Annotated in this window: 47 protein-coding genes (1 of these 47 running past the window's edge); 8 read left to right on the top strand and 39 right to left on the bottom strand. The window is 43.0% G+C overall.

The annotated features are described in order from the left end of the window. Positions 1-1526 (bottom strand): choice-of-anchor L domain-containing protein (locus J1N09_RS03260; protein WP_265198111.1); only part of this gene is annotated, 1526 nt, incomplete at its 3' end. Positions 1527-1600: 74 nt separating this feature from the next. Here J1N09_RS03260 and J1N09_RS03265 point away from each other — a divergent pair. The 5 genes from J1N09_RS03265 (at position 1601) to J1N09_RS03285 (ending at position 6652) form a co-directional block, all read left to right on the top strand. Then, positions 1601-2503 (top strand): NifU family protein, encoded by a 903-nt coding sequence (locus tag J1N09_RS03265; RefSeq protein ID WP_265198112.1) that lies wholly within the window; start codon positions 1601-1603, stop codon positions 2501-2503. Positions 2504-2593: 90 nt separating this feature from the next. Further along, positions 2594-2794: a dodecin family protein gene (locus J1N09_RS03270; RefSeq protein WP_265198113.1), complete on the top strand. Its 201-nt coding sequence runs from the start codon at positions 2594-2596 to the stop codon at positions 2792-2794. Positions 2795-2865: 71 nt separating this feature from the next. After that, a complete protein-coding gene (locus J1N09_RS03275) occupies positions 2866-4977 on the top strand; it encodes a thioredoxin domain-containing protein (RefSeq protein WP_265198114.1) in 2112 nt (703 codons plus the stop codon). Between the two features lie 248 nt (positions 4978-5225). Then, complete coding sequence (locus J1N09_RS03280) at positions 5226-5924, top strand: hypothetical protein (RefSeq protein ID WP_265198115.1); 699 nt, start codon at positions 5226-5228, stop codon at positions 5922-5924. A 14-nt stretch (positions 5925-5938) separates the two neighbouring features. After that, positions 5939-6652 carry a hypothetical protein gene (locus tag J1N09_RS03285; protein WP_265198116.1) on the top strand — a complete coding sequence of 238 codons (714 nt, stop codon included), beginning with the start codon at positions 5939-5941 and terminating at the stop codon, positions 6650-6652. A 24-nt stretch (positions 6653-6676) separates the two neighbouring features. Here the strand turns inward: J1N09_RS03285 and J1N09_RS03290 are convergent, their stop codons facing one another. After that, positions 6677-8344, bottom strand: coding sequence for a helix-turn-helix domain-containing protein (locus J1N09_RS03290; RefSeq protein ID WP_265198117.1), 1668 nt, complete (start codon positions 8342-8344; stop codon positions 6677-6679). Positions 8345-8622: 278 nt separating this feature from the next. On the opposite strand from J1N09_RS03290, the gene J1N09_RS03295 reads away from it, so the two are divergent. Next, positions 8623-9357, top strand: a complete 735-nt coding sequence (locus J1N09_RS03295; RefSeq protein WP_265198118.1) for a hypothetical protein — start codon at positions 8623-8625, stop codon at positions 9355-9357. A gap of 2 nt (positions 9358-9359) precedes the next feature. Here J1N09_RS03295 and tsaB read toward each other — a convergent pair whose 3' ends face one another. The 15 genes from tsaB to cyoE all read right to left on the bottom strand — a co-directional run bounded on the left by tsaB (position 9360) and on the right by cyoE (position 22532). After that, entirely contained in the window at positions 9360-10022 is a 663-nt protein-coding gene (tsaB, locus tag J1N09_RS03300) for a tRNA (adenosine(37)-N6)-threonylcarbamoyltransferase complex dimerization subunit type 1 TsaB (protein WP_265198119.1), read from the bottom strand. Continuing rightward, the gene (locus J1N09_RS03305; protein ID WP_265198120.1) at positions 10022-11317 is read right to left on the bottom strand and encodes an efflux RND transporter periplasmic adaptor subunit; all 1296 of its coding nucleotides are present in this window, start codon (positions 11315-11317) and stop codon (positions 10022-10024) included. Before J1N09_RS03305 ends, tsaB begins: the two co-directional genes overlap by 1 nt. Positions 11318-11319: 2 nt before the next feature. Continuing rightward, positions 11320-12771 carry a TolC family protein gene (locus J1N09_RS03310; protein ID WP_265198121.1) on the bottom strand — a complete coding sequence of 484 codons (1452 nt, stop codon included), beginning with the start codon at positions 12769-12771 and terminating at the stop codon, positions 11320-11322. A gap of 71 nt (positions 12772-12842) precedes the next feature. After that, complete coding sequence (locus J1N09_RS03315) at positions 12843-14003, bottom strand: efflux RND transporter periplasmic adaptor subunit (RefSeq protein ID WP_265198122.1); 1161 nt, start codon at positions 14001-14003, stop codon at positions 12843-12845. Between the two features lie 16 nt (positions 14004-14019). After that, positions 14020-15279, bottom strand: coding sequence for an ABC transporter permease (locus tag J1N09_RS03320; RefSeq protein ID WP_265198123.1), 1260 nt, complete (start codon positions 15277-15279; stop codon positions 14020-14022). A gap of 1 nt (position 15280) precedes the next feature. After that, entirely contained in the window at positions 15281-16525 is a 1245-nt protein-coding gene (locus J1N09_RS03325; protein WP_265198125.1) for an ABC transporter permease, read from the bottom strand. Beyond that, complete coding sequence (locus J1N09_RS03330) at positions 16518-17225, bottom strand: ABC transporter ATP-binding protein (protein ID WP_265198126.1); 708 nt, start codon at positions 17223-17225, stop codon at positions 16518-16520. Before J1N09_RS03330 ends, J1N09_RS03325 begins: the two co-directional genes overlap by 8 nt. 127 nt (positions 17226-17352) lie before the next feature. Further along, on the bottom strand, positions 17353-17598 hold the full coding sequence (locus tag J1N09_RS03335; RefSeq protein WP_265198127.1) for a hypothetical protein: 246 nt from the start codon (positions 17596-17598) through the stop codon (positions 17353-17355). A gap of 1 nt (position 17599) precedes the next feature. Continuing rightward, positions 17600-18124, bottom strand: a complete 525-nt coding sequence (locus J1N09_RS03340) for a DUF420 domain-containing protein (RefSeq protein WP_265198128.1) — start codon at positions 18122-18124, stop codon at positions 17600-17602. A 7-nt stretch (positions 18125-18131) separates the two neighbouring features. Then, entirely contained in the window at positions 18132-18761 is a 630-nt protein-coding gene (locus J1N09_RS03345) for an SCO family protein (RefSeq protein WP_265198130.1), read from the bottom strand. Positions 18762-18766: 5 nt separating this feature from the next. Beyond that, positions 18767-19417 carry a hypothetical protein gene (locus tag J1N09_RS03350; protein ID WP_265198132.1) on the bottom strand — a complete coding sequence of 217 codons (651 nt, stop codon included), beginning with the start codon at positions 19415-19417 and terminating at the stop codon, positions 18767-18769. Positions 19418-19533: 116 nt separating this feature from the next. Next, positions 19534-19917 carry a cytochrome C oxidase subunit IV family protein gene (locus tag J1N09_RS03355; protein WP_265198134.1) on the bottom strand — a complete coding sequence of 128 codons (384 nt, stop codon included), beginning with the start codon at positions 19915-19917 and terminating at the stop codon, positions 19534-19536. A gap of 17 nt (positions 19918-19934) precedes the next feature. Further along, on the bottom strand, positions 19935-21002 hold the full coding sequence (locus J1N09_RS03360; RefSeq protein ID WP_265198135.1) for a cytochrome c oxidase subunit 3: 1068 nt from the start codon (positions 21000-21002) through the stop codon (positions 19935-19937). 46 nt (positions 21003-21048) lie between these two features. Continuing rightward, the gene (locus J1N09_RS03365) at positions 21049-21633 is read right to left on the bottom strand and encodes a heme-copper oxidase subunit III (RefSeq protein WP_265198136.1); all 585 of its coding nucleotides are present in this window, start codon (positions 21631-21633) and stop codon (positions 21049-21051) included. After that, on the bottom strand, positions 21633-22532 hold the full coding sequence (gene cyoE / locus J1N09_RS03370; protein WP_265198138.1) for a heme o synthase: 900 nt from the start codon (positions 22530-22532) through the stop codon (positions 21633-21635). Before cyoE ends, J1N09_RS03365 begins: the two co-directional genes overlap by 1 nt. A 143-nt stretch (positions 22533-22675) precedes the next feature. Here cyoE and J1N09_RS03375 point away from each other — a divergent pair, with 143 nt between their 5' ends. Then, entirely contained in the window at positions 22676-23683 is a 1008-nt protein-coding gene (locus J1N09_RS03375; RefSeq protein ID WP_265198139.1) for an MBL fold metallo-hydrolase, read from the top strand. Here J1N09_RS03375 and J1N09_RS03380 read toward each other — a convergent pair. The 21 genes from J1N09_RS03380 to J1N09_RS03480 all read right to left on the bottom strand — a co-directional run bounded on the left by J1N09_RS03380 (position 23680) and on the right by J1N09_RS03480 (position 56176). Beyond that, complete coding sequence (locus J1N09_RS03380) at positions 23680-25770, bottom strand: energy transducer TonB (RefSeq protein WP_265198140.1); 2091 nt, start codon at positions 25768-25770, stop codon at positions 23680-23682. The two genes, J1N09_RS03375 and J1N09_RS03380, sit on opposite strands and share 4 nt — an antisense overlap. Positions 25771-25859: 89 nt before the next feature. After that, positions 25860-26651 carry an energy transducer TonB gene (locus J1N09_RS03385; protein WP_265198142.1) on the bottom strand — a complete coding sequence of 264 codons (792 nt, stop codon included), beginning with the start codon at positions 26649-26651 and terminating at the stop codon, positions 25860-25862. A 102-nt stretch (positions 26652-26753) separates the two neighbouring features. Continuing rightward, positions 26754-27479 (bottom strand): energy transducer TonB, encoded by a 726-nt coding sequence (locus J1N09_RS03390; protein WP_265198143.1) that lies wholly within the window; start codon positions 27477-27479, stop codon positions 26754-26756. A gap of 83 nt (positions 27480-27562) precedes the next feature. Then, positions 27563-28291 carry an energy transducer TonB gene (locus J1N09_RS03395; RefSeq protein ID WP_265198145.1) on the bottom strand — a complete coding sequence of 243 codons (729 nt, stop codon included), beginning with the start codon at positions 28289-28291 and terminating at the stop codon, positions 27563-27565. Between the two features lie 31 nt (positions 28292-28322). Continuing rightward, positions 28323-28715 carry a VanZ family protein gene (locus tag J1N09_RS03400; RefSeq protein ID WP_265198147.1) on the bottom strand — a complete coding sequence of 131 codons (393 nt, stop codon included), beginning with the start codon at positions 28713-28715 and terminating at the stop codon, positions 28323-28325. Further along, positions 28681-29061, bottom strand: a complete 381-nt coding sequence (gcvH, locus tag J1N09_RS03405) for a glycine cleavage system protein GcvH (protein WP_265198149.1) — start codon at positions 29059-29061, stop codon at positions 28681-28683. The genes J1N09_RS03400 and gcvH overlap by 35 nt, the downstream gene beginning before the upstream one ends. Before the next feature lie 29 nt (positions 29062-29090). After that, a complete protein-coding gene (gene sprA, locus J1N09_RS03410) occupies positions 29091-36389 on the bottom strand; it encodes a cell surface protein SprA (RefSeq protein WP_414826839.1) in 7299 nt (2432 codons plus the stop codon). 3 nt (positions 36390-36392) lie between these two features. Next, complete coding sequence (gene ruvA, locus J1N09_RS03415) at positions 36393-36974, bottom strand: Holliday junction branch migration protein RuvA (RefSeq protein WP_265198151.1); 582 nt, start codon at positions 36972-36974, stop codon at positions 36393-36395. Positions 36975-37042: 68 nt separating this feature from the next. After that, entirely contained in the window at positions 37043-39355 is a 2313-nt protein-coding gene (locus J1N09_RS03420) for an NADP-dependent malic enzyme (RefSeq protein WP_265198153.1), read from the bottom strand. A gap of 59 nt (positions 39356-39414) precedes the next feature. Further along, complete coding sequence (queG, locus tag J1N09_RS03425) at positions 39415-40341, bottom strand: tRNA epoxyqueuosine(34) reductase QueG (protein ID WP_265198155.1); 927 nt, start codon at positions 40339-40341, stop codon at positions 39415-39417. After that, complete coding sequence (locus J1N09_RS03430) at positions 40338-41693, bottom strand: cytochrome P450 (protein ID WP_265198156.1); 1356 nt, start codon at positions 41691-41693, stop codon at positions 40338-40340. Before J1N09_RS03430 ends, queG begins: the two co-directional genes overlap by 4 nt. Before the next feature lie 85 nt (positions 41694-41778). After that, the gene (gene ruvB / locus J1N09_RS03435; protein ID WP_265198157.1) at positions 41779-42801 is read right to left on the bottom strand and encodes a Holliday junction branch migration DNA helicase RuvB; all 1023 of its coding nucleotides are present in this window, start codon (positions 42799-42801) and stop codon (positions 41779-41781) included. A 195-nt stretch (positions 42802-42996) separates the two neighbouring features. Next, positions 42997-44361, bottom strand: a complete 1365-nt coding sequence (locus tag J1N09_RS03440) for an MATE family efflux transporter (protein ID WP_265198158.1) — start codon at positions 44359-44361, stop codon at positions 42997-42999. 112 nt (positions 44362-44473) lie between these two features. Beyond that, complete coding sequence (locus tag J1N09_RS03445; protein ID WP_265198160.1) at positions 44474-46300, bottom strand: cbb3-type cytochrome c oxidase subunit I; 1827 nt, start codon at positions 46298-46300, stop codon at positions 44474-44476. A gap of 22 nt (positions 46301-46322) precedes the next feature. Next, on the bottom strand, positions 46323-47381 hold the full coding sequence (locus J1N09_RS03450; RefSeq protein ID WP_265198161.1) for a cytochrome c oxidase subunit II: 1059 nt from the start codon (positions 47379-47381) through the stop codon (positions 46323-46325). A gap of 24 nt (positions 47382-47405) precedes the next feature. Further along, a complete protein-coding gene (locus J1N09_RS03455) occupies positions 47406-48755 on the bottom strand; it encodes a quinol:cytochrome C oxidoreductase (RefSeq protein ID WP_265198162.1) in 1350 nt (449 codons plus the stop codon). Between the two features lie 24 nt (positions 48756-48779). Continuing rightward, the gene (locus J1N09_RS03460; RefSeq protein ID WP_265198164.1) at positions 48780-49460 is read right to left on the bottom strand and encodes a c-type cytochrome; all 681 of its coding nucleotides are present in this window, start codon (positions 49458-49460) and stop codon (positions 48780-48782) included. Further along, a complete protein-coding gene (locus J1N09_RS03465; protein WP_265198165.1) occupies positions 49441-49980 on the bottom strand; it encodes a DUF3341 domain-containing protein in 540 nt (179 codons plus the stop codon). The genes J1N09_RS03460 and J1N09_RS03465 overlap by 20 nt, the downstream gene beginning before the upstream one ends. A gap of 2 nt (positions 49981-49982) precedes the next feature. Further along, on the bottom strand, positions 49983-51716 hold the full coding sequence (nrfD, locus tag J1N09_RS03470; RefSeq protein ID WP_265198167.1) for an NrfD/PsrC family molybdoenzyme membrane anchor subunit: 1734 nt from the start codon (positions 51714-51716) through the stop codon (positions 49983-49985). 29 nt (positions 51717-51745) lie between these two features. Continuing rightward, positions 51746-54808, bottom strand: a complete 3063-nt coding sequence (locus J1N09_RS03475) for a TAT-variant-translocated molybdopterin oxidoreductase (RefSeq protein WP_265198456.1) — start codon at positions 54806-54808, stop codon at positions 51746-51748. A 30-nt stretch (positions 54809-54838) separates the two neighbouring features. Then, positions 54839-56176 (bottom strand): c-type cytochrome, encoded by a 1338-nt coding sequence (locus tag J1N09_RS03480; RefSeq protein ID WP_265198169.1) that lies wholly within the window; start codon positions 56174-56176, stop codon positions 54839-54841. A 224-nt stretch (positions 56177-56400) separates the two neighbouring features. On the opposite strand from J1N09_RS03480, the gene J1N09_RS03485 reads away from it, so the two are divergent. Next, on the top strand, positions 56401-56805 hold the full coding sequence (locus J1N09_RS03485) for an SPOR domain-containing protein (protein WP_265198170.1): 405 nt from the start codon (positions 56401-56403) through the stop codon (positions 56803-56805). A gap of 50 nt (positions 56806-56855) precedes the next feature. Here J1N09_RS03485 and infB read toward each other — a convergent pair whose 3' ends face one another. After that, positions 56856-57671: the final stretch of a translation initiation factor IF-2 gene (infB, locus tag J1N09_RS03490; protein WP_265198172.1), read on the bottom strand. The gene runs 1839 nt beyond the window's last position; the window shows 816 of its 2655 coding nt (coding positions 1840-2655); the start codon falls outside the window, past its right edge; the stop codon is at positions 56856-56858.

A 57671-nucleotide genomic window follows, 5' to 3' on the forward strand; every position in this document is an offset into this window, starting at 1 on the left:
AAACCCCCAGTGGCCTCAGGCTCACTTAAATGATAGGTCAAGGTCACATTGACCAATATGTTCAAAATCTCAGCATCCTTAGTCGTTAGATCAAAAACCTCAATACCATCCTGGTCATTGTCGCAAAGGAAATAATCCGAAATAGGATCCGTGATGGCAGGAGCATCGTTCACCTGTAGATCCAAGGGAACAATGTCGAAGCAACCAAAATTGTTTTCTTCCAATCGGGCCCAAACTGTCTGAAAGCCAGGTACTGTATTAGTAAATGCATTCGGAGTGGCTATTGGAAAAGCACCGGCTTCGGCTGCTACTTCGGTCAGGTAATAGCTCACAAAGGTATCCGGTTGTCCGTTAATTATCTGAGCATCCCTGATGGTAAGGTCAAATTCGGCTAAACCATCATTTGGAACCTCATCACAGAGTACAATATCATCGGGGACCACCGCAACGGGTTGTGGGGCAAATTCGACAACAACATCGTCGAATGCCGAACAACCGGCACCACCCAAGACAACTTCTACTCCATAAGTACCGGGCTGTGTCACAATAAGGAAATTATTTGTTTCACCTGGTAGAGGATCGAAGACCATCGTAACTTCATTAAAAAGAAACCATTGATATGTAGTTTGGCCAGTGACATCAGTCTCTAATTCTAAAAGTAATTCTTCGCCTTCACAGGGAGCATTTCCAGCCGCAATTGTAAAATCATTTGGCAAGGCCAATCCCAGGTTAAAGGATCCGGCTTCAAGGAATACCGCCATATCCAAAGCAGTGTCCTGTTCATCTGCCACTACCATTTTAATGGTATAGGTGTTTCCAACAATTACGTCTCCCTGGGCTGATAATTCAACAATCTGCCCGTTATAATCAATTGCTGCATTCGCTGCAATATTGAAAGGTTCAAAATTGTACTTGTCGAAAAACTCTTCGTTAATAGCGGGACATCCCCCGGGAACTTCCGGGTGAATATTGGTAACTTCGATAGGGATTGTTGTTCCAGGCAGCACCGCGAGGTTCTGAACAAGGCCGGTATCCTGGTCTGTAAGTATAAAAGCAAAGGCGTCTGAGAAGGTACATTCAAAATTTTGATCGTACTCTTCCGAAGCCATTATAAAGTCAAAGCTAATTTGTGAAATTTGCGGGACAAAGTCGAAGGATATCCAGGAAGCGTTATTTGTATTGGTCGCAGTGGTCACCGCCTCAAGGTCCGGATCTCCCGGCCAGCCTATACCTCCATCACTATGTGTGGTAAGATTAGGACCGGGGGCGTTCTGAACATTTCCGGAGCAAAGAATAATACCTGAAGTAAATGGGAAGTCGGATCCATTTCCGTCGAAAAAAGCGATTCCGTTATCGTCTCCGAAGTTCGTTCCGGTACTCTGCTGAAAGTTACTGACAACCGCACAGGTACTGTTGATCAATACATCTTCAACCAATTCCTGGGTTGTAAAAGTTTCATCCACAGTAATCTGTGAATGAACCAATACAGAGAAGACCAGTAGAATGGGGAGTAAAATTCTCTTCATAGTAGGTTGTTATCGCCTCAAATATATTGATTACAATGGTTTTCTTTTGTTATTTTTGCAAAAAAAAGCCGCAAATGGGACATTTTAGTATTGACATTCAACCCACTAACAACGAAAACATCGTAAAATTTATTGCAAACACCTTTCTTACTCAGGCTAAAAGTTTCGAATTCAGGAACATAGACGAAGCTAAACCGAGTCCGCTGGCTCAGCAATTATTTTACCTACCCTTCGTGAAAACCGTCTATATTTCACAGAATTTCGTTGCCATTGAAAAGTACAACATCGTTGACTGGCCCGATGTTCAGGAAGATGTTTCCATTTCCATCTCCAACTACCTCAATAGCGGAAAGCCAGTTGTGATAGAAGAAGAAACACAAAAAAAGGTCCCTGTTACAGTATATGCTGAAAGTACTCCCAACCCTTCTGTTATGAAGTTTGTGGCTAACAAGCCTCTCGCGGATGGAACCTTCGAATTCAAGAATATAGACGATTCGGCCGAGGCACCACTGGCAAAGGAGCTTTTCACATTCCCTTTTGTAAAGGAGGTTTTCATAAGTTCCAACTATGTTTCGGTAATGAAATATAACGTTGCCGACTGGAACGAAGTCACACTGGAGCTGAGAGAATTCATCAGAAGCTACATCGAACAGGACAAACCGATCCTAAACGATGCTATATTATCCCATAAGTCAGTTCAGGAAAACGCTTCTGAAGAAAACAGAGCCCCTCAAACCGATTTCGATAAAGAAATCATCTCAATTCTTGATGAATATGTGAAGCCTGCTGTAGCCGGTGATGGCGGACATATCGCATTCGATTCCTTTGATGAGGCAACTAAAACCGTTCGGGTGATCCTGCAGGGAGCATGTAGCGGCTGTCCTTCGGCTACCGTGACGCTTAAAAATGGTATTGAAAATATGCTCAGGGAAATGCTACACGGTAAAGTGGAATACGTTGAGGCCGTCAACGGTTAACCCTTCAGAAACACACAAAATACATAAAGTTTTCTGCCATATTTTTCGTATCTTATTTGTTTACGATTAATTAATTAAAACTTACAAATTATGGCAGTATTAAAAGTTATAGAAGTACTCTCCAACTCTAACGAAAGTTGGGAAGATGCGACCCGAAATGCTGTGAAGCATGCCGCGAAGAGCGTTAAGAACATCAAGTCTGTTTACGTACAGGACCAAAGTGCGATCGTGAACGATAATGATATCACTGAATTCCGGGTAAACGTTAAGATCACATTCGAAGTTAACTAGAAGATCCTAAAAAATGATAAAATGCGCTTTTGAATATTCAAAAGCGTATTTTTGTTTCTTATCCATTGAACATGCGTTACCTCATCGCTCCTATACTTGGTATTCTCTTTCTTTATTCTTGCAATTCTTCAATGAACGACATGGACGAACCAAAATACACCAACGACCTTATAAATGAAACCAGTCCTTACCTATTACAGCACGCCCACAATCCAGTGGACTGGAAAGCCTGGAATGAGGAGACTCTTGAATTAGCAAAAACCGATAACAAGCTCATGATAATCAGTATCGGCTATGCAGCTTGCCATTGGTGCCATGTTATGGAAAAAGAAAGCTTCGAAGATTCCCTGGTGGCTTCGGTAATGAACGACAATTTCATAAATGTGAAGGTAGACCGCGAGGAACGGCCGGATGTGGATCAGATCTATATCAGTGCGGTTGAACTAATGACCGGAAGGGCAGGATGGCCGCTAAATGTAATTACATTGCCCGATGGACGGCCTATATGGGGTGGGACCTATTTCAGAAAAGAAGATTGGATAAAAAGTATTGAGAAGATACAGGAACTTTACGAAGAAGAACCACAGAACCTCATCGACTATGCTGATCGTTTAGAGGAAGGAATAAAATCGATAGACCTGCTAACTTTTAATAGCGGTGATGTAGATTTCAGCAGTTACGATACGACCATGCTGGTTGAATCCTGGAGTAAAAATTTCGACTACCGCTTTGGCGGGACCAACAGGGCCCCTAAATTCATGATGCCTGTGAATTACCAGTATTTACTTCGGAATGCCATGGCTTCTGGTGACAAAGAGCTGCTGGATTATGTGTTACTTACTCTGGATAAGATTGCTTACGGGGGCGTTTACGACCATATAGGAGGAGGTTTTGCCCGTTACAGCACGGATGATCGCTGGCACGTACCTCACTTCGAGAAAATGCTTTACGACAATGCGCAGTTGGTAAGCCTGTACAGCGATGCCTACTCGATAACCAAAAAACCTCTTTACAAAGAGGTAGTATTCGAAACACTTGAATTCGTGAAAAAGGAATTGACTGATGAAAGTGGTGCGTTTTATTCCTCCCTGGATGCGGATAGCGAAAATGAGCAGGGCGAATTGGAAGAAGGAACTTACTATATCTACACAATAGAGGAATTGGAATCATTGCTTGCCGATGATTTCGAACTGTTCAAGGCGTATTACAACATAAATAGCTTCGGAAAGTGGGAAAACGATCAATACGTGCTCATCAGAACCAAGAGTGATGAGACAATCATGGCCGACTTCAATCTAACGACCGAAGCGCTTCAGAAGAAAAAAAACAACTGGCGATCTGTATTATCTGAATACAGGGATAAACGGCCAAGACCTCGTCTGGATGATAAATCTCTCACCTCCTGGAACGGACTCATGCTAAAAGGTTATCTAGATGCATATCGTGTTTTTCAGAAAGAAGAATACCTCGAGGTCGCTTTAAAAAATGCACAGTTCATTCTGGACGAGCAGCTACAGGAATCGGGAGCGCTTTTACACAGCTACAAAGATGGGACCAGCGCTATTAATGGCTACCTGGAGGATTATGCTTCAGTAATGGAGGCTTTTATTTCACTTTACGAAATAACTCTGGACGAGCAATGGCTGGAAAAGAGTTTGCAACTTAAAGATTATGTGTTTGAAAAGTTCTGGGATGAAGAAAAAGCTATGTTTTATTTTACTTCGGAAGATGACCCGAAATTGGTAACCAGGAATTTCGAATACAGGGACAATGTTATCCCTGCGTCCAATTCCATCATGGCAAAGAATCTCTTTAAATTATCTCATTATTACGACCTTCCCGAAGTTGGAAAAGCAGCCAAACAGATGCTTAAAAACGTGCTCCCAGAACTGGAACAGTACCCAGGTAGTTTTTCGAACTGGCTGGATCTGCTTTCGAATTACCAGAACGACTATTATGAAGTAGTTGTGATGGGTGAAAACGCTCTCAAGGTAATTGGTGAGATCAATTCAGAATACATTCCGAACAAACTCTTAGCTGGAAGTATGCGATCAAGCGACTCTTATCTTCTTGAAGGGCGATTCGTTGAGGGAGAGACACTTATCTATGTATGCGTGAACAATACTTGCAAACTACCAATGAGAGAAACTTCGGCAGCGCTAAAGGCGATTCGCAGATATTAATGCAACAATTCACCTTTTTAACAGTCTGAATTAATACCGTTTTAACAAAAAATCTGTGATGATTTAATTATCTTCGCCTGCTTTAAAGGAAAGGTGATCAAACGAGTTAAATGTTTTTTTGTTTACAATCTGACTTAATTAATAAGTCTGCCGTTTGATATTTCATACCACGTCTATTTTTTCGATAAAGGTTCACCTGACTATTTTTTGAAAACCGATTCAATTAAAATTTAGCACTTCAAATTACTATGAAAAGAACAGCTGCATTACTGATCCTAACCTTTGCGACTCTAATTTCATCCTCCCTAAAGGCTCAGGGTGTTTTTAACGATCCTGAAACCGACACATATATTTCTCAAAAAGCGATCACACCTCCGGATCACGGTTACAAATTCACAGGATCTCCCTATGCGGATAAAAGATTTCAGCAAGGTTTTGTGTTTCGTGATGGTGTTATCCTTGCCAGTAATGTGGGCCTCAGATTTAATGCTCTTAGGGATGAGTTCGAGATCAAAAAATCATTGAACACGTCAAACTATGCGGCCAAGGTTTTGGTGAAGTCGGAAGACATATACGTGAAGATCATGAATCGTTTGTTTGTATTTCTGGACAAGAATGAAGAAACCGGTGCAGGAGGATATTATGAAGTTTTATTCGAGGGCGAGAGCTTGAGCCTTTATAAGAAGTTGACTAAGGATTTTATAGAGGGGAAAAAGGCAATTAATTCTATTGCTACAGATATCCTGCCTATGTACAAGGAAAAAGAAGCGCTTTTCCTCTTAAATGAAAATAAAGAATTGGTTGAATTGCCAGGCTCAAAGAATGGCAAGGTAAATAGCCTGGGCAGCAACAAAAAGCAGATCAAGCAATATATCAGAGACAAGGATCTCAATATCAATAAAAACTACGACCTGATTAAACTATTGCGGTACTACGATAGTCTATAGTATATATAGTTCGTATGCAAAAGTTCACATATTATCTGCTAATTATTCTAATGCTGTTCAGTTTTACAGCAGAAGCTCAGTTTTGGGATAGGGAATTTGTGGGCGGACTTAACCAGATCGATCAAAATAATAAGCGCCAGCGCAAGTTTGACAAGTACACCCTGGAGGAGAACTCCATTGGCACACCTTATAACCACCCCGACTATTTAACTGGAAATGTTTACAAAGGCAATGCACTTTGGGCTACAAATATAGCAATACGCTATAATGCAGTGGCCGATGAGATAGAGGTGAAAGAATCTCTGGAATCTAAAGACGAAGATGCACGATTACTACCCAAGGACCCTGAGATATTTGTTAAGATAGTTAATGACATATATGTTTTCATTCCGTTCCAGGGAAAAATAGAAGATGGCGGTTATTTTCATGTGATGTTTGAAGGTAAGAAGCTCGATCTCTATAAAAAATTGAAAAAAAGAGTAATTCCCGGTCGCAAGGCCTCTTCCTCCTTTACACAAGATGTTCCTACTGAATTCAGAGACGAATCTCAATATTTCTTAGTCACAAAAAGTGGTAGGTTCTTCCAGCTGCCAGACGAGAAATCCAAGAAGTTTGACATTTTCGGAGCTAACAAGGAAGTGGTTTTAGAATATGTGAAGAAGAACAACCTCGACCCAGAGGAAGAGAAAGACCTGCTTAAGATCATTCAATTCTACGATGGGGTATAACACCCAATACCTTTTCTTTCCAAATTACAGTTTTTGCTGTTGCAATTGTTTCAGGTAATAAGAAGGATATATGCCGTTGCTCTTGTAGAAACTCTTGGAGAAAGATTCGGCACTTTTAAATCCACATTCGTTCGCGATAGCCTTGATGGTGTATTTCCTGAATGTACTGTTATCCTTTAATTCCTCAACGGCAAAGTCAATTCGAAGATCGTTTATGTATTGCGAAAAGTTCTTACCCTTCTTCAAATTAATCACTTTGGAAAGGTAGGTGGAATTAGTTTCGAACAACTTCGCCATCTCGTTAAGGGAAATTCGCTGAGAGAGATATTCCTTTTGCTCTTCAAAAGTTTGAAGCCTGGAAAGTATATCATCTATGATCTCCTGTGAGATACCCAGATCTTCAATAGTGTTAGTCTCTTCCTGAACTTCCGGTTTCTTTTTTGTAATCAGGTTTTCAAATCGTTTCTTGTATTGTTTTTGTCTTCTGAAATAATACAGCAGCAGTCCAGAACTTATCGCCAGGAATCCCAATGCCCAAATAAGTGTAGTGTTGGAAAGTTTGTTTCTTTCTTCAAGATCAGCGATAAGCTGTTCTTTTTCTTCAACTAGTTTGGGTATTTCAAAGTCATTGACTGTCTTTTCGTTGATATTACGCTTTTTATTTTCAATAAGTCGAAGTACTACAACAAGCTTGTAGAGGTAATCCAATTGCAGATCGTCTTCTCCCCGGCCCTTGTGATAGCTTATTAGTTTATCGTACACCTCCGGTAGTTCCGGGTATAGAATTCCTCTATCTTCGTACAGTGAATCAATTTTACTGAAATAAGACATGCCCTTGTCCACATCTCCTTTCTTATTGAAAACACTACCTACATAATAGTAATAGTATGGGAGGTAATAATTATTGAATTGATCGCGATAATTGTCTGCTTTATACAGACTATCCAGGGCCCTATCGTATTCACCTTTAACATAGAGCGCAGTTCCGGAACGAGAGACGAATGCGTAATACGTGGCCGAATCGGATGCTCTTAACGACTCCTTTATTCCTTCAGAAAAATAATAAAGGGCTGAATCGGGTTGCTTCAGATTTACATAGGATCTTCCAAGGCCTTCCAGGGAAGAAATGTAGTTTTCATCAAATTGCTCACTGCCCTTATTTTCCAGGAGCAGTTTATATGTTAGCAGATGGGCATCCAATGATTTCTCATAGTCTCCCCAAAGTTCATTTATATCATTTATCTGGTGTAGGGCTGTGATCTGATGGCCTATCTGGCTCTTAGTCCTGGCGAACTGGTATGCCAGCAATGCACTTTGAAGGCTCCTCTCGTACTCCTCATTTTCATAGAGGTAATGCGACTTGAACAGATAACCAACGGTTGGGAAATTCTTATGCGTACTGTTTTGTGATATCCTGATAGCCGAATCCAGGTATTTTATACCATTACGCCTATCGGATATAAAGGACAAGCGCGTATATCCACGAGCGATTCGGGTACTGTCATTCATCTCCCGGGCCTTTTCAATATATTTTAAGGCAATTCGACTGGCTAATACGGTATCCTCTGCATGGAGATCGTACAAAGGAATCAACGAATCGATGGGCTGAGTATCGAGATAGGTATCACTCAATTCCTGTGCATGAGAAAACAAAGTAAATATAAAAAGAGCAACCAGAATTCTCAATCTCATAGCCGGGTAGTTTCGCAATTGATTAATTAGCAATTTTAGCTATGATAAATTTACTTTTTTATAACCAAGAAGTGTAATATTTTTCAGGAACTCAAAAGTTAAATATTTCAAAACCCCCTATTTATTGGGGTTTAATGGGTTTACCTTTGAGTCTGCATTTATAAATGCCGACAGTGAATTAATAAATTACGCTATCATAAACTTGCAAATAGATTGTTCCAGGTTTAATTTAGCATAAGAAATATTTTAAATACCATTTAGACTTTAAATACAATATAATGAGAAAGAAAATAGCAATACTTACCATCTTTTTATCATGCGGCTTATTCCAGGCCACTTCACAGAATTTTGGAGGAGACCCAACACAGTTACGTGCTTTTACCAATAGTCTTCATCAAGTAGATGAATTCATTAAAAGACAAAACATGGGGATCGATTTAGACGATACGGAAAGCTATACCGGAACGCCCTACAATCACCCTTCCTACTTACCGGGTAATGTCTATAAAGGAAAGGAGTTATTAGCAACCAACGTGGCTTTGCGATATAACGCACTTGCTGATGAAATGGAGGTGAAAGAATCTCTAGACAGTAGTGACGATGATGCTAAAGCCCTCACTAAATCTCCGGATATCTACGTTAAGATAGGCAGCAAGGACATTTTTGTTTTTGTCCCTTACGATGGCGGAATTGAAGGAGGAGGTTATTTCCAGGTGCTACTGGAAGGAAATAAGGTTGATCTCTTTAAAAAGGTCAAGAAGGAATTCTCCGCTGCTAAGCCCGCGAATACATCGATTACCCGTGATATCCCTGCTAAATTCAGTGATAAACCCGTTTACTATCTGGTAGATAAGGAAGGAAAATTCTTCGAGTTACCGTCTAACAGAAAAAAGAAACTCAAAGTATTTGCAGAGAATGAGAAGATGATGAAGAACTACGTAAATTCCAATAACCTGGACTTAAACGATGAAAAAGATCTTATTCGAGCTATCCGTCATTACGATGGTGTATAAGATCAACCGGAGATAAAATCTTTTAAATAATACGGCTCAAAATAAGCGACATCCTCGATGTCGCTTATTTCGTATTTGCGCTCAGCTACTTCGGCCATATCAAGAGCAGATGGCATAGCTTGTCCTAAGTAAGTTGCATTAGGATGCATATGGATCCCCTGGAATTTTTCAACCCCATTCCCTAGAAATACCACTCTCCCCTTCGATAGCACTTCTTCAAATGAATTTTCATCAAGGACTTCCGCCCGTGTTTCCCGAACCTCAGTTTTTTCAGAATTAAATACAGCTGAATACACTTCCATCCTCCTGGCATCTATCATGGGGACTATGAAATCGTAGCTATTATCCTTTATTTGCATGGCCATGGAAGCTAGGGTCGGCACCGAGATAAGGGGGATGTCTAATGCGAAGCACAATCCTTTGGCTGCGGAAACTCCTATCCTTAGTCCGGTATATGAACCCGGACCTTTACTAATTGCAATGGCGTCAAGCTCCGATCTATCTATATCGGCCTCCCGGAGTACTTCTATAATAAAGGGGTGTAACTTCTCCGCATGACTGTAGCGGGAACTCCTGTCTTCCTTAAATGCAGTAACGCTCCCGTCAACCGAAAGCGCTACCGAACAATTTGTCGTTGCTGTCTCAAGACACAATATAGTAGCCATTACTCATCTTCTTTTTCATCCTCCTTGCTAGTATCAGTTTCAGTTACCTTGTCGCCACAATCCAATGTCTTTGTTACTGTGTTGTACGGACCTGTGATAACCACATCTCCTTCAGAAAGACCTGAGGTAATCTGTATGTTTGAATCATCCTGTATTCCAGTGGAAACGACTCTTAATTTAGCTTCGTCTCCGTCTTTTACAAAGACACACTCAAACTTCTCCTGCTCGCCTTCCGTTTTTTCCCTGTCTTTTCTGGCTTTGAATCCTTTCACACAACTCGTATCTGTCTTTATTACAATAGCACTAATAGGAACACCGGTAACATCAGATTGTTTCTCGGTAATAATATCCACAGTGGCCGTCATGCCCGGGCGGAAAGGTGAAAAATTCTCTGGTTTCCCTTCAGTGAGATCCGCATAGGACTGCGGAACAATACGCACCTTTACTTTAAAGTTTGTAACCTGATCCACGGAGATAGCATTTTCCGCCGAATTAGCTATTTCGGTAACTATTCCTTTGAATTCTCTTTTGAGGTAGGCATCCACTTCAACTATCGTCGAATCTCCTAAGGAAACCTTCACAATGTCGTTTTCATTCACATCCACTTCTACCTCCATATTGTTAAGGTTTGCTACCCTGACAATTTCTGTACCTGCCATCTGGGCGGTCCCTACCACTCGCTCCCCTAATTCAACAGACAGCTTGGATATGGTTCCATCCATGGGTGCATAAATCGTCGTACGTTCCAGATTGTCCTGGGTCTGACGTAAATTTGCCGCCGCACTTTGTACGCTGTAATAGGCAGATTGTTTATTGGCCTGTGCAGATTCATATTCATTCACAGAACGATCCCATTCGGCCTTGGATATTACTCCTTTTTCGAATAATTCTTTATTTCTATTGTAATTCAGTTCCGCGTTTTTAAGGTTAGCTTCCGCCTGGGAAAGCTGGGCACGGACATTCTGCAGACCAGCTTGCGATTGACTCACAGCCGACTGGATAAGATCGGGATTGATCTTAACCAGGAGATCTCCTTTTTTAACCTGCTGTCCCTCTTTTATGGGTAATTCGATGATCTCACCTGAAACCTCAGAAGACAGTGCAACCTCTACTTCCGGCTGGATCTTTCCGGTAGCCGCTACGGTTTCAATAATTTCCATAGGGGCAATCTCCTTCACCTGTACCTCGGTGGAATCACCATCGGAACCAATCCACCCTTGCTTCTTGGCAACGACAAGTAATATAAGAAGGACTGCAATAGCAGAAACTATGATGATTAGTGTTTTTTTCTTCATAATTAAATCTTTAACTCTGTTGCGGGTATGCCAAAATACAATTCTAAAACTTTTAATTTAAATATGTAGTCATATTTGGCTCGGTTCAATTCGATTCGTGCATTATCGTATCTCAACTTAGACTGGCTGAAATCGAAGGCATTGGTTAAACCAACATCATAACGATCCTTGGCATATTGATAGGCCAGCTCCTGAGACTCTACGGCTACTTGTGCAGATTCATAAGACTTCAACGCACCTTTGGCATCAACATAGGCCTGGTAAACATTGGACTCAAGGTCTAATTTCGCCTGTTCAAGTAAAAGTTCCTGACGCTTCAGGTTCACCTTGTTTCTCTTCACATTGTTACGAATCCCGAATCCATTGAATATGGGTACTTGCATTTGAATCCCGTAAGAAATACCATCGTTACGATACAATTGTTCCATAAAGGGTAATGGCGGTTCTTCGGCAAGGATTATATTGGGTGAAATACCGAAAACGTCTTCTCCGGTGCTACCCACAATACCTATAGGTTGCTCCGTAATGGAGAACGGATTATTTTCATCGATAGTTTGACTAAATCCACTTGGGAGATCAGATTCACGAGTATTGTAGTTTATGAATGCGGTTACTGATGGATAGAAAGCCGCTCGGGCAATTTGAAGATCCTTTTCAGCTAGTTCCACATTCTTTTCTGCAATCTTTATTTCTGAACGATTCTCCTTTGCCGATTCTATTATTTCTGAAATCTCCTTGCTCGAAATACCTTCATCGATGATCGCAAATTCCTCTTCAGCTATATCGAAATTCTCATAGTCTTCAATCTGAAGTAATTGAGCAAGGTTTATAAGTGAGATCTGAACGGCGTTTTCAGAAATAATGATGTTTTGCTTTTCACTGGCATCCGTCGCCTTGATCTCAAGAAGGTCGCCGCGAGGCAGAACACCAGCATCTACCAGGTCCATAGTTCGCTGAAGCTGCTCCATGGTCACTTCGTTCTGAGCGGTTATGGCATCCAGGTTCGCCTTATTCAGAAGGACTTGTAAATAGCCATTTGCAACGAACAAAGAAATATCGTCTTTCATTTTATCCAGGCTGTAATCCGCAGCTAGCCTGTTAATCTTGGCTCTTTGGTTCCTGCGAACATTTTCCAGCCCCTTGAAGAGGTCAAGGCCCGCCCCAACAAAATAGGAAGAGTTACGTGCTGTCTGAGTTTCCAAAACTCCTGTAACAACATTTTGAGTTAGACCCGTATTCCAGGAATTAGATGCCTGTCCGTTTAGTGAAGGTAGAAAATTCCCAATTGCATCAAGTTTGGCGATGTCCGCTAACTCGACATCGAGTTCACTTTGTTGAATTGAAATGTTGTTCTCCAGAGCGTGAATCACACATTCCTTAAGGGTCCATTTTTTCTGTGCAAAGCTAGGTGATGCTACAAGTAGCAAAATCAGTATGATAACTAGTTTCTTCATAGAATTGATAGTTGCCGGATTTGTCTGTTAAAATGTTAAAGTGTTACAGAAATTTTGATGAATTAAACCACTTAATTTCTACCGAATTCCTGTGCTGGTTTGATCTGGTTCCACACCTTTATCTTGTCGTCCTTAGAAATACCATTAACGACCTCCACAATTATACCATCGCTGATTCCCAGTTCGATGTCTCTACGCTCGAACTCCTGATCCCCTGTCTCAACTTCCACAAAGGGTTTTTGGGTCTTAGGGTCGTATTGTACCAGTGCTTCTTTCAAGGTCAATACGCTATCTGCCCTGGCCAGGATAATCGAGGCATTAGCACTAAGCCCGGCACGGATAAAGGTAGTATCTTTTTTGTTCAAAGTTCCTTTAATTTCAAACTGAATAGCCCCATTCTCACTCACACCTTTCGGAGCGATATAATCTAAAATGGCGTCAAAGGTGGCGTTCTCAATCGCTCCCACAGTGATTTCAAGCGGAAGATTTTCCCTGATCTTCCCTACCTCACTTTCATCAACTTTTCCTTCGAAGATCATTTTGTCTACATCTGCGAGTGTGGCAATAGTAGTTCCATCGTTGAAATTATTGGCTTCTATCACCTGGTTCCCAACCTTTACCGGAACATCGAGAACCATCCCGGAGACGGTAGCTCTTATTTCGGTGGTTGCAGCTGCTCCAAGGCCACTTGTGGTTCCCGTCTTTACAATATCGTAATTCTGTTGCGCTCCTGCAAGGTTTACCTTTTCCTGGTTGAATCGCTGCTTGGCCTGATTGAATACCAGTTGCGCATTATCGAATTCATTGGCCGAGATAACTCCCCTTTCGAAAAGTCCTTTCTGCCGATTGTATATGTTTTCTTCATTCTGAAGTGCCAGCCTCGCCGTTTCAAGTTGTGTTCTTGAACTATTGATACTGTTCTTGGCGCTGGTTAATGCCGAAACATTCGGAACTACCTTTACCATAGCAAGCAAATCTCCCGCCTGAACCTGCTGTCCCGCCTCCACAAATATCTCCTCTATAATACCAGAGATATTTGGTTTAATGAGGACCTCTTCCTTTGGAACAATGCTTCCCGTGGCCACTGTCTTCTTGACAATGCTCTCAACCTCCGCACTTGATGTTTCATAGATGACAGGATCTTCCTGGTTTTTTGAGTATAAATAATAGAGTGCTGCTGTAAATGATACAGCAATTACAGCTAGAATGATAATGGTTACCGTTCTTTTCATTTGTTCGTTAGTTATATTATTCGGTGCGCAAAGCGTCCACCGGTTTTACTTTTATTGCATTCTGAGCAGGAATAAAACCTGCCAGGAGTCCTGAAACCACCAGTATAATGAGGGCGGAAACAACAACCGAGATATCTACACTCGGATTCGAAAACATATCCACCGGCCCATTGGCTTCCAGAATCTTATTAATTCCGAAGATCACCAGGGCGCCGAGAGAAATTCCTACCATCCCTGAAACGATCGTAAGCACCATGGATTCCAGTAATACCTGTCCTCTTATCGACCAGGGAGTAGCTCCAATTGCCCTTCTGATACCTATTTCCTTTGTCCTTTCTTTTACTACTATGAGCATGATATTGCTTATTCCGATAATTCCGGAAAGCAATACCAGGGTTCCCACGAAATATGCTATGATGTTCAGGGCGAAGAATAATCGCTCTATCCTGCTATATTGTTCGTACAAGTCGAAATTCCCTATCGCCCTGTCATCGTCCGGATGTATGGTATGACGTTGCTTCATCACGTCGAAGATCTGCTCTTTTAATACAGTTATGGAAGAGCCATCCTCAGCCGTGATTGCCATCCAACCTACCCTGTCACCCCTGTTAAACGCCTGGGAAAAGGCTGTGAAGGGTACATAGATCTCTTTCTGGTCTTCTTCGGAATCTCCTCCCTGCGACTTTTTCTTATAGGTTCCAACCACAACGAAATTCACTCCGTTGATCTTGATATAGGTACCTAGTGGGTCTTCGGCAGGATCGTAAAGTCCTGTCTTCACACCCTCACCTATTATTGCCACTTTCCGTTTCTCATCGATATCACCATAATTTATAAACCTTCCACTGGTGATATCCATGGGCTGTTGTTCAATAATTTCAGGGTAGTCACCATACACATTATATGCTCCGGTATTTAGTCCGCGGACCACATTGTTGCTACCTCCAAAGCCGCCCAACTGATTTCTGGGAGAAACAAATCGAAGGTTTGGCACATTGTCCCAGATTGCCTGAACATCCGCTGTTCGGTAGGTGAACCTTCTTCCTTTGGGAAGTCCCTTGTAGGGTTTCGAGATGGTTTGGGTCCACATGAACATGGTATTCGTGGCGATATTTCCGAAATCCGATTTCACACCGTTTTCAAGACCTTTTCCGGCTGCCAGTAGAATCACTAGTATGAAGATCCCCCAGAGCACACCAAAGGCAGTAAGCACCGTCCTGAACCAGTTGCTGCTTAGCGCTTCTAATATTTCACTCCATCGATCCCTGTTGAACATCTTATTCGTCTCTTAATGCTACGATTGGTTTGATCCGTGCGGCTCGCCAGGCCGGGAAAAATCCTGCCAGGGCTCCAGCCAGTATTAAAATAAAAACTGTGGTAATTGCTACATTGAAATTCACGGAGGGATTCACAATGTAATCTACTTCGATATTTGGGCCTAAGACCTCCAGTAATGCCATACTGGATATCAAGCCCAGAAATCCGGCGATAGCGGTAACGAAAATCGATTCGTGGAGGATCATCCCAATGATGGACCATGGCTGGGCACCTATCGCCTTTCGGATACCAATTTCTTTTGTCCTTTCCTTTACTATTATGAGCATGATGTTGCTCACCCCAACCACACCTGCAATGATGGTACAAATTCCCACAACCCAGAAGAAAAGCTTGATCATAGCCATAAGGTCATAGTAGCGCTTTGCTTCTTCCAATGAGTTCCAGCTATTGATAGCGCTTTCATCTTCAGGAGCAACAATATGCCGTTCTTTTAAAAATGCTTTCATTTCATTGTTGAAAGCGATAGATTGCTGAACAGCCTGCTGAAATGTTTTTTGAGGTTTTAGGGTAAATCCCAGATTCCTCACCTTGTTTCCCCCGGCAAACACCCGCTGAGAAGTAGTAAGCGGTACGAACATTCGTGACTCTTCACGTTCCCCTCCCGGGTCACGATACACTCCTATCACCTTGAAATTGATCCCCGCTATTTGAATCTGTTCGCCAACTGCCTCTTCTTTTCCGAAGAGATCTGTGTAGACCTTATATCCCAAAACAACAACTTTCTCGTAATTGTCAATATCCGATCTATTTAAAAAACGCCCTGAGATTAACGAAGCATTCTCAAGAAATTGGTAATCCGGATACACTCCTTCTACTCGATAGGTCCCGGATTCATTCTTGTAGTTAGTCAAGCCATTCCAAATGCGGAAAACAGAGGATTTGAATTCAAGGTCATCTTCGTATTTTTTAATAAGAAATTCGAAGTCTTCGTTGGTAAGTTCGATAAAGCGCCCGGGGTTCATCCCTTTATATTCAACGGTAGTGACCTGTGTCCACACGTGAATCCGATTAGAAGCATCTTGCTCAAACTCCTTGGCAACACCATTTTGCATCCCCTGGCCAAACCCGAGGAGTATAACCAATATGAATATACCCGAAGCCACCGAAAGTCCGGTTAAGAAGGTCCGCAGTTTATTTTTGCGGATGGTTTCGAATATTTCCTGCCAACGCTCGAGACTAAACATGACTTTTTTCTTTTACTCGTACCTGCTCGATCTTAGTGTCCTCAATAATAATACCGTCCCTCAGGTGAACAATTCGCTTGCACATGTGCGCTATATCATCCTCGTGGGTAACGATCAATATTGTTTTTCCTTCATCATTAATGGATTGCACTATTTCCATTACTTCGTAGGAGGTAGTAGAATCCAGTGCGCCGGTTGGCTCGTCAGCCAACAGAACTTTGGGTTCACTTGCAAGTGCCCTCGCAATGGCTACTCGCTGTTTTTGACCACCGGAAAGCTCATTTGGCAAATGCGTAGCCCAATCTGCCAGTCCAACTTTTTCCAAATAAGACATTGCCTTTTTGAAACGCTCTCCCCTTTTTGCCCCCTGGTAATACAGTGGCATCGCCACATTTTCCAGTGCGTTCTTGTAGGAGATCAGATTAAAAGACTGAAAAACGAATCCCAGGAATTTGTTTCGGTATCGAGCAGCTACTTTTTCGTTAAGGTTTTTTATGGTGGTGCCATCCAATTTGTAGGATCCTTCATCGGCCTCATCCAGCATTCCGATAATATTGAGTAGTGTAGATTTCCCGGATCCAGAAGACCCCATGATCGCAACCATTTCGCCTTCTTCTACGTGAAAATCTATGCCTTTTAATACGTGGAGTGAATTAGCACCTGTTACATACGATTTATGTAAGCCTTTTATCTCGATCATAGTTCGGATTTCTTATACAAAATAAAGCCCTTCTGGACGTACTTCTGTGAAATTCGTGTTAAGACTTGCGGTTGGTTAGTGTGAAGTCTTTGAAATAAGACTTGTTAGGAATTAATATGTTACACTTTTACAGTCCAGAAGCCTCAGAATTTGCCTCTTTTGCCTTTTTTCGCATCCTGTAAATAGCGTAACCCACTCCTCCGATAAGTAAGTAAGGGAATATCATAAGGTAAATGATACCATTATTTATCCCTTCGGCAGCATTCCCACTTTCCTCACTTTCAAGCACGGCGCGACACATAGCACATTGGGCCTCAGCAGGGACTACGGCCAACACTAATAACAACAATATGATAATTGATCGTTTATTCATTTCAATAATATGGTGAGATCATGATATAAACTATAACTCCTGTAACAGCAACGTACAACCAAATAGGGAAAGTATATTTGGCTATTTTCTTATGCTTCTCAAAATTACCCGTCAATGCCCGGACATAAGTAACAAGCACAAATGGTATCACTCCGATCGAAAGGAAAATATGACTTATCAGTACCACGAAATATACATAACGCATTATCCCTTCGCCGCCATAAGGTGTTGAGTCGGAGGTCATGTGATAAGCCACATACATAACGAGGAACAAAGCGGAAAGCAATATACAAAGCTTCATCAACCGCTCATGAGTTTTTCTGTTCCCTTTCTTTATTTGTATTACTGCGACTATCAGCAGTATCGCAGTTAGCCCATTAATGGTGGCGTAAATCGGTGGTAAAAAACCAAGTCTTTCTACCCCGGGAATCCTAACGGTAAAAAGTAGTGCGACTGCCAAAGGAATGGCTACGGAAAGAATCCAGATCCAGGTGGTATATCGTTTATGGGAGCTATTCTCGGTCATACTTCAGTTATTTTAACAACTGTTCAATATCTTCTATTAGCATGCGGATGCCTTCAGCTTCAAGGCCATCGTAATAGATTATGGGATTTCCGTGTTTGTCGTATCGAGAACGGATCTTTCCCTCCTGGTCGATTAGTGCAAAATATCCGGAGTGTTCGAATCCGCCATCGACTTCAGAGTTTTCACCAACGTAAAGATTGAAACCGCCGTTCGCCAGATCGTAGATCTTTTTCTTATCCCCTGTTAGTAAATGCCAGTTCGGACTTGTGATCTCATAACTCTCGGCATATTTTGTTAGTACTTCGGGGGTGTCGAATTCAGGATCTATACTGAATGATGCAATTCCGAGGTTTGGGTTTCCGTAGAATTTATTCTGAATTTTTACCATATTTCGATTCATGATGGGGCAGATCGAAGGACAGGTAGTAAAGAAAAATTCCGCTATATACACTTTTCCTTTGTAATCGGCATTTGAGATCGTCTCCCCGCGCTGGTTCGTAAAACTGAATTGGGGGACATCGCCGATCACTGCAAGATCGGGATTATCGAAATAGTCACCTATTTGATCAACAGCCCAGATCCCAAAAACAAGGATAACAAATGAGATTCCAATGTATGAGTAGTCTTTTTTCTTCATTGTAACTATATCTCTCTGTCAGCTTTATATTTCTTAAGCTCAAGACGGTATTCGGCAAGGATCACTTTTACGTCATCGTCCATTTTATTATTGATCTCTGCGAAATCCCTGGCGTCGAATCCGTACAATTTACCCACGTCTTCGTCATCGTCCCGTCCGCGCAAATTTCCATTCTTATCAATTATGAAAATATAAGGACTACTGAAATCGGGCATAAGGAGGTATTCCGAGTTCAGTGATTTGAAAACACTTTGTATTTCTTCTTTGGTGCCGAAAACAAATTTCCAGCGGTCTGTTTCTGCAATTTCTGAAAGTTTATTTTTCAAATCCATGGAGTCCTCCTCCGAGCCTTCTGGTTGAAGAATAACCACCTGGAAATCGTTGAAACCCCTGTTCTTTTTATAGATCTTATGTGCCAGGTTAAAAGCATTCACTTTGTTTGCCAGCGGATCATTTCCGAAGAAACCAAGAATAGTAATACTGTTCTTTAGCGTTACCGTATCTTTTTCAGGAGAAGAAAAATTATCGATCTCCTTCACGTTCTCAGTTAGTACAGGCAGGCGACCAAAATTATCCTTACCCGACGCAAAGAAGATGTACATGGATAAAGGCAGCAGGAACAAAACTCCTAGAACTAAATACTTTTTAACTTGCATAGTGAAATTACTTCCACAAAAATACTCCCAAAAAAGGCGTAAAACAATCTCTTAACGATATTTTGTGAGGCATAAAAAAACCCCGCGATGCAGGGTTTTAATAATTTAATGTCTCTTTAAAAGTTGAATTTTACATAATTGCTTTTGTACACCTCGTAAATATAATCACCTTCAATAAGGAGGATCAAAACGAGATAGCAAATAAGGAAAACCCCTGTCCAAACAACAGCTCTGCGCATCGCTTTTACCTCATCGCGCATGTGCATGAAGTCCCAGGTAATATAGTATGCTTTCGCCAGGGTAAGAATGATGAAGATCCAGTTTAACAATTTCATCGCCATAAAACGATTCTCTGTAAGCCATTCTGGTTTAATAATACCTAGTGCAACTTCAACTACTGTTACGATAGACAGTACAGTAAAAACCCCCCATATCTTTGTTACGTTGGATTTGAACTTTAAAAGTCCTCTGAATATTTCAAGTTTATGCTCGTGTGCCATGCTGAATTTTTAATATACTAAACAAGGTAAAAGAAGGTAAATACAAATACCCATACTAAATCTACAAAGTGCCAGTACAACCCTACTTTCTCTACCATTTCATAGTGACCTCGTCTTTCATAGGTTCCTATAATAACATTAAAGAATATGATCAGGTTGAAGATCACCCCTGAGAATACGTGGAATCCGTGGAATCCTGTAATAAAGAAGAAGAAATCGGCAAATAATGGAGTACCGTATTCATTGTGTTTCAAATTAGCTCCTTCTACCACAAGTTTCCCATCATTAACCAATTTGGCGACACTCATTTCACGGCTATAAATTGCCTTCTCTCCTGTAGCATCCAGGTTGATAAAAGATCTTTCGAGTCTCGCGACCTCTTGTTTATCCGCAGTATCCTCAGAAGCACGAAGGGCTTCCATATCCGGGATCAATTCCTGGTCACGAATAAGCAAGTTCTCATTTGCAAGGAAACCGGCTTTTACTTCTTCATAGTTGAAAGAGGTTTCCGTTCCACCTTCCATATACCAGATACCGTTTCCTTCGGTATGGGTTTCCGTAGTGCTGGGCAAGGTTGTGGCAAATTCTCCAATTGCAACCCGTTTACCATCCTTATCCAGGAATTGTAATATTTTTCCACCGTTAGTTTCAACGGCTCCGTAATCTCCTTTAATGAACGTAGCCCATTCCCACGCTTGAGATCCAACGAAGATAAGACCCCCGATTATCGTAAAGAAAAGATACCAGATCACTTTCTTTTTCTGCATTTTGTGTCCTGCATCTACCGCAAGTACCATAGTCACAGAAGAGAAAATAAGGATGAACGTCATGAATGCCACATAATACATGGGAGCGGGAACACCGTGCAGGAATGGCACGTGCGTAAACACTTCATCGGCTATTGGCCATGAATCGATAAACTTAAATCTTGAAAATCCATATGAGGCGAGAAATCCTGAGAAGGTTAGTGCATCGGAAACAATGAAGAACCACATCATCATCTTTCCGTAGCTTGCTTTCAGAGGCCGGTTACCGCCTCCCCAAGTCTTTCCTTCTGTGCCTGTTTGAGCAACAGTAGCGTCCATATAAAGAAATTGGTTTTTAATAAAGGTCCAAAAATACGACTATTTTTTATCTAACGAAATAGAAAAAGAAAAATAGGTAAATCCATAGTACATCGACAAAATGCCAGAAGGTCGTTGCCAGTTCTATCCCGAGTGTTTTTCCGTTTCTATATTTCTGTTTAAAATGATTATAAATTACCACCATCAAAGCGATCAGCGCAATCACGATATGCGCGATATGAACCGCCGCAATTAGGAAAATATAAGTATATGTTATGTTACTTGTAGGGCCGGTGGGATTGTAACCAAAAATTCCGATGATCTCATCGAAGCCGCGTAATTGCAGCCAAATAAAAAGGATTCCCAGCACTAATGTGATCCATAAAAAGAGCATTCCGGCACTATTCTTTCCTTTCTTAACATTTCTGTTTGCGAGGTGCATGGTAATGCTGCTCAGTACAATCACGGCCAAACTGTAATAAAAAGACTGTGGGATTTCAAAACCATCGAGCCAATCTTCGCGTTTGCTACTTACAATATAGGCACTTGTAAAACCCAGGAAACTCATGGACAAACTAATGATACCGAACCACAGCATCATCTTTTTGGCCCTTCTTCTCTTCATTGCTTCACTTCCTTCGGTATAATCCATTAGCGTATAAATTTATCAATTACATAGATTAGCTGCAGCAGTGTGATGTAGCTAACACTAACCAGCATGAGTTGCCTGGCTGCTTTATCTGATTTCATTCTGAATAGTCGCACCGCATAATATATCAACCAGACTCCGAGGCCTAGAATAAGTAATGCTGCAACCGGAGAAAGGAATAAGGAACCTGTCACACCAAATGCAGGTATCAGCGACGCCAGGACTGTCCAAATACAATATAAGATGATCTGTATTGCCGTTCCTTTATCTCGTCTACCATTGGGAAGCATAAAGAAACCAGCTTTTTCATAATCTTCGAACAAAAACCAGCCAATAGCCCAGAAATGGGGAAACTGCCAGAAGAATTGAATCATGAATAAAGTCCCCGGTTCAATTCCGAAGTCATTCGTGGCCGCCACCCAACCCAGCATAAAGGGTATGGCCCCTGGTAAAGCCCCTACAAAAACTGCAAGAGGCGTCCTTGTTTTTAGTGGAGTGTATAAACTCACATACATGAATATGGAGATCGCACCAAATAAAGCGGTTTTCGGGTTAATCACATATAGTAGTCCTACACCACCCAATGTTAAAATACAGGCGAGGATAAAAGCAGAGGTGACTCCCATACGTCCTGAAGGAATTGGCCGATCCTTTGTGCGTTCCATCAACGCATCCAGATCCCTTTCTATGATCTGGTTGTAAACGTTGGAAGCGCCAACCATACAGTAACCCCCAACACTTAAAAGAAGCAGGGTAAAGAAATCAACTGTATCGCAAGCCAACAGGTATCCGGCCAGTGAAGAAAAGACAACACTAACCGACAAGCGCATTTTAGTGATTTCAGTAAAATTTCTTACCAGGGATCCCCTTGAAGAGTATGTCTTTGTGGTCGACAAGTTCATTTTTTTAATGAAGCCAAGCTTTGCTTCGGCTGGTGCGGGGCAAAGATACACCACCAGCCCTTTTTTTACAATATATATCCGATATTGTTCGGATTATATATGCGCTTTTTACTATTTTGCCGTTTTATTAAAAACCCGAAGAAATGAGATTGTTTTATATACTACTGTTAGGTGTATTTCTAGTACCAACTCTGAATCATGCTCAAACCGAAGGCGAAGAGGAACAAGGGGATTCAAGAGTATACCAATTAGGCGAAAGAACCTATGTTTATAAAAACAGGGGAGGTAATATCGGGCTTTATATCGGCAAGCAAGGAACATTGGTGATTGACACCCAATTTGCCGACATTACCGAGGATCTTCTAAAAGTTATCGGACGATTCACTGATAAACCTATTCAATATGTTTTGAACACCCATCATCACGGCGATCATACCGGTGGAAATGGAAACTTGAGCAGGGAAGGAGCACTTATTATTTCACACGATAACGTTTACGCGAGTCTAGAGAAAAGTCTTCTAAAGGACGATGAAAAAGGAGACACTTCTTCACTTCCGAACATTACAACTTCCGATGAACTTACATTTTACTTCAGCAATGAAAAAATAACCGTACACCACCTGGAAAGTGCTCATACCAATGGTGACCTTATGGTATTTTTCACTGAAAGCAATATCCTTCATACTGGTGACGCATTTGTAAATGGCAGATATCCGTATGTAGATAGTGCAAATGGAGGCAGTTACCAGGGCTATGTTAAAGGGCTGGGTAAGATCCTTAAGGTTTGCGACAAAGACACTAAGATCATTCCGGGGCATGGTGAAGTAGCTAATATGCAGGATGTAAGGTCACTTCTACAACTGCTGGAGATTGTTTATAAGCGTGTGGCATTCCATCACCTAAACGGAAAATCTGAAGCGGAAATCATCGCAATGACTGATCTCACCGCAGACTATGACGCCAAAGGATTTGGCGATCATTTTATCACCAGGGAACAGTTTATGAAAATGATACACGACGATGTAGCGGCCAAGTACAATCTAGCTGAAAGAGCAGAAGCTGCGCGGAGAATAGAGGAAATGCGTAAAGATCAGGCGAGAGAAAGAGCTGAGGAACAAAAAGAAAAAGATGGTGGTAACGGAGGCCGCTAAAAATCGTAGTACCAGTTGAACAGATCTGTTCTAACTCCAAAATTTATCCAGGTAGTCTGATTTTCAAACACCTCTTCCGTGTTAAGTTCTGGTGAGAAGTCTCTATATATTAAACTTGCATATACTTTCAGATTGGTAGCTGGGTTGATAAGATAGCCCGCCTGTACTTCAGCATGAAAAAAATCGGTGGAATTGCCCTGTGCCAGATCGTTTCCATTATCCATGATCCTGTTATCTTCAGTGCCGTAGATACTTCCGCCGTAAAAATTCATGTCGTCAGGAGTATTGAATTCGAATCCTCTCTTCGCAACAATAAATTTAGCGTCTCCAAATATTCTGCCTTTCTGGTACCGGGCTATCCCGATAAACTCTGAGAAATTCGCTCCGAGGGTATGAGCAAGAGATTGATTGCTATGCCCGTAATTCAAAATTACGGTATTATGAGAATAGGTATAAGGCCTAACGCGATTGTATTCAGCCTGTAAATAGAGACCATCCACTTTAAAGGCATCGTAGTACTTTGCACCAACCTGATATCCAATCTTATTCTTGTAACTTCCGTTTCCTCCGGAGATATCACTGGTAGAAAACTCATCGATTATTAACTGCCCGTAGATGTTCACCTTATCCGTGAATTTAAACTTGGCACTTAACCCCACAATGGCATTACCTCCCCTTGAACCCGTAGAAAACTCGATTGCGCGGTAGAAAATAACAGGATTCAAATAGTTAAAATCGAATCCCCTTTCATTGTCGTTCTGCCAAATAACCGATTCGAACAGACCAATATTCAATCGTTTGGTAACATTATAACTCAAATAATGGTTCGCGATGTACTTTGTTCTGAAAGAACCATCGGCAGTCACTTCGGGACGGACATCCCTCAGGGACATCCACGTGTTGGTATATTTAATCTTCCAAAACGATGTATTGACCTTAAAAAAGGGATACGGACTGGCGTTGTCACTCATCAATAAAGAACGGTAGCCATCACCGATAAAATTTTTACCATGACCTAGTTGAAAATTGAATGTCTTTGATGGTGAATATGAAATATGCCCTGTGGCCACCGGGTAATCATAAGAATCGGTCTTAAAGTCCTTAGCAATACCTCTTCCCGGAATGATTGCAGGATTTCCTCCATCTGGCTTGATAGATTCGGCAAACCGATTAAAATAGCCCGCGAATCTCCCCTGATTTTCATAAACTACGGCAAAGAAATTAAGGTTTTTGCCTATCCCACCTTGGGCATAAACCAGTCGGGTGTTATTATAAGTGTCGATCTCCGCATCTGTATCCCTACCAACTTGCAGATCAACGCCCGGATCCAAAGTAAACCAGTAATCCTTTCCTTTCACCATAACCATATGTTCGTTCCACCATTTCCGTCCCAACCAGGAGGATTTGTTCTTCAGAATCTTTGAATTTTCCTCCTCAAAGTTGTAATAGCGATTTACCTCGCTGTAGATATAGGGCTTTTGAGCCGTATGGTTATTAAGTCCAATTCGGTTCATTGCCGGATCGAAAAGACTGTAATTGTGGTGTGATAATGGAATATTGATATTACTTGTATATTCCTCGTTCTCGTAAGGTAGCTTTTCCAATGAGTCGTACTCATTTAAAACTACTTCGTCAGGTTGTGTCCCAGAGTTTGTTTGCCGAATTTCTTCAGGTACCTCGGGTGCAACGAGTGGAATTTTGATCGCTAAAGTATACTGGGTATACGCTGGTTTACCAGTGTAGGTGGCTGGAGTTATCTTCGGAAGTAAGCCAAAAACACGCTCCGCTTCATTTTCCAGTTCCTCATAGATCGCGTCAATCAGGATAACTTTGAAATTTCCTTCTTTGTCAATCTCGAAAAATACAGCTACCGCTCCCTGGTAGTTTTCTTCTGAAACTATTTCAGGTACTTTGAAATTCGAATAAACAAATTGCTGCAGGGTTAGGTTAAAACAAGACTCAAGTTGGTCTATATCCGTATCCGAACATTCGGGGAAAACCGGGTATTTCTCAAAAGACGAGGTATTGGTCTGGGAATATGCCGAGCTAAGAATTAGACAGAAAAGAATCGAGGCAAAAAATTTCATTGGTAATTGGGTTGTTGGCAGAAAGATACGGCTTTTTTAAAATCGTGAACACAAAAAAACCGCTGCGTTATCACAGCGGTTTTCAACAATTATTGTGCTTCAAAGACAATGGGAACCCTATATACCACATTTACGGGTTTGTCTCCCTGCATCCCCGGTTTCAGCCTGGGGAGAAGATTTATTACACGTTCTGCTTCATTCTCGAGTTCACGCTCCGGGGCCCTCGACTTGATCTCGGTCACTTTGCCTTCGGTGTCTATCTTAAACTGTACATATATTCTGAATACTGTTCCAGAATCCAAATAAGAGAATTCTTCCGTATCAAATTTCTTTCCTATAAAAGATCGGATATTGTCTGAAAGACATTGTTTCCTTTCCTCGTTGGAACCTAAGGATTCACAGCCCGGAAAAACGGGTGCAAATTCAACCGTATTCACATTTTCAGTGCTTGGTGGTTCAGGAGTAGTTATGGGTGTTACGGGCACTACCTGGGCTTCTATAGGAGTGGTAGGGGCAACCGGAGTTTCAACAATATCCGTAAGGTTAGAAGCTACAGCTATTACTGAAGTGATGGTTTTCGGACGAACAACAGGTGCTACTTTGATTATCTCCGGTTTCGGGGTCACTACGATATCCGGCTTATCGACAACATAGGTTTGAGTTGGTGGATCCAAAAACGGGTCTGATCCAACTGCAATTTCCTTTATCACTTTGAGACCGATGGTACTTTCCACCACCAAAATGGTGATGCCAAGACTTATAATAAGCCCGATTTGAAAGTACAACCTAGAGTTCCACTTGTGATTAACGCTCTTCTTATCCTCTCTTTTCGAAAGCATTTTTGGTTGATCGCTTCTGAAATTCTGTACTGATGGTTTCATAATGTACATGTTTAAGGATTAATAGTACATTAAGAATACAAGGGTTATGCCAAAAAAAATCTCCGGACTTAGCCGGAGATCTTTATCTATATAGTATGGAATTTAATTCTGTACCTCAAAAACGATGGGTAGTGCATATAATACCCCTACCGGCTTTCCTCTTTGCTTTCCTGGAGTCATCTTCGGTAGTTGCTTTACAACCTTGATGGCTTCCTGTTCTAATTTCGGGTGTGGAGCTCGTGCCCGAACACCTACAACATTTCCGCTTCTGTCAATTTTAAACTGAACAGAAATACGCTGTCTTCCTGCATCCAGTCCAAGATCGTTCGCTAATTCACTATTGAATTTCTTCTGAACAAACTTCTGAATCTTTTCAGACATACATTTTTTCTTGGCATTGTTGTTCCCTGCGCTTTCGCATCCGGGATAGATAGGAACATTTTCAATAACTGCGAACGGTACGTCTGCGATCTCTTCTTCTATTTCTTCTTCGATCTCTTCGATCTCAACGATCTCCTCTTCTGTGTCTGTTTCGGTAGATTCTATTATGGTTTCCTCCACATCCTCTTCATCTTCAACAACTTCGATTACTTCCGGAGCTGGTGGTGGCGGTGGTGGCGGTGGTGGTGGCTCAATAGGTTGGGTAATTGGAACTTCTTCCTCCAGTTCGTCGGAGACCTCAAGCATATCACGACCAAGGTCTGACTTGTCGAATGTTTTATGCTCTATAGCTCCCCATGAAATCAGCAGCATAATGATAAGCCCTAATTGAAAAAAGAGCACACTTCTGTTACTTACATCAGCCTTTGGGCTTTTCTTACTTTCCATAATAGAGTATTTAGATAGTTGCTAAAATATGCAAATTCTTATATAAAAGTAAAGTCTCTAACGGAAATTTAAGAAAATTGCAACTATTCTGTTCTTACATCGAACAAAATAGGTAACGCGTATTGTACACCAACGGGTTTACCGCTTTGTTTTCCAGGTTGCATATCGGGCAATGAAGACACGACGTCTACTGCCTCTTTTTCAAGCCTGGGGTGTGGTGCACGTGCACGTACGTCTACGACTTTACCAGTGTGGTCTATCCGAAACTGTACGTGTATACGTTGTCTACCTTCCAGTCCAAGTTCTCCAGCAAGATCAGAATTGAACTTATTTTGAACGAACTGCTGGACCTTTTCAGACATACATTTTTTACGCTGAGCGTTGTTTGACAAATTCTCGCAACCAGGATAGATAGGTACATTCTCAATCACGTGGAACGGAACATTTATTATCTCTTCCTCGATCACAACTTCTTCAATCTCTTCGATCTCCGCAATCTCTGCATTTTCATCTGTCTCGGTAGATTCGATTATAGTCTCTTCAATATCCGCCTCATCTTCTACCTGTACGATCACCGTGGCAACAGTTTGGGCAGGTGGTGGAGGCGGTGGAGCCTGCAAAGGCTCGGTCACTGGAATTATCTCTTCCAAAGCATCAGAAACGTCAATCATATCGCGTTCCATCTCACCCGTGTCATAGGATTTAATTTCCAGCGCCTGCCATGTTAAAAATAACATGAAGATCATTCCAATTTGAAAGAAGATCATACTCCTCTTTCCTAAATCGAATTTGGGATTCTTTTTGACTTCCATACGTAATTATTTTAGGCGTTCAACTTTCAACTTAAATCTTCTTTCTGACTAACTTAAAAGTGAGAAGCCCTAATAAATCACCTGATGCATTTGCAACGATGTCCAAAATATCAAAGGTTCTTGTTTCGGTGAACCACTGCTGAAAGGCTTCAACAACTATGCCATAAAAGAAGCATGAAACCAAAGCTAACAGAAGCATTTTAGAAGAAAAATGACTTTGGTCACCTAAATAAACGTACGTCAGCCATATTGCTGCCAGTATCCAATGAATCAGCGTATGACCGAGCTTATCCAACCATGGGAATGGCAGAAAAGCATCCTCCGGTACGGGAGTGAAAAATAAAAATGTAATAAAGATGGTATAAGAAATACCAGCTATGAGCAATGAATTACGCCCCGATAAGTTCTTTGTATTGCCCATCATCTAGCAGATCATCCAATTCGCCTGCATCCGAAAACTTGATCTTAACCATCCAGCCCTTGTCATATGGGTCTGAATTCACTATTTCGGGCTCAGACTCAAGTTCTTCGTTAAATTCTACGATCTCTCCTGAAATCGGAATGAATAGATCCGACACCGTTTTAACAGCCTCAACTGTTCCAAAAACTTCATCCTTGTCGAGGGTTTCATCCACTGTCTCCACCTCAACATATACAATATCACCTAATTCCCCCTGTGCGAAATCAGTAATTCCAACAACGGCAATATCGCCCTCTATGCGAACCCACTCGTGGTCCTTTGTATACTTTAAGTCTGATGGTACATTCATAATTATTCTAAATTTTTTTCAAGTCGTAATTAGTTTCCAAAGTTGTAACGCAATGTTATACCACTCCTGATCGTGGTCTGCGGGAAGGCCGTCGAGATCGCATATTCAGAGAATGTGTGGTCATAGTAAAACAGCGCTGTTAAATTCTTACTCAAGGCGTAATCCATGGTAAACTGAATTCCATAAATCGTTTGGCCCGCCGTTGTTTGATTGTTTTCAATATCCAGGTAACGGATAATCGTTTTGTTATCCCTTCTCGAGAGATCAAGCTTAAAGTTCAGATCACTCTTCAATATCTTCTTCTTACCGCCGAAGTTTGTTCCTATCCTAAGATCCTTGATTCGGTAACCTAATCCCACAACGATCTCATCTCCCTGGATCTCAGTGAGCAGGTTATTCGCGAAGCTCAATGAAAGCGCACGATCCTTTCTCAATTCGGCTAGTATATTAATAGAGTTCTTCATTTCAAAATCGATACGGATCAAGGGTGAGAACTGCTCGGTCAAGTTTACATTGGTCAGGAAGGTTTGCGGTTTGAAATTACCCGCCTGATCCGTAGCAGTTGGGTCCAGAGGATCATAATCAAGATTTGTCTGGAATTGATTCACTGTATAGCCCGCTCTATATCCATGCTGAATAGAGAATCGCCTAAAGCGCTTCTTGAACCAGGCCAGTTTCATCAATCCGGTGTATTTCAAATCCCAGTTTGGTAATGGAACATCTCTGAATATCCCTGTTTTTTCCTTTGACGCATCACTTCCCTTATACGCCGACAAGAAGGCCGGAAGCAATACATCCTGACTTCCTTTTCCAAATCCTACCGGGAAGCCATCGTCATCTACTGGGAAATTCGTAGTTCCGTAGAAATCTTCTGCCAAACGGTTTGCGATCACTACTCTGTTACTTCTGAATTCATCAAAGGCCACAGATTCAATTTCATCACTCCTGCCGAATGCCGTACTGATCAGCATAGTAGATATACTGAAGTTCCCTGAAGCAAATGGCGTTAAGGATCGGTACAACCCGTCTTCCACTATATAATTCTCAGCATAATTTTCAGAATAGATCCTGTTACCGTTAAAGTCGATCTTAAGATCTGAGAGCGGTTCCAGGTTCACCTGGTAATCCAGTTGTTTATTTTCTACTTCAGTATACTGTTCATTGAATTCAGGATACAAGGTTAACCAACCTTTACGCGCTGCCAGTTCCCGTACTTCACGCTGACTACCGAATACAAACCCGGCCGTTGGCTTCAACGTACCCATCATTCCGATAGAACGCGTATAACCTGGCAGATAAATACCGTTATTCTCCTGATAATTCAACTGAATTTTTTTAATCGAGGTAACCAATCCAATAAGTGTATTGAGAGCTTTCTCGCCACCGCTAAGCGATGTACCTCCGCCTCCTTGAGCTCCTCGGCCTCCCGCAGCACCACCTTCAGATAGTTGTCCGGCAGCACCTTTGGCTTCCTGGCCTCCGTCTTTTCCTCCGCCATTGCCTTTCCCCGCAGCTTCTTTTTGAGATTTTACCTTGGAGTTCCCACCTCCGCCGTTTCCAGCTCCACCTCGTCCTCCTCGACTGCTCGGTTTGATCTTGGTGAGCCCTAAATAGCGGTACAAGGTATTCATGTCAAGATTAGAATTGATCCGGTGCGTACTGGCATTTTGAACCGAATTTCCAAGATCGAAGAACTCCGGGTTGTCATCTCCAATTGGGAATGGAATGTTACTTAATAAATCACTACCGTCCTGCCATTGGAAATCTCCCTGGTAAGAGTAGGTAGCTCGAATGAACTTCAGGAATGGGAATTTATCGAAAGGCAGATCATAATTCACCTGTAGTGACTGGAAATGCTGGTTTGGCTGACCAACTTCGAAGAAACCATCCCATATTCCTACAGTATTGTCCACGTTGTAAATTACATTTCCGTCGTTCTGCAATTCCGGAGTGATGTAATTATTAATGATACGGTTATTCGATGCATTGAAGTTGAATCGAAGTGACCGTGTAAGGTTCCAGTTTACAGTATATTGCCAATCGAATAAGAAATTCCTCTGGTACAATAACGGTACAGGCTTGAGATTCTGAGCAAGATTGATTTCCCTGAATTTCTGTTCGTTGTATTGCCGTATAATATTTGAATTTACAGAAAGGTTTGTTGGAAGGTAATTAAGGTTCAAATCCTTAAGGAACTTCCAGTATTTCCCAGTAAATAAGGAGTCGTTCTTCTTAAACGGCTCATAGGTCTTTTGCGGGAAATTATAGTCGTAAGTGGCTCCTACCCTGACATTCTGATCTATAGATTCTTCAATCTCGAAGTCCCGATGGTCCGTCTGGTTATAAGAGTATGAGACAGTGAAGTTTGAAATATCATATGGCATAGGAGGCTTTTCACTGGTTCGATTCTTCCTCACCCCAATGAAGTTTACACTTTGTCTTCGAGTATAGTCCTCTGCTTGTTCCTGTATTCGCGACCTCTCGGCGGCATCCGTGGTATTGTCCAGCCGTGTTTCCAGTTCAATATCATCAAATTCAGGATCGAACTGTGGTGTGATCAAAGCTTCTGAACGTCCATAATTGAAGGGTAGGTTAATACCCCAATTCTGCGGAAGTAATTGTCCCAGGTTCACATTTGTTACAACATCGTACTGTTGTGCATCTTCCCGGCTTCTTTGGTTTGGTCCTTGTTCAATTCCTCCGAAACCAATAGTGCTCATACCCGCTGTGGCACTTAGATTCATGAAATCGGCCATATTTGCATCCATACTGGCTACAGCGGCCCATCCTCCCTGGTTTTTCAATTCTGAAAGGCGCAATTCATTGAACCATACCTCACCCGAAACATCACTTGTTGTTGCGTTTCGAAGTCCTAGCATGATCACACGAACATTACCAAAACTCGGATTTCCCTGAATCCCGATCCTTACTTCGTTCTCAGCTCCGTCTACGGTACTGGGATCAAGTTCACTTTGATCAAAGAATTGAAGCTGGGTAGGGTCTACATTTGGGTTACCCAATGTTCGGGTCTTAGCTTCCTGAAGCAAACTCAACGGTAAGTTCAGTCGGTTCTCAATAGGCCATATATCTTCAGCAGAAGTTACATTAAACGCAGTAGGATTCAACGGTATCTGGATCTCATAGAAGTTCTGATTGATATCGTTACCCATTCGAATAAAGGCTACCATGTCCCCATCGCTCAGGGCAGCTTCGTTCAGAAGAGATTCGGCATGAATGAACATCTCTAGGTTCTCATACTGCCTCATATCCACGTTGAAGTTCTTATAAACTCCCCTTCCATCGCCAGGTTCCAGACCGGTCACACGAAGTGCGAGCGACTGTTCATTCTGACGGATAATATTATTGTTGTTATTCAATTCCTCACGGAATACACCCGGAGGCAGAACGTATGGAATAGGTTGCCTGTTCTCGTTTTGTTCAATGTTAACAGCTTCGTTTTCGAATAATGTATCGTCCAAATCCGGATCCTCACCAGTGATATCCAGTGTTTGAATATAACGACGATAATCACCTCGTACCAGGTCGAGTGATCCGAAGCGAAGGATCGTATTCTCACTGAAATCGGTCATGTACATTCGCATCCAACGGATTGAACGATAATCGGCAATTCCATTTACAGCGCGATCCGGTTCACTGATCGGTATCCTGAACTGAACCCAGCGTACCGGTATGGTTTCGTTATTCTGAAGGGTCACATCTAATTCCTTAACATCCGTTACGAATTCGTTCGTTGCCGGATCCAACATATCCCTTTTTATCTCAATATCGTATTCGAAGTAACTGTCAACCGTGTTCATGGTAAAGTCACGGTTGATATCTTCAACATCGGGCTGAGGTGTAGAACCACGGTTGGTATCACCTACCTCAACGGGCGAGTTACCTTCAGTTCCATTATATTGCAAATATCTTTCAAGGATGTTACCTTCTGCTTGGAGGAAGTATTCGTAATTATCCCCTGCAGGATCCGCAAGACCCCCAAATTCGGGGAATTGGGCAGCTTCCTCTACGTCATTCAATCCGTCGAAACCAATATCCTGATTAATTCTTTCCTGTCCTTCCGTATCGAAGGTATACACCAGCGCCTGACTCGTAGGTACTTTACCCCAGGCGGTAGGCGTGGTATTCGTGACACTACCATCCTCCGGTAGTCCGTTCTCGTATTGCTTTCTACCATCCTTCAGGACATCCTCCGAGATATTACCCAGGTTAAATCGTAATACACCACCGGGGTTGTCCGCATTTTCGTCATAAATAAACGGATCCATTAACCAGAATTGAATGTATTCTACGTTGGACCGCTCAAAGTCTGTTGTTGAAAGTTGTCTTGTTATTCCTCCGAATCGACTCTCCGGATCCGGAAGGGAATTTCCTCCACCCAGCTCCGGGTTGAAGTTGTAAGGCCCCCTTTCGCTTGGGTAATAGGCCAGATCAAGTGAAAACAGCGCTTGTGTCTGCCCTTGTATAATATCCTGGTTCGGGAAGATCTCATCCCTAAATACCCTCCGCGTAAATGGGGAAGACAGATCTTCGTCGTCTATTCCTTCAGGTCGCTGGGTACTGTAGAAAATTGGGTCGATGGTATACCAGGCCAGCTTAGCCCTGTTATAGTTGTAGCCTAGATCTCCGTTGGCTCGCTCACCACCTAAGCCAATCGGTACACTGGAAAGGTACCAGCTTAGCGGCGCTTTTACATCGAGTTCTGTCTGTGATGCTTCAAAATCGTCAACATAAACAGTTGCCTTTCCATCGAAGTCGGCTACTTTAGGTGCACCCGGGAAAAGATAGGCGAATTCACCACGAACCGAGACATTGGATTCTACATCTGTGTCTATGTTCGGTAATTTGTTTACCAATCGGGTTAAGAATGGAACTTCCGTAGAGAAATTCGCATTCAGACCTACAATTGTATTGTTGATAGGCTCAACATTATACGATGATTTCTGTGTAAGGGGACGCTCATTCAAATTCAAATAGGTTGCACCTACCTGGAAATTCTCATTAAACTTGTGTTCCACATTCAAACCTGTGAATCGCTTGGTCTGCTGTCCGAAAAGTGTGTTGTTTTCAGTAGTAATTTGAATAGGTGTATCCGAATTCAAGAGGGCAGGGTCCAGTATCTGAACACGACCGAGCTGGTAATTCACCGTATAATCAACACCTTCAACAAGTACTCTTCCTCCGGCTGTTACGGTTACCGAACCTTGCGGCACGTTGAAAGCACCAATCGGAATACCGTCCTGTCCTGTAGATTTATATGTACCTTTTAATTGGAATTTGTTCTTATCACTTTGCTCTTGTTCGGCAATAATTTTGGTCGAATCGTAAAGACTTTTGAATACGTATCTATTCTGGTTGGCATTATAAGATGTGGGAATCTCGTAATTCTCCGGACCACCTGGAGTAAGATCCAGTTTTTCGAACAGATATTCACCGAAAGGTTCGACGCTGGTAAAGATGATAAGGCCGTTTTGTTCATCTACGGTAAGTCCTGGTATGAAGTCGAAGAAACCGTCTCCTCCTTCCTGGGGGTCATTGTTGAAATTCACCTTATCGAGATTGAACACATTCAGTAAGATCGTATCATCTACGTCTTCGGGAAGGTCCACCGCCGGAAACTCCGGAGTGCCTGCTGCCGGAACAATATAGTTAAGGGGAGATGGATCTGTGTAAAATATATTTAATCTGAAATCTTCCTGCTCCAGTTGGAAAGCACCCAGGGCATAGATGTTTTTCATCATGATGTCCCAGATCGGTTCGTCTACATTTGTGATATTACTCTTAAGCAGTTTCACAACGAGGTTTTGAGGCAGTCCACCTTCAGGCGGAGAGTTAGGGTTCATACCCGGAACGGTTTGTCCGGTAGCTTCAACCCCATCGTTAGAAAATTCACCCACCTGGTACACTTTTCCATTAACCGTATACTGATAGGCAATGGCTAGTACTTCATCATTATTTAGTCTCTGATTTAAGGAAATATAACCTAGTTGTGTGTGAAGTCGGTATTCATTCGGTTGCAGTCTTCGGGCGTTCTCAAGGGTTACATAGTCGATTCCCTCATTCACGGAAACCCCGCTAAACCCTTGCTGTACAGTGGCGATATCCCGAATGGCGGGATTCAGTATGGATTGAACCGAAGCATCGTCAATTCCGAAGGGATTAAAATCGTTATTCTCGTTGTCGGCAAAGGAGTTGGGTGGTCTGTTTATAAATCCTCCCGGAGGTACATCCAATCCAATATTTTGGGGGTCAGCTTCACCAAGATCCTGCAAGGCAACGAGGTTTCTCACGTTCTCTGTTCGATTCGAACGGTTGGTTATCCAAACCTCCGCTCTTGTAATCTGTACATTGGAATTTATAAATGGGTATCGGTCGAGTACCCGATCATAGTTATCGCGGAACCAATGAGACACGAAAAAGTGACGATTCTCGTCATATTCCAGTGCAAAGAGCTCGAATTCTGTAACTGTAGCTCCTCCTTCGGCCACTACTGTTCGGGTTTCCGATTGCTGTTCGGAGAATACCCCTGTAATCGTGGTCTTCCCAAATTGCAGTTGTGCTTTCACACCAAAGAGACTTTGCGCACCCTGGATCAAGCTACTGTTCAGTGGCATATTCACATTACCAACTTCGATCTTCTGAATGATGTCGTCCTCTGTAGGAGTGTACTCAAGTTTGATCTGGTTCTGGAAATCAAAGGTGGATTGTGTATCGTAATTCGCTGTTACCTGGAGACGCTCACCTACTTTACCTAACAAACTCAAACTGATTCGTTGATCGAAATCGAAAGATAGGTTTCGTCGGTTTCGAGGCGAGAATGCGGGATTGTCCTGCTTGGTATACAACAAGCCCAGGTCCATTTCCACACTACCCTGTGGGATTACTTCAATGGTATTTCCTCCAAAAACCGATTCAAAAAAGTTACTGTTCACGTAGAATGTCGGCAGCAAGTTCTTCTGAAGTTCTTCTGCCCCTTCCTTTCGTCCGTCGGCAGCATCGATCTTTTCTTTGAAATAGGCTTTCATTTGCTCCTGAAGCATTAGCTCCTGGAATTCTTCGGGAGTAAGGATGATTGGGTAGGTAATATTCAGATCTCCAATCGCCTGGGTATAGATGTATCTATCGGTGATAGGATCGTAGGTATATAGATCCTGTATACTTTGTGGATTTGGCAACTCCATACGACCCATATCGAAACCGGTGCTAGTAGAGTCCTGCGCCTGTACGCTACTTATGCTGCCTAAAATAATTCCTAAAATAAATAAAAGCCTTGCACAGCTTTTTTTGTAATCGTAATGTTTTGCGCCCAAAGTTTACAAATTTTTTAAAGCTTGTTTTATTATCTCCTCCACACTTGCATCGGGTTGCTCTTTCAGGATCTTATCACACACTTTCTCAACCTGTTTTCGAGCAAAGCCTAAAGTCTCCAATGCTGATAACGCTTCATTCCTATTCGTATTGCTCGATATTACAGAAACATCATCCAGTCCGTACACCTTGATAATTTTATCTTTCAGATCCAACACAGCTCGTTGTGCCGTTTTAGATCCAATCCCCTTTACCGACTGTATCGTAGCCACATCTTCGGCAGCGATGGCCTCCATGACTTGCTGGGGTGACAAAGACGAAAGCATCGTCCTGGCAATACTAGCCCCAATTCCTGAAACAGACAGCAACAACCTGAATATTTCGCGTTCCGTTTTGCCTGTAAATCCATACAGTGTATGCGAGTCTTCCCGCACCTGTAAATGGGTGTATAATTTTACATGCTCACTCTCGGGGAGTTGAGAGAACGTGTGCAACGAAATATTCACGAAATAACCCACCCCGTTACAGTCTATGATCACCTCCGTTGGATTCTTCTCAATCAGCCTGCCCTGAATATGGGTTATCATTCGTTAATAAAAAGTTAATTGCCCCCAAATATAGTATATTTATTTGCATCTGCCATCCCTCGTAAATACTAATTTTTCATAGCTTTTTTGGCCGCTTCTTCCTTCCTTCTTCTTTCCTTTTGCTGCGCATCAATTACCGCAACCGCAGCCATGTTCACGATCTCCTCCACACTGGCTCCAAGTTGCAGAATATGCACCGGTTTTTTCATCCCCAACATGATTGGGCCCACAGATTCCACAGCATTGAGTTCCTTAAGCATTTTGTAGTTGCTATTCGCCGAATCGAGATTGGGAAATATAAGACCATTTACTTTCTTGCCAGCCAGCTTTGAGAATGGGAATTTCTCTTTTAGTAATACAGGGTTCAGGGCAAAATCTACCTGCAATTCTCCGTCTACGTGCATGTCGGGATTGGATTTATGTAACAACGTCACTGCATCCTGAACTTTACGGGCATGGTGGTCTTTGGAAGATCCGAAATTCGAGTATGAGATCATTGCGATCACTGGCACCAGTCCGAATAACTTCATGGTATAATTGGTCATCTGTGCTATATTGGCCAATTCGTGAGCGCTAGGGTCAATATTGATCGAAGTATCCGAAAGGAACATCGGGCCGCGCTTGGTAAGCATCATGTTTGTGGTGGCCACTCTCCTCACACCATCAAAAAGACCAATAGTTTCAAGCACAGGGCGCAACACCGCAGGGTATGCCCTGGAGTAACCGGAGATCATGGCATCTGCATCACCTTCGTTCACCATCATGGCCGCAAAATAGTTCCGTTCCCGCATTAATCGTCGTGAATCAGTGAGCGTAACTCCGTTTCGCTTTCTTCGCTTCCAGTATTTCTCGGCATAGTCTTTTAATTTATCCGATTGTTCATCACTCTTAGGGTCGATGATCTGGACACCTTCTTCTTCAAATTCAAGTTCGGCCATCAGTTCCTCGATGACCGTGCGTCGGCCTAGAAGTATAGGAACACCAATGCGTTCTTCGAATACCAGTTGAGCGGCCTTCAGCACGTCCAGACTGTCTGCTTCGGCAAAAACAATTCGCTTCGGATCCATCCTTGCACGATTATACATGAGCCTGATGATCTTGTTGTCACTACCCATTCGTTCGTACAACTCATCCTGGTAGGCATCCCAATCGGTTATTTCCGAAGTTGCAACACCGCTTTCCATTGCCGCCCTGGCAACCGCCGGAGGTACCTGTGCGATAAGCCGGGGATCGAATGGTTTTGGAATGATATAATCCTTTCCGAAGGTAAGTCGGGTTTCCCCGTAGGCAATATTTACCTGTTCCGGCACGGGTTCTTTGGTTAACTCTGCCAATGCCTTAACCGCAGCCATTTTCATCGCTTCATTTATCTTGGTAGCCCGCACATCCAGCGCACCCCTGAAAATAAATGGAAAACCAAGCACATTGTTCACCTGGTTCGGGTGATCACTTCTCCCGGTTGCCATGATGATATCGTCCCTGGTTTGCACCGCAAGGTCATAGGCAATCTCGGGATCGGGATTCGCCATGGCAAAGACAATAGGATCTTTAGCCATGGAAACCAACATATCCGGAGTGACAATATCGGCAATAGACAAGCCAACAAAGACATCGGCATCTTTCATGGCCTCATCGAGGGTGTCGATCTTCCTGTCGGTTGCAAATTCTGTTTTTTCAGGAGTTAAGCCTTCACGATCCTTTCGGATAACACCTTTGCTATCCAGCATGACTATATTTTCCGGATTCGCGCCGAATGCTGCATACAGCCGGGTACAAGAAACCGCAGCTGCTCCGGCACCGCTTATCACTATCCTGACCTTGGCAATATCCTTTCCTGTGATCTCCAGGGCATTGATCAGGGCTGCGGCAGAAATGATGGCAGTTCCGTGCTGGTCATCGTGCATTACAGGAATATCCAATTCCTCTTTTAAGCGCCTTTCGATCTCAAAAGCCTCGGGAGCCTTGATGTCCTCAAGGTTGATCCCACCGAAGGTAGGAGCGATATTCTTAACCGTTTCTACGAATTCATCAATATTCTCGGTATTCACTTCAATATCGAATACGTCAATATCGGCAAAGATCTTGAAGAGCAGCCCCTTCCCTTCCATAACCGGCTTCGAAGCCTCAGGCCCAATGTTACCCAGGCCGAGTACAGCTGTTCCATTGGAAATTACCGCAACCAGGTTGCCTTTGTTGGTGTAGCGGTATACATTATTCACCTCTTTGTCGATCTCGAGACAGGGCTCGGCCACTCCTGGAGAATACGCCAGCGAGAGGTCACGTTGTGTGGCATATTTCTTAGTGGGTACAACCTGGATCTTACCAGGTTTAGGTTTGGCGTGATATAAAAGGGCTTCGCGGCGTTTACTTTGCTTGCTCATAATCGAAAAGACTAAAGAACAAAGTTACGAGTATAGTGGAACTGTGGAAAAAATATACGTTAATCTTTCAGGAACCGAATATTGCGCTGTAGCCCATTGAAACCGGTTCGTTTTACCGCACTTTTCTTGAATATCTTCTGAAATACTTCCAGAGTGATCTCCTCCCAGTCGCTCTTACTCATCTCGAGCAATTCCGGATTAGGATCGAACAGGGGTTCCCTATGACTCTTACTGAAACGGTTCCATGGGCACACATCCTGGCAGACATCACAACCGAACATCCAGTCGTCGAACTTCCCTGCCATTTCGGAAGGAATCTCGTTCTTGAGTTCAATGGTAAAATAGGAGATACACTTACTCCCGTCCACTACATAAGGTTCTACTATGGCCTCTGTTGGACAGGCATCGATACAGGCGGTACAGCTTCCGCAGTGATCGGTCACCGGGCTGTCGTATTCCAATTCCAGGTCGATGATCAATTCAGCAATAAAGAAAAACGAGCCTACCTGCTTGCTGATAAGATTGCTGTGTTTACCCATCCATCCTAAGCCACTTTTAGCTGCCCAGGCCTTATCCAGCACTGGTGCTGAATCTACAAATGCTCTTCCGTGAACTTCCCCTATTTCCTCGTTGATAAAGTGCAGTAGCTGCTTGAGTTTATCCTTGATCACGAAGTGATAGTCTGTGCCATAGGCATACTTGGAGATCTTATAGCTACCTTCTCTTTGGGTTTCCTTCGGAAAGTAATTCAACAATAGGGAAACCACACTTTTGGAACCGGGAACAAGCTTAGTGGGGTCCAGGCGCTTGTCGAAATGATTTGCCATATACCCCATCTCACCGTGCATATTCTGCTTCAGCCATTTTTCCAGGCGTGGTGCTTCTTCCTCAAGGAAGCCGGCCTTACTCATCCCGCAGGAAAGAAAGCCCAGGCGTTTAGCCTCTTGTTTGATGAGTTGGGTATATTTCGAAGTATTCGAATTCATTGCTTTCTATTTTTGAATTCGATCATCAAATCAACGGGTTTAAGCGTGATCAGCGGATTCAATTGTGGTTTTTCTAGCGATGTGCTAAGCTCGTAATTCTTCACAAGGTATGCTATGGCCAGCACCATTTCATAAATAGCGAAGCCCATCCCAATGCACATCCGCGGGCCTGCTCCAAAGGGGAAATATACACCTGTCGTTTCCTTTCGCCTTTCGCCCAGAAAGCGCTCCGGTTGAAATTCCTCGGGGTCCTTCCAATACTTAGGATTTCGATGTAATTCGTAAAATGAAACACCTACCAGGGTGTTCTTCATGATGTGATAATCTCCAATGGTATCGTCCTCCAGGTTCTCACGGTCGGTGATCCAGGCCGGAGGATATAATCGCATGGATTCGTCGATCACAGCCCTAGTAAAAGGCAGCAGTTTTATTTGCTCGAGCGAGTTGTTAGTTTTTTCATGCGCCATATCCACTTCCTCGAAAACCCGCTGTTGCGCATCCTGGTCCCTGGCGAGTAAATAGGAAGTAAATGCCAGGGCATTGGCCGTAGTTTCATGACCTGCCACAAACAATATGGATATCTCATCTATGAGCTGTTTGGTGCTCATTGGTTCTCCCGTATCCTCGTAACGAGTGGCCAGTAACATATCGAGCAGGTCGTCGTGTTTTTCTTTGGATGTCTTTCGTTCCTCGATGACCCCACCAATAATGGACCTGCTCTCCTCTGCCAGGTTCAAATGTTTCTTTACCTGGCCGCTTAAGTTAAACCACCAGCCCTTATGCGGTAGTCGCACTTCTTTCACCAGGAACAATTGAATCTCCTGTATTATTGTCTGAAGACGTTTCAAGGTGTCTTCATCAACTGTAAGATTAAATAAAGATGAAGCAACCACATTGAATGCCAACTGGTTCATAATTGGGAACACATCAGTGGAACAGCCTGTAGGAAGTTGGTAAAGCTCCTTTTCGATAGTTTCCTGCATGAGTCCTACCAGGCTATCCATTTTCTTCTTATGAAATGCGGGTTGGATCAATCGTCGCTGGCGTAACCAAAAAGGCCCGTTTGCCGTGAGCAGGCCCATCCCAAGGTATTTCGAAAGGTATTTGGTTTGTATGCTCGATTTGTAATAATTCTTGTGGTTCTTCTGAAGAATATATTGCACTACGTCCTTATCCCTCGAAAGCATAATATATTTTTTCCTTCCCAGTTTTACTGAAAAGGTATCTCCATAGGTGTTAAAGAATTCGCGATGAAAAGGAATTGGGTTCTTCCGAATTTTCTCTGCTTTCAGAAAGAATTTTAAGAGCGGCAGGCGGTCTGGATAATTATATGCTCGTTGTTTTTCGGCCATTTGATTGTCCGGTCGAGCGCAGTCGAGACCTTCTTGTTAATAGCAATTCTTCGGACCCCTCGACTGCGCTCGGGGGGACGTTCCTCTAAAACAAGCCGCCTTGGGTACCGCCTTTAACACGTCCCAGGTGTTTGTACGCAGCCTCGGTTACTTCTCTGCCCCTCGGAGTTCTCATAATGAATCCCTGCTGAATAAGGAAAGGTTCGTACACCTCTTCTATGGTCTCGCTGCTTTCGGAAACTGCTGTGGCCAGGGTAGTAATACCTACGGGGCCTCCTTTGAACTTATCGATCAATGTGGTAAGGATCTTATTATCCATTTCGTCCAGGCCATGAGCATCCACATGAAGCGCTTCCAAAGCGAACTTGGCAATTTTTATATCGATGTTTCCATCTCCTTTGATCTGCGCAAAATCCCGAACTCTTCTAAGAAGGGCATTTGCGATCCTTGGGGTACCTCTACTTCTTCCTGCAACCTCAATGGCGGCTTCCATAGTGATGGGCACTTTCAGGATACCAGCGCTGCGTTGTACAATGGTGGTTAGGAGGTCTGTTGAATAATATTGTAGTCGTGAAGCGATCCCGAAACGAGCACGCATGGGTGCTGTGAGAAGTCCCGAACGGGTAGTAGCACCTATGAGTGTAAACGGATTTAAATTGATCTGGACTGTACGCGCGTTAGGCCCTGTCTCGATCATGATATCGATCTTGTAATCCTCCATTGCCGAGTACAGGTATTCCTCTACTATAGGGCTCAATCTGTGAATCTCATCAATGAATAAAACATCTCTTTCTTCCAGGTTGGTAAGCAAACCAGCCAGGTCTCCGGGTTTGTCCAAAACAGGACCGGAGGTTACCTTGATGGAAACATCCAGTTCATTGGCGAGTATGTGAGCAAGGGTAGTCTTTCCTAATCCCGGTGGTCCGTGGAAAAGTGTATGGTCCAGGGCCTCATCTCTTAAATTCGCTGCCTGAACAAAGATCTGTAGATTTTCCAGCGCCTGATCCTGACCCGTAAAATCATCAAAGGTAAGGGGTCGTAATTTCTTTTCAATGTCGAGCTCCTGTGGGGTGAGTTGTTCTCCGGTAGGATCGAGGTGTTCGTTCATAACACAAATATACAAAGAGCATTCATACATCACTTCCAAAGAAGTATATAAAGCGAAAGCCGTTGCTTTCGCACGGCTTTCATGTAGTAGCAATCTCCCCAAATTGCCAAAAACTGGTATTAATATTTCAAAGATATGTGCTGTGAGGAATTTTGCCTATACGTGAAATCACGTAATTGTGAAAAAAATTGCTCTCTAAACCTGAACTTCTTTCCACCTTCCCTTTCGGAACCAAACAATGCCAATAATGGCGATAAGGATCTCCGCTATGGTAATTGCTAGCAACACCCCGAGGACTCCCAGGTCGAAAGTTATGGCCGCCAGGTAGGCAAATGGGAGTTGAAACAGCCAGAAGCAGAAGAAATTTATAATTGTTGGGGTGCGCGTGTTTCCGGCTCCATTAAAAGCCTGAATTATCACCATACCATAGGCATAGAATACATAGCCTGCGGCGATCACTCTTAAACTGAGCGCACCATTTTCGATCACGGACGGATCGTCACTGAATATCTTAAGTATCATTTCAGCAAAGAGCATATAGAAAACAGAGACCCCTGCCATAAACCATGCATTGTATTTTCCGGTCTTCCAGACAGAAGTTTCTGCCCGGTCCGGTTTTTTAGCACCCAGGTTCTGACCCACCAGAGTAGCCGCAGCATTACTCATTCCCCAGGAAGGCATGAGGGTAAACATGAGTACACGGATCGCTATAGTATAACCGGCCAATACTTCACTTCCGAATTCGGCCATAATACGCATAAGGAACACCCAGCTGGAGGTGCCAATTATGAACTGACCAATCCCTCCCAAAGAAACACGGACCAAATTCAACATGATACCTGCTCTGAAAACTAAATCCTTGAAACCAACCTTGATTCTACTCCAGCCATAGAACAATATCACCAATTGCAGGATGACCGCACTTCCTCGTCCGATGGTCGTGGCTATAGCAGCTCCTTTTACGCCGAAGGCCGGGATAGGACCAAATCCAAAAATAAACATAGGGTCCAGAACGATGTTAAGCAGATTTGAGAATATCAACACCTTCATAGCTACGGAAGCATCTCCGGCACCACGGAATACCGCATTGATTATAAACAGCAGCATGATGGTTACATTCCCCCCAAGCAGGATCTGTGTATATCCGTAACCTTCAGCTATGAGATCGGGTTCACCACCCATAAGTGATAATATTTCCTTCGGGAAAAGTATACCTATGATACTTACAAGTATGGCGATAAAGATTCCGAGGAATATCGATTGAACAGCAGACTTTGCCGCTCCGGGGACGTCTTTTTCTCCTACCCTGCGGGCAACAATGGCAGTTACACCCATGCTCAGTCCTATAGATATTGCATATACAAGCGTGAGCACCGATTCTGTGAGTCCAACAGTAGCAATAGCATTGGCACCAAGGCTTGAAACGAAATAAGCATCTACCAGGAAGAATACCGATTCCATCATCATTTCGAGCACCATCGGAACCGAAAGAAGGAAGATTGCCTTACGGATGCTTCCACTGGTAAATTCCTGGTCTTTACCCGCTACTGCCTGCGGCAAATATTTAAATATTTTCCTTAGGGTATTCAAACAAGAGGTCTTGGTTAGGAAGGATAAGATACTAAAAAACCCTCTCGTTCATGAGAGGGTTTTTCTTATATGTACCAATCGATTAATGATTCATTTCTTCTTCATTCGCTTGCAACGGTATGTGTTGCGGAACAAAATCCTGACCCGGAATTACATAGTCACTTTCATCTTTGTTCATCTTACTGTAGTCGTACGCCCAACGATGTACATGAGGTATCGGGCCATCCCAGTTTCCGTGGATGTGCTTGACTTCTGCCGTCCATTCCAAAGTATTCGATTTCCAAGGGTTCTTCGGACCTTTCTTTCCGTAGAACATTGAATGGATAAAGTTGTAAAGGAAAATCAATTGTGCTGCTGCGGTAATGATAGCAAAAATAGTGATCACAACGTTCACGTCGGCAAGATCATCGAAATACGGGAAAGCCGTGTTGGTGTAATACCTTCTTGGCAGACCAGCCATTCCAATGAAGTGCATTGGGAAGAACACCCCGTAAGCTCCAACGGCGGTGATCCAGAAGTGAACATATCCCAGGTTCTTATTCATCATTCTAGCCTGGAACATTTTCGGGAACCAGTGATACACCCCGGCGAATAAACCATACAAGGCCGAGATACCCATTACAAGGTGGAAGTGTGCCACTACAAAGTAAGTATCGTGTACATTAATATCCAGTGCACTGTCTCCAAGAATGATCCCTGTTAGACCTCCTGTGATGAAGGTAGAAACCAGGGCTATCGAGAATAGCATGGCCGGGTTCATCTGGAGATTCCCTTTCCAGAGAGTGGTGATATAGTTAAATGCCTTTACTGCTGAAGGAATCGCGATCAACAAGGTTGTGAATGTAAATACAGACCCCAGGAACGGATTCATCCCTGAAATAAACATATGGTGCCCCCATACAATGGTAGACAGGAATGCGATCGCCAGTATTGAAGCTACCATCGCGCGATATCCGAAGATAGGTTTTCTGGCGTTTGTTGCGATTACTTCGGAAGTGATCCCTAAGGCTGGTAGTAGTACGATATAAACTTCTGGGTGACCCAGGAACCAGAACAGGTGTTCAAAGAGTACAGGGGATCCTCCCTGGTTGTGAAGTACTTCACCTGCGATATATATATCAGAAAGGAAGAATGATGTTCCGAAACTTCTATCCATGATCAGCATCAAAGCTGCTGAAAGAAGAACCGGGAAAGAAACCACACCGATAATAGCTGTTACAAAGAAGGCCCAGATCGTTAGTGGAAGGCGTGTCATAGACATACCTTTCGTACGAAGGTTTAATACGGTTACTATATAATTTAGTGATCCAAGAAGTGACGAAGCAATAAAGATCGCCATGGATACAAGCCATAAGGTCATACCTGTTCCTGAACCCGGAATTGCCTGTGGTAATGCACTAAGCGGTGGATAGATCGTCCATCCGGCAGAAGCTGGTCCTGCCTCAACAAACAGGGACATTACCATGATCACACTGGATAGGAAGAACAACCAGTAAGAGATCATATTCAGGAAACCTGAGGCCATATCTCTTGCACCAATCTGCAACGGTATTAACAGGTTGCTAAACGTACCACTCAATCCCGCTGTTAGCACGAAGAATACCATGATGGTACCGTGTATAGTGACAAGTGCTAAATAAACACTAGGATCCATAACTCCTCCTTCGGCCCATTTACCAAGGAATATTTCAAGAACTGTAAAAGGTTCTTCCGGCCAGGCTAGTTGTAACCTGAACAGGATTGACATTGCAATTCCAATAATACCCATAAACAACCCTGTGATCAGGTATTGCTTAGAGATCATCTTGTGGTCCTGACTAAATAAATACTTAGTTATGAACGTCTCTTTATGATGATGTCCGTGATCGTCGTGGTGATCTACTGCGTGTGCTTCGGCGTGTGCTGACATAATCTTTCTAAGCTAATTTTTTTTATTGTTTTAATACTGTTGCTAGGGTAGGTTGTTCTGCAATCCATTTGTTGAAGTCTTCTTCTTCTTCAACAATAATCTTCATTTGCATGTTATAGTGGCTGGTACCACAGATCTTATTACAAAGCAAAAGATAATCAAATTCGTACATTTCCAGTAACTCTTTACCTTCTACTGCCAGGGCGAGGTTATTTTCAGTTCTGATCTTGTTGATCTTGGCCACCTTTTCCTTCATTTCGGGATCTGCCCTCATATCGGCAGTCGTCATATTGGGAGTGAAGGCGAATTGGGTAATCATACCAGGAACACAGTTCATCTGTGCGCGGAAATGAGGCATATATGCAGAGTGTAATACATCCTGAGAACGCATTTTAAACAACACCTTTCTTCCTTTTGGAAGGTGAAGTTCGTTAACGATCTTGTCGTCCTGTGCATACGGATCGGAGGCATCTACTCCCAATTGATTCACACCCTCTATTAGTCTAACATTCGCTTCTCCCAAGGTGTTATCATCACCTGAATAGCGAGCTCTCCAGTCGAACTGGTATGCATACAATTCGATCACGAGCGGATCTTCATCGGCATCCACATTCATAATATCACTCCAGGTAAACAGACCGTAAATGATCAATCCAGCAAGTACAATTACCGGGATGATCGTCCAAATGAATTCCAGTCGGTCGTTGTCTGCGTAAAAAAGTGCTTTTTGTTTTTTCTGACCGCGATATTTGAAAGCAAAATAATGCAGTAACCATTGGGTAATGATTCCTACCACGAAGATAATAATCATCGAGATGAGGAAGAGCTGATCTGTTTGCAGCCCGTGTTCCGAGGCCGAAACCGGGAGAAGTACATCTCCCCATTCGTAGAAAGAAAATGCGGACAGGGCGTAGATGAATAGAACCATCGCCAGCATTAACCAACCCTGTGTATTATTATCCTTATCGTTAGCTATTTCCGAAGTATTCGTCGCGGGTCTGGACATCTCGAATATCTTACCCATTTGCATAACGGCAACTCCGAAAAGAATAATTACTAATACTACTAAAAATGCGGTCATCGTTATCTGTCTTCTATAATTTTATTAATAATGAAAATGTTTACTTTCCTTAACGAACGGATTATGTTTCGCGAGTAGCGGCGCCTTCGTAAGTGCCGTGAACACAACAAAAATAAACAGTCCAAAGAAAAAGAATAGTGATCCAAGTTCCGGAATACCAATAGACCATGAGGCACCTACGGTTCCAGGCATCACCATATTGAACACATCGATATAGTGTCCTGCAAGGATCACGATACCGGTAAGGATTACAAACCAGTTTACGCGTTTATAATCGCTATTCATGAGCATCAGTACCGGGAACACGAAGTTCATCACTACCATTCCGAAAAATGGAAGTTTATAATCCTCAATACGAGTAACAAAATACGTTACCTCCTCTGGAATGTTCGAGTACCAGATCAACATGAACTGTGAGAACCAAAGATACGTCCAGAAAATACTGAATCCAAACATGAATTTAGCCAGGTCATGAATGTGACTGTCGTTAACATGCTCCAGATAGCCTTTAGACTTAAGGTAAATCGTAACCATGGCAATCACCGTGATAGCGCTTACCATCATACCCGCGAACACATACCATCCGAATAGCGTAGAGAACCAGTGTGGATCGAAACTCATGATCCAGTCCCAGCTCATCATTGATTCAGTAACGATAAAGAATACAAGGAACATAGCTGAGGCCTTGAAATTCTTTTTGAACCAACGGTTATCCTCGGCATTGTCGTCACGGAGTGAGTTGCGTCTAGAAACCCATCGATACAGGTTCCAGCCTCCCAAGAAAATGACAGCTCTTATTAGGAAAAACGGCACATTAAGGAAGCTACTCTTCCCAGCGATAAGTTTATCGTAATGTTCATTACTAGGATCTACCAATTCTGGGTCCATCCAGTGGAATATATGATTAATATGGAAACCTGAAAGGAGTAATAATACTATGATGATAATAGATGCTACAGGTAAATAGGCCGTAATTCCTTCCATCACTCTAAATAGTACTGGGGACCAACCTGCCTGAGCCGCGTATTGAATTGCATAAAAGGCCAGCGTACCCAAAGCGATCATGAAGAAAAAGAAGGATGCAATGTAGAGTGCAGACCAGGGACGGTTCTGCATTTGATGCAACACGTGCTCATAGTGAGCCTCATCGTCATGAGCTGCTTCACCATGACTTGCTTCGCCGTGGCTATCGCCGTGTGAATCGGCCGCCACTGCGTGATCACCACCATGACCATCACCGTGGTCACTAGCCATCATTTCCTTTACTTCGGAAGTTGTTTTAGGAGCCATCATAAAACCGGTAACGATTCCAATAGCCCCAACTACCATAAAGATAATTGCGAACAGTTTTAATTTGTTGGGTAGCGTATACATATCTTTTACTATTCTCTTAATTCTTTAGTTAGCTTCTTGGTTTTCAGAACTCTCCTCTACTGTCTCTAGGATTGTTTCGAGTGACTCCTGAGCTTGCTCAGGGACAGTTTCGATTATCAATCCAGCCTCTCCTTTCAGAGCAGCTTTAAGATTCAGTACGTGCTGAGTAATTTGCCAGCGTTCCAATTCGTTCGTTTGAGAGGCATAAGACCCCATGGAGTTCAATCCGTACATTTGAACATGATAGATACTTCCTTCTGTAATATTTCTTCCCGGATCCGCATAACTGGGTATCCCAAGGAATTTCTCACGCTTCATGAGGATTCCTTGTCCATCACCTTTTTCGCCGTGGCATACTGCACAATAGATGTCATATAGTTCGGCACCTCGCGCCAGATTCTCCTCCGTTACAGGAAGTGTCATTGTAAGCTCTGCTCTTGCCAGTTCAAGGCCTTCGTTCGAGTCTTCGTAGTCGTAAGGCATCCAGCCTCTTGGAATGGATCCATCTACAGGAAGTTTTGCTTCCATTTCATTCTCGAATATTTCGTATTCACCGTAAGTATCGTAACCTACCGGTTCGTACATATTGGGCATATACTGGTAGTTCGGATTATTGGAATCAAAACAGGATACCATTGCCAGAGAAGCAATAATAACTATACTTATGTTGATCGCTTTCTTCATATTAGTGGTCGTCTTCGTCATTTTCAATTAAACTAATTTCCAATGCACCGGTGTTATACAGGAATTTTGTCATTTCATCCACGTCGTGGTTTCCGGTATCTATCGCCATCAGGAAATGATCGTCCGTAGTACGAACATCCGGATTTTCTGCTTTCTTAAACGGCCACAACTTACTTCTCATATAGAAGGTGATTACCATTAAGTGAGCGGCAAAAAATACTGTCATCTCAAACATGATAGGTACAAAAGCCGGCATGTTTTCCAAATAGCTGAAACTTGGCTTACCACCAATGTCCTGAGGCCAGTCCTGGATCATGATATAATTCATCATCACTATGGCTACAGCTAGTCCAACCAAACCATAAAGGAAGGAGGTGATCGCAATACGTGTGTCCGCAAGACCCATGGCTTTTTCAAGCCCGTGAACCGGGAATGGCGTATAGATCTCCTCGATGTGATAGTGCTCTCCTCTCACTTGCTTTACTGCATGGAGAAGGATATCATCGTCGTTATAAATAGCGTGAATCACTTTCGATGCCATAGCTATGAATTATTTTTTAGTTTATTAGCCTGACCTGCCCAATCGTCTCTTTTCGCTCTGCCTGGGAATTCATCCAGGATGCTGTCTAACAGGTCGTATTCTTTATCGGTCATTTTACTCACCTGTTCAAAGGTGTAGATACCTAGTTGATGTAATTTTTCTTCCATCTTCGGTCCTACTCCACTGATCAGTTTAAGGTCGTCTGCTGTTTGAGTTTCCGGATCGAAACTTCCGATACCACTCAACAGGTCTTGTATTTTTTCTGAATGATCCTCTTCCGAAGATGATTCTTTAGCCGGTGCTGGCGCTGAAGCTACTCCTTCTGGCATGGTGTAATGCTTAACATCATCACCGTGTTCTGCTCTCAATCTCTTATATCCTTCTCCTGAACCCTTCAGAATAGATTTTACCTCAGCCTGTGCAATTACCGGGAAGGTTCTCGCATACAACAGGAACAATACGAAGAAGAATCCGATGGTTCCGATAAAAATACCTATATCCACAAAGGTTGGTGAGAACATGGTCCATGAAGACGGAAGGTAATCACGGTGCAAGGATGTCACGATGATCACAAAACGCTCGAACCACATACCGATGTTCACCACAATAGAAATAAAGAAGGAGAACATGATACTTGTACGTAATTTCTTAAACCACATGAACTGTGGTGAGAACACATTACAGGTCATCATCGCCCAGTATGCCCACCAGTAAGGTCCGGTAGCACGATTCAGGAAGGCGTATTGTTCGTATTCCACTCCAGAATACCAGGCTATGAACAGCTCGGTAATATATGCTACACCAACAATAGAACCAGTGATCATGATCACGATGTTCATCAGCTCAATGTGCTGTATGGTGATATAATCCTCGAGATGCGAAACCTTCCTCATAATAATAAGGAGTGTTTGTACCATAGCGAAACCGGAGAAGATCGCACCCGCAACGAAGTAGGGTGGGAAGATGGTGGTGTGCCATCCAGGAATCACCGATGTGGCAAAGTCAAAGGATACAATGGTGTGTACCGAAAGTACAAGAGGTGTAGCTAAACCGGCAAGAACCAATGAAACCTCTTCAAATCGTTGCCAGTCTTTTGCTCTACCACTCCATCCGAAGGATAGTATGCTGTAAACTCTTTTTGTAAATGGTGTAATAGCCCTGTCGCGGATCATAGCGAAATCCGGCAGCAGTCCGGTCCACCAGAATACTAATGAAACCGATAGATAGGTTGAGATCGCAAATACGTCCCAAAGCAGTGGTGAGTTAAAGTTTACCCATAGCGAACCAAATTGGTTAGGGATAGGTAATACCCAGTATGCTAACCATGGACGACCCATGTGTATAATTGGGAACAATCCCGCCTGGATCACCGAGAAGATAGTCATCGCCTCAGCGGAGCGGTTGATTGCCATTCTCCATTTCTGACGGAATAGAAGTAGTACCGCTGAGATCAGTGTTCCCGCGTGACCAATACCTACCCACCATACGAAGTTAGTGATATCCCATGCCCAGTTTACCGTTGGATTAAGACCCCAGACACCAATACCAGTGGAAATGGTGTAAATGATACATCCAACTCCCCAAAGGAAAGCGGCCAGTGATATTCCGAAAACGATCCACCAGGCTCGATTCGCTTTTCCTTCAACCGGAGCAGCTACATCCACCGTTACATCGTGGTACGACTTTTCTCCAAGAACTAAGGGTTTTCTAATAGGTGCTTCGTAATGCGACGCCATATTTATATACTATTACTTAGTTGGTTATTTTATGATTCTTTAGTGTTTCTCACCTGTGTCTGATACATCACGTTAGGCTTGGTACCTACCGCTTCTAACAAGTGATACATTCTATCGTCTTCTGTTTTCTCGTAGATCACACTATCATGGTCATTCACATCTCCGAAAACAATCGCTCCCGTACTACAAGCAGATGAACAAGCTGTTTTGAATTCTCCATCCTTAATAGGTCTTCCATCACGCTTGGCATCCAAAATGGTCTTTTGAGTCATCTGGATACACATAGAACATTTCTCCATAACTCCTCTCGAACGAACTACCACATCAGGGTTCAGTACCATTCTACCAAGGTCGTTGTTCATGTTGTAGTCAAACTCATCGTTCCCTACATATAGGAACCAGTTGAATCGACGTACTTTATAAGGACAGTTGTTCGCACAGTATCTCGTACCCACACATCGGTTGTACGCCATGTGGTTCTGACCTTGACGACCATGAGATGTGGCAGCCACCGGACATACTGTCTCACATGGAGCGTGGTTACAGTGCTGACACATAACCGGCATAAAGGCTACCTGAGGATTCTCAGAAGCCTGCTCTAATTCAGCAAACTCAGATAGTGAACTACCCAGTCCGGATATATTATCTTTTTTATCAAAGTCATCTGCAAAGGATTCCTGACTCGAGTAATATCTGTCTATACGCAACCAGTGCATATTTCTACTCTTTCTCATTTCTGCCTTACCTACCACAGGAACGTTGTTCTCTGCATGACAAGCGATCACACAAGCACCGCATCCGGTGCAGGCGGTAAGATCGATGGACAGGTTAAAGTGGTGTCCAAGTGAACGGTCGAATGAATCCCAAAGGTCAGCATCGGGCGATGTTACAGGAATTTCCTGGTGATCTTTGGAAACCATTGGCATTGGGTTCCAAACCTCAGCATCCTTTGTATTGAATATCTCTAAAGTGGTCTCACGAATGATATCGCGACCCATCATTGTATTCTGTAATTGTACACAGGCGAATTCGTGAATTCCTTCAGCTTTACTAATGCTCACGTTTCTCACAACAGGATTGAAGTTGTTGTAGAGTGTAAAGGCATTAACTCCTGTCTGCATTTCTTCCTGAATGGCGTGTGTCTTACCATACCCCAAAGCCAATCCAACAGACCCTTTCGCCTGCCCTGGCTGGATGAGTACCGGTACTTTTTCAATTGTCACATCTCCTACCGAAATATTGGCGTAGCTTCCGTTCAATGCACCGTTGGCCACATTGAAGTTTTCAAATCCAAGTGTAGCAGCATCGGCAGCTGAAACAGTAAGGTAGTTGTCCCAGGTAGCACGCGAAATAGGATCGGGCATTTCCTGGAGCCAAGGGTTATTGGCCTGCTGACCGTCTCCCATTGAAGTTTTAGTGTATAGAGTAAGCTCCATTCCACCTTCCTGAGCATTTGTGAGCATTGCTCCTTCTGAAGTAGCACTTTCTAAAGCATTCAGAGTAGGAGAAGTTTCAAGAACTTCCAGTTCTACATCGCTGGCGTAAACACCATCCTGAAGTGCCTGATTCCATGAAGCTCCGCCTAAAATGTTGGTTTCCCAATTCTCGCGAAGGTATTCGTAGTATGTTTTTGAATTTTCGGTCCATTTCAGAAGACATTCCTGGAATTGTCTTGTATTAAATAGTGGGCGAATAGTTGGCTGTGTCAATCCAAAGCTTCCCTTTTTCGTTTGAATATCTCCCCAACTCTCAAGGTAGTGAGGAGTCGCTGCCACCATTTTTGCTAAAGAAGCGGTTGCATCTTCCTTCATGGAGAATGCAATCGACATCTCAAGATTCTTGTATGCATCTGCAAAAGCTGCATTCGGGAAGGAATACACGGGATCCACACCTACGGTAATCAAACCTTTGATACTTCCTGAAATCACACCGTTCATCACGGCAGTTACTTCAGCAGTATTTCCCATGGATGTAAGTCGGGGTTTTGCCGAATCCATAGCAACACTTCCTTTTGCGTCGTTGTACTCAAGTACTGCTGTTTGTGCTGCAACCGTTGAAATCCCGGTTACGATCACCCCGTTTGTACCCGCTGCGTCAAGTTCAGCCTTCGCTTTGCGAACGGCTTCTGCAACATTTTCAGGAAGACCAGACATGCTGCCACCGGTCAACGCTCTTAGTACAGCTTCCTGTTCTGATGGAGTAACGGGTACTCGAACATCAGCATTGGCTCCAGAAAGTGTCATATTCGCTTCGAACTGGAAGTGACGTGACATTTTTCCGTTCTTCGGATTACGGTTTTTAATATATCCTACTGAATAACCACCGCCTTGCCAATCGCCAAGGAAATCGGCTCCTACGGAAACGATTACATCAGCTTTACCGAAATCGTAATCTGCTAAACCGCGGCTTCCGTATTTTCTTTGGTATGCATCGGCAGCTTCCGAAGAAGAAACCGTATCGTAGACAACATGTCTTACGTTAGGATATTGTGCAATAAACTCCTGTATAAGTTTTGAAGTAGAAGGGCTTGCAAAGGTTTGTGTGAGTAAGACAACTTCTTTATCGGTCATCTGACTCATAGTCGCTACCACACCGGCATCTATATCTTCCCAGCTTGCTTCTTCCCCGTTAATTGTAGGGTATTGAAGTCGGTTTTTGTCGTAAAGCGACAATACCGAGGCCTGAACACGAGAGTTCACTTCGCTGCCTTCAGCCAGATTGTTGTGCTCGATCTTGATAGGACGACCTTCACGGGTTTTTACAAGGACATTGGCGAAGTCGAAACCATCACCAATAGATGAAGCGTAGTAATTTGCAACTCCTGGTACGATCTCATCTGGTGCCACCACATAAGGGATGGATTTGATCACCGGTCCTTCACATGCAGCAAGTGATGCCGCCGCCGTTGTGAACCCAACATATTTTAAGAAATCGCGTCGTGTGGTTGATGATGCTTCCAGGGTTTCTTTGTCCCCAAGGAAATCATCCGTTGGAATTTCCTCAACAAATTCGTTTTGTTTCAGCGTCTCAACAATAGGGCTATTTTCTTTCAGCTCCTCAACACTTTTCCAGTATTTCTTGTTTGATGCCATATGATTATCTGAAGTATTATTCATTCAATTTTAGTAGTGACACTTTCCGCATTCAAGTCCTCCCATTTGGGCAATGGTAAGCTTGTCAACTCCGTATTTCTTTGAAAGTTCTTCGTGTACTTTTGCGTAGTATTCGTTTCCTTTGAGATCTACGTTGGTCTCCCTGTGACAGTTAATACACCATCCCATAGTAAGAGGTGAATACTGGTACATGATCTCCATTTCCTCAACCGGACCGTGGCAGGTCTGACATTCAACTCCAGCAACAGTAACGTGCTGTGAGTGGTTGAAGTAAGCAAAGTCTGGCAGGTTATGAATTCTAACCCACTTCACTGGCTTTTCTTCTCCCGTATAGGATTGAGTGGTCTCATCCCATCCTACTGCCTCGTATAATTTCTTTATCTCCCCGGTGTAGAATTCTTTGGTGTAACCATTCTCTAGATCCTCTTCACCGTTGTATTGGTTAATGTTCTTGTGACAGTTCATACAAACATTCAATGAAGGAATCCCTGAATGCTTACTCTTTCTTGCAGAGCTGTGACAATAGTTACAGTCAATTTCGTTGTAACCAGCATGAATTTTGTGAGAATAGTGAATAGGCTGAATAGGCGCATAACCTTCATCCAAACCTACCTGCATCATCCATCCGTAGGCGAAGTATGCCGAGCCTAATAACAGTAGAATCGCCGTCACAAAAACAAGGAACTGGTTGTGTACAAATGCTTTCCAAATAGATGGTCGCGCTTCTTTTTCTTCGTACTCAACTCCATTTGCTTCCGCTATTCTGCGTAAGGTTTTAGACACTAGCAGTAGCATAACTACTAACAATAAGAACACTAAAGCAAGGGATGCAAGAATAATGTTGTTTGTTGCGGTGGTATCTCCTCCGCCTCCTCCATCGGTTGGCCCTGTAGTTGCTGCCGTAGGTACGGGCTTGGGCGTGTAGGTGTAAGCGAGGATGTTATCGATGTCCTCGTTGGACAAGGCAGGAAAAGCCTGCATCACCGATTGGTTGTACTCTTCGAATATCTTTACCGCATCCGGATCTCCCGCTTTTACAAGTTCCTGGCTATTCTTGATCCAGGCGTATAGCCATTCTCTGTCGTATTTGTCACCCACTTCGAACAATGGTGGTCCTACAGCCCTGTCGTACAATTTGTGACAGGCAGCACAATTCGCATTGAACAGCGTCTTACCGGCTACAGGGTCACCTCCTAGATCGGCTGCAATGTCTTCCGCGGCAGCTTCTTCCGGGGCAGCCTCAGCAGCTTCTTCCTGGGCGTATGTGGTTGATGAAAACGTTAGCATCAGGGCTAACAATAGAAGTGACAGTTGGGATAGTAGTTTACGTAACTTCACCATTATCATACAGTTGGTTTATTATCATCCATAGTTTGGCACGTAATTCGATGTGAAATAAAGCGCGATGAACACCGTCTTCCGAGCCTAAAATAACTGTGCAAAAGTACGGTATAAGATCGATTTTGAAAATCTAAACAAAGTGTTAACCACTAATTTATAATTATTCTAAATAATAAAATTCAGCATTGTAAAGTTTATTAGATTTACATTTGCATTCAATACAATTATCCATGAGATCGCTACATATTTATAAATCATTTATTTTCAGCCTTTTATTTATTTTATTTTCTGAAATTTCACTGGGACAGCAAGCGACAGTGACGGTAAATCAGGACAGTCAGATCCCGAAATTACTAATGCTGAAAAAAGGACTTGAAAAGGACAACAAACTTAGCGACGGATACACCATACAACTGTACTATGGAGAACTCAATAAGGCGAATTCGGTGATCCGAAAATACCGGAATATCTACGCGAATTGGCCCGCATCCATAGAATACGAAACACCAAACTACAAGGTTTGGGTGGGGAATTTTGCAACCCGTCTCGAAGCAGACAGGGCATTGATTGAAATTCAGAAGGATTTTTCTTCGGCCTTCATCCTCAAACCCGAACGAAAGAATAATAAGGGTTAAATAAAAAGGCGACCCGAGGGTCGCCTTTTTTATTGTTAGTCATCTAAGATTTACAACTTCTTCTTTACCTCAACTTCCTGAAAGGCCTCAACTACATCGCCCTCTTTAATATCGTTGAAGTTCTTGATCTGCATTCCGCAATCGTAGCCTTTAGCCACTTCTTTCACATCATCCTTGAAACGTTTCAGCGAAAGCAGCTCTCCTGTGAAGATTACAACACCCTCGCGGATGAGGCGGATTCCGGAATTTCGGAAGATCTTTCCTGAAGTCACCATACAACCTGCAATAGTACCCACTTTCGAGATCTTGAAAGTCTCGCGGATCTCTGCCGTTCCGGTTATCTCTTCTTTGAGTTCCGGAGAAAGCATACCTTCCATGGCATCCTTAAGGTCGTTGATAGCATCGTAGATGATCGAATACGTTCTGATATCGATCTCCTCTTTTTCGGCTATCTGCCTGGCGTTCCCCATCGGGCGAACGTTGAAGCCAATAATAACCGCATCGGAAGCAGAGGCAAGCAGCACATCACTTTCGGTGATGGCACCTACTCCTTTGTGAATGATATTCACCTGTATCTCTTCCGTGGTAAGTTTCAGGAAGGAATCCGTTAAGGCTTCCACGGAACCATCCACATCCCCTTTCAGGATTATGTTCAGTTCCTTGAAATCTCCAAGGGCAATTCGTCTTCCAATTTCATCCAGGGTAATATGTCGTTGTGTTCTCACAGATTGCTCACGCTGCAATTGGGTACGCTTGGTAGCAATATCCTTAGCTTCACGTTCATCTTCAAACACATTGAATTTATCTCCTGCCTGAGGCGCACCATCAAGTCCGAGTATGGAAACAGGTGTGGACGGTCCGACCTT

The organism is Aureitalea sp. L0-47 (assembly GCF_026126405.1).
Taxonomy (GTDB): domain Bacteria; phylum Bacteroidota; class Bacteroidia; order Flavobacteriales; family Flavobacteriaceae; genus Pukyongia.

Coding starts and splice junctions, on each gene's coding strand:
- queG (WP_265198155.1), bottom strand. CDS start 40,341: ATGAATTCGAATACTTCGAAATATACCCAACTCATCAAACAAGAGGCT.
- cyoE (WP_265198138.1), bottom strand. CDS start 22,532: ATGAACTTGTCGACCACAAAGACATACTCTTCAAGGGGATCCCTGGTA.
- J1N09_RS03365 (WP_265198136.1), bottom strand. CDS start 21,633: ATGGATTATACCGAAGGAAGTGAAGCAATGAAGAGAAGAAGGGCCAAA.
- J1N09_RS03350 (WP_265198132.1), bottom strand. CDS start 19,417: ATGCAAGTTAAAAAGTATTTAGTTCTAGGAGTTTTGTTCCTGCTGCCT.
- ruvB (WP_265198157.1), bottom strand. CDS start 42,801: ATGAACGAACACCTCGATCCTACCGGAGAACAACTCACCCCACAGGAG.
- J1N09_RS03305 (WP_265198120.1), bottom strand. CDS start 11,317: ATGAAGAAAAAAACACTAATCATCATAGTTTCTGCTATTGCAGTCCTT.
- J1N09_RS03345 (WP_265198130.1), bottom strand. CDS start 18,761: ATGAAGAAAAAAGACTACTCATACATTGGAATCTCATTTGTTATCCTT.
- J1N09_RS03385 (WP_265198142.1), bottom strand. CDS start 26,651: ATGAAACCATCAGTACAGAATTTCAGAAGCGATCAACCAAAAATGCTT.
- J1N09_RS03390 (WP_265198143.1), bottom strand. CDS start 27,479: ATGGAAAGTAAGAAAAGCCCAAAGGCTGATGTAAGTAACAGAAGTGTG.
- J1N09_RS03315 (WP_265198122.1), bottom strand. CDS start 14,003: ATGAAAAGAACGGTAACCATTATCATTCTAGCTGTAATTGCTGTATCA.
- J1N09_RS03445 (WP_265198160.1), bottom strand. CDS start 46,300: ATGTCAGCACACGCCGAAGCACACGCAGTAGATCACCACGACGATCAC.
- J1N09_RS03295 (WP_265198118.1), top strand. CDS start 8,623: ATGAGAAAGAAAATAGCAATACTTACCATCTTTTTATCATGCGGCTTA.
- J1N09_RS03420 (WP_265198153.1), bottom strand. CDS start 39,355: ATGAGCAAGCAAAGTAAACGCCGCGAAGCCCTTTTATATCACGCCAAA.
- ruvA (WP_265198151.1), bottom strand. CDS start 36,974: ATGATAACCCATATTCAGGGCAGGCTGATTGAGAAGAATCCAACGGAG.
- nrfD (WP_265198167.1), bottom strand. CDS start 51,716: ATGGCGTCGCATTACGAAGCACCTATTAGAAAACCCTTAGTTCTTGGA.
- J1N09_RS03275 (WP_265198114.1), top strand. CDS start 2,866: ATGCGTTACCTCATCGCTCCTATACTTGGTATTCTCTTTCTTTATTCT.
- J1N09_RS03335 (WP_265198127.1), bottom strand. CDS start 17,598: ATGAATAAACGATCAATTATCATATTGTTGTTATTAGTGTTGGCCGTA.
- J1N09_RS03320 (WP_265198123.1), bottom strand. CDS start 15,279: ATGTTCAACAGGGATCGATGGAGTGAAATATTAGAAGCGCTAAGCAGC.
- J1N09_RS03475 (WP_265198456.1), bottom strand. CDS start 54,808: ATGGCATCAAACAAGAAATACTGGAAAAGTGTTGAGGAGCTGAAAGAA.
- J1N09_RS03265 (WP_265198112.1), top strand. CDS start 1,601: ATGGGACATTTTAGTATTGACATTCAACCCACTAACAACGAAAACATC.
- J1N09_RS03430 (WP_265198156.1), bottom strand. CDS start 41,693: ATGGCCGAAAAACAACGAGCATATAATTATCCAGACCGCCTGCCGCTC.
- J1N09_RS03375 (WP_265198139.1), top strand. CDS start 22,676: ATGAGATTGTTTTATATACTACTGTTAGGTGTATTTCTAGTACCAACT.
- J1N09_RS03355 (WP_265198134.1), bottom strand. CDS start 19,917: ATGGCACACGAGCATAAACTTGAAATATTCAGAGGACTTTTAAAGTTC.
- J1N09_RS03395 (WP_265198145.1), bottom strand. CDS start 28,291: ATGGAAGTCAAAAAGAATCCCAAATTCGATTTAGGAAAGAGGAGTATG.
- J1N09_RS03270 (WP_265198113.1), top strand. CDS start 2,594: ATGGCAGTATTAAAAGTTATAGAAGTACTCTCCAACTCTAACGAAAGT.
- J1N09_RS03380 (WP_265198140.1), bottom strand. CDS start 25,770: ATGAAATTTTTTGCCTCGATTCTTTTCTGTCTAATTCTTAGCTCGGCA.
- J1N09_RS03360 (WP_265198135.1), bottom strand. CDS start 21,002: ATGGACGCTACTGTTGCTCAAACAGGCACAGAAGGAAAGACTTGGGGA.
- J1N09_RS03340 (WP_265198128.1), bottom strand. CDS start 18,124: ATGACCGAGAATAGCTCCCATAAACGATATACCACCTGGATCTGGATT.
- J1N09_RS03310 (WP_265198121.1), bottom strand. CDS start 12,771: ATGAAGAAACTAGTTATCATACTGATTTTGCTACTTGTAGCATCACCT.
- J1N09_RS03285 (WP_265198116.1), top strand. CDS start 5,939: ATGCAAAAGTTCACATATTATCTGCTAATTATTCTAATGCTGTTCAGT.
- J1N09_RS03485 (WP_265198170.1), top strand. CDS start 56,401: ATGAGATCGCTACATATTTATAAATCATTTATTTTCAGCCTTTTATTT.
- J1N09_RS03480 (WP_265198169.1), bottom strand. CDS start 56,176: ATGATAATGGTGAAGTTACGTAAACTACTATCCCAACTGTCACTTCTA.
- J1N09_RS03465 (WP_265198165.1), bottom strand. CDS start 49,980: ATGGCATCGAAAGTGATTCACGCTATTTATAACGACGATGATATCCTT.
- J1N09_RS03455 (WP_265198162.1), bottom strand. CDS start 48,755: ATGTATACGCTACCCAACAAATTAAAACTGTTCGCAATTATCTTTATG.
- J1N09_RS03330 (WP_265198126.1), bottom strand. CDS start 17,225: ATGATCGAGATAAAAGGCTTACATAAATCGTATGTAACAGGTGCTAAT.
- J1N09_RS03450 (WP_265198161.1), bottom strand. CDS start 47,381: ATGACCGCATTTTTAGTAGTATTAGTAATTATTCTTTTCGGAGTTGCC.
- tsaB (WP_265198119.1), bottom strand. CDS start 10,022: ATGGCTACTATATTGTGTCTTGAGACAGCAACGACAAATTGTTCGGTA.
- J1N09_RS03325 (WP_265198125.1), bottom strand. CDS start 16,525: ATGTTTAGTCTCGAGCGTTGGCAGGAAATATTCGAAACCATCCGCAAA.
- J1N09_RS03280 (WP_265198115.1), top strand. CDS start 5,226: ATGAAAAGAACAGCTGCATTACTGATCCTAACCTTTGCGACTCTAATT.
- J1N09_RS03400 (WP_265198147.1), bottom strand. CDS start 28,715: ATGATGGGCAATACAAAGAACTTATCGGGGCGTAATTCATTGCTCATA.
- J1N09_RS03290 (WP_265198117.1), bottom strand. CDS start 8,344: ATGAGATTGAGAATTCTGGTTGCTCTTTTTATATTTACTTTGTTTTCT.
- gcvH (WP_265198149.1), bottom strand. CDS start 29,061: ATGAATGTACCATCAGACTTAAAGTATACAAAGGACCACGAGTGGGTT.
- J1N09_RS03460 (WP_265198164.1), bottom strand. CDS start 49,460: ATGACGAAGACGACCACTAATATGAAGAAAGCGATCAACATAAGTATA.